Genomic DNA, 57671 nt, shown 5'->3' on the forward strand with positions numbered 1-57671 from the left:
GAGAAAACTGTTACCCATGTGGTGAGCACAAACTGTTACCCATGTTGCGGCTGAAGACCTTCGGCCACCTCCCCCACTGCGTGGGGGAGGGAACTACATCGGTTCGATGAATCGTTTGCGGGTGGTGCGTGGCGGCGGGGGTGGGACGGTGGCGAGCGTGTTCAGCAGGATCGCGCGGGTGTCGGCGGGGTCGATCACGTCGTCGTAGAGGAAACGGGCGGCGGCCTCGGTGGCGGTGTTCTTGCGTTTCAGGTCGTCGGTCAGGTGCTTGTGCTGCTTCGCGCGCTCGGCCTCGTCGGCGATGGCATCGAGCTCGCGGCGGTAGATGATGTTGACGGCGCCTTCCAGTCCCATGCCGCCGAACTCGGCGGTGGGCCACGCCAGCAGGATCGCGGGATCGAGCGGTTGCGAGCCCATGATGTAGTAACCCAGCCCATAGGCCTTGCGCAGCACCACCGTCATCACCGGTACCGTGGCATTGGCGAGCGCCGCCAGTACCCGCGCGCTGCGCCGTACCAGGCCGGTCTTCTCGACGTCGGGACCCACCATCAGGCCCGGCGTGTCGCACAGCAGCAGCATGGGGATGTCGAAGGCATCGCAGATCTGGATGAAGCGCGCTGCCTTCTCCGACGCCGGGCTGTCGATGGCGCCGGCCAGGAACATCGGCTGGTTGGCCACCACGCCCACCGGCCGGCCGCCCAGCCGGATGAACGACGTCACGACGGCGCGCCCGAACGACGGCTTCAGCTCCAGCACGCTGCCGACATCGGCCAAGCCCTCGATCACCTTGCGCACGTTGTAGGCGCGCTTGGGGTTGTCGGGCACGATGTCGCGCAGCTTGGCGGCATCAGGCGCGTCGCCGGCCGGGCCGGGTCCGCCGAAATAGCCGAGATACTTCTTTGCCGCCGCGATCGCTTCGGCTTCGTCCTCGACCAGCACGTCGATCACGCCCGAGGCGACATGCACCGAGGCCGGCCCGATTTCTTCCGGCGTCAGCTTCACGCCCAGCGCCGCCTCGACCAGCGGCGGGCCGGCCATGCCCATGGCGGAATCCTTGGTGGCGATCAGCACGTCGCACATGCCGGCGAGGTTGGCGTGACCGGCGAAGGCGCGGCCGGGCAGGATGCCGATGGTGGGCACCAGGCCCGAGAGACGCGCGAACACCACGAACGTGGGCGTCGAGCCGCGGCCTTCCACCTTCATGTCGTGCGGCCGCGCGCCGCCGCCGTCGAGCCAGCAGATCACCGGCAGGCGATGCTTCTCGGCATGCGCGAACATGCGACTGGACTTGGCGTGGTTGATGGTGCTCTGCGTGCCGGCATAGACGGTGTAGTCGTAGAACAGCAGGTCGACCGAACGGCCGTCGATGCGGCCCGTGCCCATCACGATGCCGTCGGCGGCGCCGTCCATGCCCGCCACCGCCGGCCGCGCCAAGCCGCCATACTCGACGAACGACTCGGCATCGAGCAGCGCGGCGAGACTCTCGCGCGCCGTCCAGCGGCCGCGCTTGCGCTGCTGCGCCACCGCCGCGGGGCGCGCATCGTCGAGCCGCTCGGCACGCGCGCGCAGCGCCAGATCGAGGTCGGCACGCAGCGGCTTGCTCTCGGGATGATCAGGCATGTCAGCTCCGTTGATGTGTCGGATCGAGGCGGTCCGGCCGCACGATCGTCATCTTGTCGACCACCTGCGACAGCACCAGCGCCATGGTGTCGGTCCAGCGATCGTCGAGCCGGCCGGCGCGGATGTCGGCGGCCAGCCGGCGGTTGAGGTCGGCGAGCGTGCCGTCGGTGCCGAGGAAGGCCGCGAGTCGCGCTTGTTCGGCGGCATCGAGCGTCGGCGCCAGGCGCGCCTCGCGTTCGCCGATCGCCAGCAGGTAGGACGCGAGCTGCATCTGGTAGCGCGAGGCGCCGTCGGGCGCCGCGCTGCTGGCGTCGAGGAACGCGCGTACGGTCGACAGGATGTCGTCCAGCGTCGGGCGGTCCTGGCTCATGGGGTTTTCCTGGGAGCGCGGGCGTCCCCGCCCGCATCGGCGCGGCAGCGCCGAGGATAAGCGCCCTCTGTGTGGTCGCTTCGTCGAATGCGGGCGGGACGCCCGCGCTCCCAGGGGAACTCAATCATAGCGTCCGTCCATCGTCATCAGCAGGTCGTATTCGATCATGCTGGTGTTGCGGCCGCAGGCGGCGAAAGTCATCGAGCGGCGGCCGCCGAAGACGTGGCCATGCGCCTGCATCACGTTCAGGATCGCCCAGCGCACCAAGCCGAAGATCTCCCAGTAGCGCAGCGCCTCGACATCGATGCGCGTGCCGCCGGCCGCTTCATAGGCATCCAGCAGGTCGGCGCGCGCGCCGAAGCCGCCGACCGGCTGCGCGACGCGGCCGAAGCGCCAGGAGCGCGTGCACAGCCAGCCGAGATCCTCGGCGCCGGCACCGAGATGGCTGCACTCCCAGTCGAGCACCGCGGCGATGCCGCCCGCACCGACGATGAAGTTGCCGGTGCGCAGGTCGCCGTGCAGGAAGCGGCGCGGTCCCGATGGCGGCCGGTGCCGTTCGAGCCAGCGCAGGCCGAGTTCGATCGCGGGATGCGCTTCGTCGTAGCTGTCGAGCCGCGCGCGCTGCGCGGTGATGGGATCGTCGCTGTCGGCGTAGCGTTCGAGGAAGGCCACCTCGGCCGGGTCGATCGCATGCAGGGCGGCGAAGATGCGGCCGGCCTGCGCCGCCAGCCTGGGGCGGATGTCGGCGAAGGCGGCATCGCCCAGGATGCGGTTGGGCATGGTCTCGCCGGCAACGAAGGCGGTGACGAAGCCATGGCCGCAGCCGTCGGCGTTCTCGAACGCGAACACCGGCTCGGGCACCGGGATGGCGTGGGCGAAGGCGACCTGCAGCAGGCGGAACTGGTCGGATGACGGCAGGAACGGGCTGTTGGGCGCGACGTAGGTCTCCTGGCGCGACGCCAGGCGCCGGCGCGCCGCGCCCTCGACGAGGTCGAACACCACCGTGCGGTTCGAACCGCCCAGGGTCGGCACGACGATGTTCTCCAGCCGTGCCGCGCCGCCGAAGCGGCGGCGCACGGCGTGGCGGATATCGTCGAAGGGGTCGGGTGCGTTCAATGGCGGTTCCTTACATCCTCCCCCAACGCAGTTGGGGGAGGTGGCCGAAGGCCGGAGGGGGATCCGACGTGGTTTTGGTAACTGAGACCACGTGGGATCCCTCCGCCCCTTCGGGGCACCTCCCCACTGCGTGGGGAGGAAACTACAGCGGGTATCCCACGGGCTGGCCGTCTTCGAGGCGCTCGATGTACTCGGTCATGCCGTAGCCCACCGCGCCGTCCCAGGTGAAGCGGGTGAAGCCCTCGCCGATGCGCGACACCAGCACCGCATCGTCGACCTTGCGGCGGTTGCGCAGCGGCGCCAGCGACAGGATCTCGGCGTCGATCTGTGCCGCGCGCTTGGTCGTGCGCACGCCCAGCCGCACGCGCGCCGGATCCTGGCGCGCCGTCCAGTCGGTCAGCACGTCGAGGTCGGCGACTTCTTCGTACTGGCCGTCGACCAGCAGCACGCCGACGCGGCGCGCGTGGCCGCTGCGGTCGGCGATCTTCAGCAGCATCAGCGCGCGGCCGTCGTCGAAGTTGGCGATGAACAGGCGATAGTAGTGGATCACCTGCCAGTAGCGCGGCCCCCAGGAGTGATCGCGCCAGCCGGCGCCGTCGATCGTCCACGACTGGTCGCCCACGGTGATCGCACCCTTCACCGTGGTGTGCTGGTTGAAGTGGCCGCGCGAGAAGTCGCGGCCGTACATGGTGGGCACATCCGCCGATGTCGGCTCGCCGCCATGCATCGGCGCGTGGCCCGTGTGCTCCCAGCGCACCGAGCCCGGCACTTTCGTGGCGCGCGCGAACATCGTCTCGGGCGTGCGCAGCACCTGGGGATCATCCAGCACCATCAGCTCGCCGTCGTAGCGCATGTCGACGCGGCGGAACGGATCGACGACGTCATAGCGCAGGCCGCCGGCATCGAAGCGGTCGTTGGCCGTGATCGGCGGTCGCGCGAACTGGCAGGCGATGCGGCCGTCGGGCAGGTAGAGGCATACCGAGAGCTCGGCGTAACCCTCGTTGACGCGGTTGCCCAGGCGCATCCAGCCGCCGACGCGCTGCGCCGGATCGAAGGCGTTGGTGTAGACGCTCTCGTTGAAGTTCGCCGAGGTATCGGGCTGATGCGAATACTCGTCCTTGGGCTCGAGGCGAAACGCGTCCACAGGAAATCCTCCCGACGATTGTTGTGACCATCTGTTGCGCCGACCGTAGCAGGCATTTTTCTGCATCACGAGGGTCGCACTTTCATTCCTCCCCCAACGAAGTTGGGGGAGGTGCCCGTTTCGGTACTTCGACGCCGCTTGCGTCGAAGTACCTGAGCCGGAGGGGGAGCTGTGGTGATCTTGGTAACGAAGACCACGTCGCATCCCCCTCCGCCCTTCGGGCACCTCCCCCACTGCGTGGGGGAGGGAATACGTTCGCAGTGCGGCATGACCGCATGCCGGAAGGAGGGTCCGCTGGTCACTAGGCACGACCGGCCATCTGGGCCATCGTAGGCGGTGGAAACGCTCCCCCGATCTGCGCAGGACAACACGATGAATTTCGATTTCTCCGACGACCAGAAGATGCTGAAGGATCAGGTGCGCAAGTTCCTGACCGACAAGTGCCCGACAACGGTGGTGCGCCGCGTGCTCAATGGCGACGAGACGCACGCCGCCGAGGTGTGGGCCGGCATGGCCGAGCTCGGCCTGATGGGCACCGCGATTCCCGAGGCCTATGGCGGCACCGGACTGGGGGCGCTGGAGCTGTGCGTGATCGCCGAGGAACTGGGCCGCGCCTGCGCGCCGGTGCCGTTCTCGTCGTCGGTCTATCTCGTCACCGAGGCGATCAAGCGCTGGGGCACGGAAGCGCAGAAGAAGGCGTGGCTGCCCAAGCTCGCCGACGGCTCGGCCATCGGTACGCTCGCCACGTCGGAAGGCCCGCAGCCGGTCTCGCCCAAGGCGGTGCGCGTGGCGTTCGCCGACGGCAAGGTCACCGGCACCAAGGTGCCGGTGGCGGACGGCGAGGCGGCCACCGTGGCGGTGGTGCTGGTGAATAGCGGCGGCACCGGCGTGCGTGCGCTGTCGCTGGCGCTGGTCGATCTGGGCGGCGAGGGCGTGACCCGCACGCGCGTATCGACCGTCGATCCGGCGCGCAAGCATGCCCAGATCGCGTTCGACGGCGCGGCGGCCGAACTGCTGGGCGGCAAGGGCAAGGGCTGGCAGAACCTGAACGATCTCTATGACGGTGCTGCGGTGCTGTTCGCCTTCGAGCAGATCGGCGGCGCCGAGGCGGCGATGTGGATGGGCCGCGACTATGCCCTGCAGCGCCAGGCGTTCGGCCGCGTCATCGGCTCGTACCAGGCGATCAAGCACAAGCTGGCCGACATCTACGTGAAGACGGAGCTGGCGCGCTCGAACGCCTACTATGGCGCCATGATGTACGCCGAGGGCGGCGCCGACCTGCCGATCGCGGCGGCGGCGGCGCGCGTGGCGGCCACCGATGCGTACGACTTCGCCGCCAAGGAGAACATCCAGACCCATGGCGGCATCGGCTTCACCTGGGAGGCTGACACGCAGTTCCACTACCGCCGCTCGCGGCTCTTGGCGCTCGCCATCGGCGGCCCGACGGCGTGGAAGGACAAGCTGGTGACCCGGCTGGAACGCAAGAACGCGGCTTAATTTCCCTCCCCCACGACAGTGGGGGAGGTGGCCGAAGGCCGGAGGGGGACCTGTGGTGATCTCTGTAACTGAGACCACGTTGGGTCCCCTCCGCCCCTTCGGGGCACCTCCCCACTGCGTGGGGAGGATCATAAAAGAGGAACCCCATCCATGGACTTCAACGATACCCCCGAAGAGGCCGCGTTCCGCCAGCAGGTGCGCACGTGGCTCGATGCCAACGCCACGCGCAAGAGCGAGGACAAGACCTCGATCCGCGCCCGCGTCGATGACGTGGAGCTCTTGAAGAAGGCCAAGGTCTGGCAGGACAAGAAGGCGCAGGCCGGCTACGCGCGCATCACCTGGCCCAAGGAGTATGGCGGCCTGGACGGCACGCCGATCCAGCAGGTGATCTACAGCCAGGAGGAAGCGAACTACCTGGTGCCGCTGGGCTTCTTCGACATCGGGCTGGGCATGTGCATTCCCACCCTGATGGCCTATTGCGGGCCCGAGCACCTGCAGCGCTACGTGAAGCCGGCGCTGCATGGCGAGGAGGTGTGGTGCCAGCTGTTCTCCGAGCCGGCGGCTGGCTCCGACGTCGCCGGCATCCGCACGCGCGCCGAGCGCGACGGCGATGACTGGGTGATCAACGGCCAGAAGGTGTGGACCTCGGGCGCGCACTACAGCGACTACGGCATCATCATCACGCGCACCGATCCCAGCGTGCCCAAGCACCAGGGCCTCACCATGTTCTACCTGAGCATGAAGAGCCCCGGCGTCGAGGCGCGGCCGATCCGGCAGATCTCCGGCGCCGCCAACTTCAACGAGGTGTTCTTCACCAACGTGCGCATCCCCGACAGCCAGCGCGTGGGCAAGGTGGGCGACGGCTGGAAGGTGGCGCTGACCACGCTCATGAACGAGCGCCTGGCGGTGGGCACGCCGGCTGGCGGCGTCGACGTCGACGAGCTGCTGGAGCTGGCGCGCGACACCGAGCTGGAGGACGGCCCGGCGATCCGCAACGCCAGCGTGCGCAACAAGATCGCCGAGTGGTACGTGCAGTCCCAAGGGTTGAAGTACACCAAGTTCCGCACCTTGACCTCGCTGTCGAAGGGCCAGCAGCCGGGACCGGAATCCTCGATCGCCAAGATCGTGGCGGCGCCCAAGATGCAGGACCTCGGCGCGTTTGCGATGGAGCTGATGGGCCAGGCCGGCATCATGACCAAGGACGTGCCCGGTGCCGGCGCCTTTCAGCAGCAGTGGATCGGCGGCGCCGGCTTCCGCATCGCCGGCGGCACCGACGAGATCCTGCGCAACATCGTGGCCGAGCGCGTGCTGGGCCTGCCGCAGGACATCCGCGTCGACAAGGACATCCCCTTCAACCAGATGGGCAAGAAGTAACGCCCTCCCCCATCGCAGATGGGGGAGGTGCCCGCAGGGCGGAGGGGGACCCGACGGAGTCTCAGTTACCAGGACCACGTCGGGTCCCCTCTGCCCCTTCGAGGCACCTCCCCACTGCGTGGGGAGGAACACAATACGGGTAGCGGAAATTGCCGAAACCCCGTGTCGCGCGAGCGGTGACAGAAGCGACAGAAACGCCTGATGGCTGCGATTCCAAGGCGTGAGCAGGTTTCCCTGACCTGACAGAAACGCGACAGAAAGCGACAGAAAGCCCCCCGGCGTTCCCTCTGCGAGACGCAGAAGGGGTTGCGGCAATTGCGGAAACCCGTGCAGCGGTTCTGTTGCGGTAGCGTTGGATCATCGAACATGTCTGCCACGACAAAAGGCCTGCCGAATCGGGGATGCGGCAGCGGATCATTCTGTGTGCCTGTGACGGCGGCGACCGAAACGCCCGTTCAGCCCGGCGGCGGCTTTGCCCCCTGACGCGGGGCCCACGAAACGCCCGATGCCTCCGGCGGCGAGTAAGCGAACCTGTGGCCACTTACAGCGCAGGCTGCGGCGCCGACAAGAGTCCAAAAATCGACATCGCAGAAATATTTTCGCGACGCCTCCCTCCCCCAACGAAGTTGGGGGAGGTGCCCGAAGGGCGGAGGGGGAGCCGTGGTGATCTCGATAACGAAGACCTCGTCGGGTCCCCCTCCGGCCTTCGGCCACCTCCCCCACTGCGTGGGGGAGGGATCTACGCCAGGCTCTGCTCCAGCAGCTCCAGCGCCGCGGCGGCGAACGCGCGCATGTTGCCGATGCGATCGGCCTGCCCGGTCTCGATGGTGATCGCCTTCTCCACCGGTCCCGCGATGGCGATGCACGCATGCCCCGCGGCATCGCCGTAGCGGTTGCCGCTGGGCCCGCTGGCGCCGGTCTCGGCCAGGCCCCAGGTGGCGTCCAGCCGCGCCCGGATGGTGCGCGCCATCAGCAGTGCATAGGCCTCGGTGGCCGAGCGCAGGCCCTGGCGTGCCTCGGGCGGGATTGACAGCAGCACGTCGCCGCCGATCCGCGTGTAGACCACGGCGCCGCTGATGTAATAGGCCGACGCGCCCGGCACCGAAAGGAGCGCCGCCGACAGCAGCCCGCCGATCGAGGACTCCGAGACCGCAATCGTCTCGCCGCGCACCTTCAGTCGCGCACCGATCCGCTCGGCCTGGGGGAGGAGGGTTTGCATGGGAACTACTCCTGACAGCTTATCCTCCCCACGCAGTGGGGAGGTGCCCCGAAGGGGCGGAGGGGAGCCGACGTGGTCTCAGTTATCTATACCACGTGGGGGTCCCCCTCCGGCCTTCGGCCACCTCCCCCACAGCGTGGGGGAGGGATGAACGTCACGACCCACCGCGCAGCGCATCGAGGTTCAGCGCAATATAGTCCCCCATCCACATCGCACGGTCGCGATGATCGGTGAGCGCATCACCGGTGTTGGGATGCGTGAACACCACCAGGTCGCCGCGGTTGAGCGCCAGCCACGACACGATCTCGGTAAAGCGCTCCGGCTTGAACGCGACCTGATAGCTCCAGCGCGGATGCGGCCCGACCGGCCGCTCGTGGAAGCGCCCCATCTCCATCGCGCAGTCGAAGCGCTTCAAGATTGCCTCGCGCAGCGCCCAGGCCGCGTCGCGGCTAGCGGCATCGAAGTAGACGTGCGAATGCCAGCTCTCGATGGTGCCAACGTCCGTGTGGTCGGTCACGTGACTCTCCATATCCGTCGTTGTACCGAGCGTACCGCCGACGCATGGAACAGGTCCACTACGTCGATGCGCCGTCGCTTTTCACCACGAATGGCTGGTGCCTTGCGGCACCGGTCATCAAGTGCTTCAGCTCGGGCGGCTCCTGGAAAGTCGCCCCTTCGCGCCAGTTGTAGAGGTGCCAGTACACTTCCAGCAGCCTGCCGGTGGGAAGCGCACGATCAGCGAGCCATCGGCGGCGGCTCGATCCGCTGCAGCGGTGAAACAGATACTCGCGTGCCGACGGCGCGCTGCCGCCCGAACCGCCAGACGATATTGCGCGGCTCCGAAGGAATCCTCAGCAGATCGAGAAAAGTTCGATGAATTTGGTCGTCTGCGACTCACCATCTGTGGCAGAATCGACAAATGGCGACACCTTTAGAACCTCTGACTCTCACTTGCCCCATTCGGGGCTTGTTAAAGCCAAGGAAACGCAAAGGCTCAGATCTAAGCACGCTAGAAGAGCGTCACAGGATCGATGCAATCCGATACCTCCTATCACTCGGGTACGATCCTAAGAGGATCAAGATCGAAGCTGTCGTGGCCAAGTTTGGGCACGGCGGGAAGAATAGCTTTCGGTGTGATTTGGCAGTCCTCGACATTGACGCTGCTCTGATCGATATGTCGAGTGCAACCGCGGTTGCCGACGTGTTGAAGCACGCCGTCATTCTCGCGGAGATCAAGCGCGACGACAGCAATGCTGACTACGTCCGGACAACTCAAGTTGAGCCGTTGCTGAGATTCGCAACGCGCATAGATACGATGGGGTTGTTTTGGGATGGCGTCACGCCGAGGGTATTCTGGAAAGAATACGATGGGCAGCAGACAACAATTCGCAGTGGCCCGCTCGCATTGCTGCCAAGACCTGGGAAGCTTATCAAGGCTAAGGCACTAACCTACGAAGATCTAAGGCCACCAGAGTCCCTCCTGGACGTTTTCTCTCGAGTTGAAGATGTCCTGCATGCTGCCTCTATTTCACTCGAAGAGCGCTATGAGGTGTTGCTTCAGCTCATACTCGCGAAAATTTACGATGAACATCAAGGAGAGGGATCGCCGAAAGATCCGCTCGCATTCCAAGATTTCGAAGCAGTCGGAACTTCGGACAAGCAGGCCTCACTTGACTTGAACGCCGCGCTTTCTTCCGCGGTTGGGTTTTACAGCGCCCACTTGCCGAAGGCCATTGACGACCGGTTTCGCGTCAAGAATGACGCTCTCGCGAGGTGCGGAGAGATCATGGCCTCGCACCTGATGACCGCGGCGAACAAAGAAGTCATTCAAACCTTCTACATGAAGTTTGCGAAGGACCTCTATCGTTGGGACCTTGCGCAATACTTCACGCCACCCACGGTGACAGACTTCATTGTTGAAGTCTTAAATCCGGTAGCGGGCGAAGTTGTTAAGGACCCAGCGTGTGGAAGCGCTGACTTTCTTGTTGCTACCTTTCATCGGAGCCGTGCGAAGAAGATCAGGAACGCAGCGGATATGACCTTTGGTGCTGACAATGATGCTAAGGCTGTCCAGATCGCGGTCTTGAACATGCTACTGAATGGCGATGGCAAGACCAATATCAAAGAGGAAGACTCTCTTAGCGCAGTTGCAAAGAATCGCGAGCGGTCGATTCAGGACAAGCAGTTTCGGCCGCAACAATTCCACGCAATGGTTTGCAATCCACCGTTTGGACTCAAGATCGTCGAAAAGCGGCGATCTGTTCTGCAATGGTTTGATCTTGGTCATCTGTGGACTCGGGACAAGATCACCGGGGTCTATAAACAGCTAACAGACATCCTCGATCAGCAAGAAAAGGGTTTGTTGTTCGCAGAAGTGTGCGTTCGCGAAGCGCGCGCCGGTGGCCGGATAGCAATCATTCTTCCGAATGGATATCTCGGTAATAGGTCCGAACGCTACGTCGCCTTTCGCGAGTGGCTGCTGCGGCATTGTCGAGTTGTCTCCATTTGTGGTTTCCCAAGATTCACGTTCAAGACTTCCGGCGCCGATGTCAGCGCAAGCGTGGTGTACCTGGAGAAACGAGAGAAGCCGCTAGCCGACAGTTCGGCCGATACTGGTTACATGTTCAATGTCGAGTTGATTGAGAATGTTGGTTGGAGTGTAGGCGACAAGAATGCCCTGCCTCAATTTGTTCGCTCCGAGACTGATGGAAGCTTTTTTGTAGGTGAAGATGGCCGTAAGGTGATTCGTTCTGACTTTGAGGCCGTGCTCGCTGACCTTCGCAGCAGCCCTGCAGTCTCGCATTTTGGATGGCTGACTAGAGGGCTAAACTTGCCGCCCGCTGGTGGTACTCCACTTGGTTGGGCAAAAGCGATTTCTGTTGTAACGGGTGACCGACATAAAACTCTCGATCCCAAAAGACACTCACGCAAATATGCGGCTCTCATCGGAGACATCGCTAAGCAAGATCATGTACACCTGACAGATCTGTTCGACGTTCTGCCTCAAGGTAAATCATCCGATAGCAAGGTAGTAAATCGCGTTATTGATGCTGAGTACCATTATGTTGATATCGACAACATTGGTGCAGGCGAGTATCGGACTTCGACAATGCGAGGTTGGCAGTTGCCTCAACGAGCCAAACATTTCGCCGAAGCGATGGAGGTGTACGTCGGCTCCATTTGGAGCAGTGTTTCCAAGTGGTGTCTCATCGGAGAAAATCCGTTGCCGAATACTGTTGTAACCAACGGATGCCATCGCTTGCGACTGAAGCCCGGCAAGAAGGAGCATCTTTTAGATGCCTGCGTTTTCTTCTGCTCTGAGGCTTACACCACCCAAATGAGGGCTCTTGCGCGTGGCTCGGATGGCCTCGCGGAAATTCATGAGGACGATCTACAGCTAGTCCTTGTCCCGCTAATCAAAGATCAGGATGCACGTGCTAAACTGCAGCCGTTCGTTGAGGGACTAGTGGCTGGGCAATCAACGCTGAAGGGAACTGTGACCAACCTCTTAGCGCAACGGGGCCTTAAGCTTCCGACTCCCGCCGCCCGTTCCCATCATTCCGTGCTAGTCTGAGTCTAAAGTCCAACTGCTTGCGGGGATTGCATGTGAGGCAGTCAGTTCACGGGCCATCTCGACATTCGCCTTCCTTCAAGTCGCGAGGCGGGTGGCCGGTGCGCCGTCCAGCGTGAAGCGCATCTCGTCGCGCACCATGCCGAGCTCGGGCTCGCCGGTGCGCACCAGGCCGCTGCGGCGCTGGCCCTCGGGCAGGCGGTCGAACTCTCTCTGAGGGTCGACTGGCGCGGGCGCCAGCGGCAATGTGGCCCTGCTTTCATCCGTCGAGCGCCCGTGATCGCGTCAGGAGGGCGCGCCACCTGTCGGTGGGCGGGCCGTGGCGGGTTCCGCTGCCGCCCGTGACGCCAGCACGATGCAGACCGCGGCGGCTGCCATCAGAAGGCCGATCACGATCAACGGAATTCCGTAGGCGCCGGTGAGGTCGTGGATGACGCCGACCGCCTGCGGCCCGACATAGCCCGAAATGTTGCCGAGCGAATTGATGATGGCGATGCCGCCGGCCACGGCAGCGGTCCCCAGCCATTCGGTCGGCAGGTTCCAGAAGCAGGGCAGCGCCGAGGCGATGCCGAAGGCCGCCACGCAGAAGCTCGCGATCGCCGCCACGGGACTGACGGCGAGCGTGAGGCCGGCGCCCAGCAAGCCGATCGCGGCCAGCAGGCAGGGACCCGCCACGTGCCAGGTCCGCTCGCCCGTGCGGTCGGAGTTGCGCGACAGCACGACCATGCCGATGACACCGAACACGCCGGGAATGGCGCTGAGATAGGCGACGGTCAGGTCGCCATAGCCCATCGTCTTCATCATCAGCGGCATGAAGAAGCTGGTGCCGTAGACGCCGAACGCGATCAGGGTATAGCCCAGGATCAGCAGCAGCATGGCGGGGCTGACGATGGCCTTGCCCAGGCCAAGCGTCTGGCTCTTGAGCTGCGCGCTCTCGGCGTCCAGGCGGGCGCGCAACCAGGCCTTCTGGTCGGGGCTCAGCCACGTCGCGTCCTGCGGCCGGTCGCGGATCACGCGCGGGCAGGCGATCGCCAGCAGGCAGGCGGGAATGCCTTCGATCAGGAACATCCATTGCCAGCCCGAGAGGCCATGCCAGCCGTGCAGGCGCAGCAGGTTGCCCGAGATCGGGCCGCCGATCACGTTGGCGGCGGCGCCGAAGGCATAGAAGACGCCCATCGCCTTGCTGCGATGGCCGGACGGGAACCAGCGGGTCATGAACCAGGCGACACCGGGAAAGAACCCCGCTTCGGCGATGCCGAGCAGGAAGCGCATGACCACGAAGCTGGTGGCGTCGGTGACGAAGGCGGTACCGGCCGAGCAGGCGCCCCAGACGAACATGATAATGGTGAGCCAGCGCCGCGCGCCGATGCGCATCAGGATCGCGTTGGCCGGGAACTGGAACAGCACGTAGCTCCAGAAGAAGGCGCCGGCCGCCAGGCCATAGGCCGTCGCCGCCAGGCCGAGCTCCTGGTTCATGGTCAGCGCCGCAATCGAGACGTTGAAGCGATCGAGCGCGTTGATCAGGTAGCCGAGGCTGAGAAAGGGCAGCAATCGCCACGCGATCTTGCGCATGACGGTGTCTTCGATGTCCGCTGTCATGGGGCTTTCCTCCTGACGCCGTTACTCTCGAACAGCTGCCGGGAACAATGGTCCCGCGATGTCGGGCGGGCCATGTGCGCCCAAGAGGGATGGTGACTTGCCGAAATTGCACGGCGGCGGTGGTGTATCGGCCGACTTTGTGTCGGCTTGCCGGGATTTCAGGACGACCGAACCGTGCCACCCGATCTCGGCGCACCGTCTGCCGAGACGCTCGCGGGCGGAATGATTTTGAGCCGCTCAGAGGGTCGGCAGAGCGATGTTTCGCCGCGCGAGAATCGTCGACACGTCGTCTCTCGAGATTGTAACCATAGGTAGTACAAGTATGAGAATATTCTATGATATAGGCCTATATGGGCTTTGCGGCATAGGCAGGGACACGCGGCCAATCCTGCTTGAAAAACCCATCATGATAGGTTAGGTGCGGATGCCGACGGTTCATCGGGCGTATGGGCTGCGCTTCGTTGTCTATGTGGACGACCATCCGCCGGCACATGTCCACGTCGTGGGCGCAAGCGGCGAGGCGAAGATCGACCTGGGCGTAGAAGAAGGCCGGCCGTCCCTGCTGTGGGCCAGGGGGCTTGATCGAGCGACCCTGCGCAGGGCGATGTTGGAGGTGATGGCCCAGCGCGATCTGCTGCTTGCAGCGTGGCAGCGCATCCACGGACCGGTGCCCGAGGAGAGACACGTGATGAAGCGTGACTGGATCGATACGCAAATCGACGCGGCGATGAAGCGGGGCACCCGCAAATTCACTCGGGAGCCGCATGCCGTCAGTGCCCGCTATGACGCCCGCAGCGCCCGGGTCAAGGTGGAGCTCAGCAATGGTTGCACCTTCGCCTTTCCCGCCCGCGCCCTGCAGGGCTTGAGCGATGCCACGGACGGGCAGCTTGCGAAGATCGAGCTCTCGCCGCTCGGCGCCGGATTGCATTGGCCGTTGCTCGACGCCGACTTCACTGTCAGCGGGCTTCTGATGGGCATTTTCGGTACGCGAGCCTGGATGGCCAGGGAGATGGCCCGGCGGGCGGGCGCCACGTCCTCGCCGGCCAAGGCGGCGGCTGCGCGCCGCAATGGCCGAAAAGGGGGACGCCCGCGGAGGACACGGGGCGAGCGGGCGGCGTGAGCCGGAGCGCCCTCGGTGTTCCGGTGATGGTTATCCTGGAAGATCGCGCGCTGCGCTCGTCCCAGCAATGTCGTGCGAACGGCTGTGGAAAGAACAGCGGACCTGAAGTTCTCGGCCTAGGGGCGAGAGGGACTGGCGGAGGGCAGGCTCGATGGCCAGTGCAGATGCATATCTTGACGCCCGAGCGGAATTTGAGCGGCACAACGAGGACGTCAAGGCGCTCGCCAGCGTGCTTTCGCAAGTTGCGCGCGCCTTGGCGCAACGGCCCGGACATTTCAGTTTCACCAATTGCTCAGTGATGTTGCCGCCGCCAGCCAGTACGTGGCCATTCGCGGTCGGTGTGGACGCGAACGACTGGCGATCACCACAACAGATCCACGCGCTCCTGGCCAAATGGCACGAGGCGAGAAGCGCCATGATCAAGGCGTGGCAAGATCTTCCTGAGCACTGGCGGCGCGGCGTTCAGCCGCCGCCGACGGTCATGTGAGCCGTTCCTGGGCAAGTCGATCGGATGAAGAAAACCGGGTCTAGCTCTTCACCAGCGCAAACGACGCCATGAACCGCTCGATATCGGGCGAGGTCTTGCTGTCGGCCGGGCCGACGTAGATCATCTGGTACAGGATGTTGGCCTTGAGCACGGCCAGGATGCTCATGATGGAGTCGCCCTTCTCGATGACGAGGCGGATGGCGGGGGCGCCGTCCAGCGTGAAGCGCTTTTCGTCGCGCACCATGCCGAGCTCGGGCTCGCCGGTGCGCACCACCAGGCCGCTGCGGCGCTGGCCCTCGCGCAGGCGGTCGAACTCCTTCTGCGGGTCGGTGGGCGCGGCGCCGGCGGGATAGACGACGTGGCTGGCCATGAAGCTGCGCTGCTCCACCACGACGGTGGCGCTGTGGTAGCTCGCCGTGCCGGCCGCGGTCTTGGTCTCCTGCGAGCGCGCCGCGGGCGTGCCGGGCATGTCGATGCGGTAGCCGGCGGCGTCGGGCTTGTATTCGTGCCACTGCTGGGCGGCGGCGGCCAGCGGCCAGGTCAGCGCGGCGAGGGCGATCATCAGGGCGCGGGTGAGGGGGCGGCGGAGCATCAGGGAGACTCCGATGGTGCGGTGCCGATTGTCCTGGGCGTAGCGAAGGATCCGTCTGGCCGCCGGTTCGCACGGGTGGCAGTCGTGGCGCGCGGGGCGCCCTTTGGGGATCCCGTGCGGGTCGACGGTTTGACGGATCCTTCGCTTCGCTCTGGATGACAATGCGGGGGGCGTCGGGGTTCTGGTGAGAGGGACCGCGTGGGGTCCCCCTCCGCCCTTCGGGCACCTCCCCCACTGCGTGGGGGAGGGAAGAGGTTAGCTCTTCACGAGCTTGAACGAGGACATGAAGCGCTCGACGTCGGGGGGGAGGTCGCCGCCCTGGGGCTGGTGGTAGAGCGCCTGGTACATCATGTTGCCCTTCACCGCGATCAGCAGGTGGACGACCTGGCCGCTGCTCTCCAGCACCAGGCGGCGGGCCGGCGTGTCGCCGATGGTGAGGCGCTTCTCGCTCACCAGCTTGCCGTTCTTGAGCACGCCGTCGCGGGCGTTGTCGAGCGCCAGCTGCGGATCGGACGGCAGCGCGCCCGCCTGGTAGACGGCGTGGCTGGTGAGGTAGCCGCTCTTGCCCTGGGCGACGCGCGCCATGGTGACGGTGGCGTTGCCGGCCGGCGTCGGCTGCTCGCGGCTCTTCACGTCGGGCGTGCCGGGCAGCTCGATGCGGTAGCCGGCGCCGGCGGGCTTGTACTCCTGCCAGGACTGGGCGTGGGCCGGGAGGACGGCACACACGGCGGCGAGCGCGATGATGAGCGCCGACAGGAGATGCGGGATGCGGGGCATGGTGGGCTCCATTGTTTTCCTGTTGCCTCCTCATACGGTGGGGAGGCGCACCGTCCTGCGACGGGCTCGGGATGAGGGCGGCGGCGTCTCTGTCGCTGAAACCACGTCAGGTCCCCCTCCGCCCTTCGGGCACCTCCCCCACTACGTGGGGGAGGGATCGGACACCCGGCGCAGCTGGTCCCGCGCGCGCGAGAGGCGCGACATCACCGTGCCGACGGGGATGTTCAGCACCGCGGCGACCTCGCTGTAGGCCATGCCGTCGACGGCGACCAGCAGCAGCACCTCGCGCTGCACCGGCGACAGGCGGCCGACGGCGGCCAGCGTCTGGTTGGCGGCCAGGGTGTCGAACTGCGGCGCCGGCCAGGCCGGCTCGGGCACCTCGTCGATCGGCGCCTCCGGCGGCCGCGACGCGGCGCGGCGGCGGTGGTTGGCGTGCAGGTTGTGCATGATGGTGAACAGCCAGGCGCGCAGGTTGCCCGACGGCCGCCACAGGCGGGCGCGCGACAGCGCCCGCTCGGCGCAGTCCTGCAACAGGTCGTCGGCCGCCGTGGCGTCGCCGGTCAGCATGCGCGCATAGCGGCGCAGCGCCGGCAGGTGCTGCGGCAGCTGGTCGGCCACCGCGAGCGCCGGCGGCTGGTCGGTGTTGGCCGCCGCCGGCATGTCGCCGCCCGTCGGCAGGCCGAACGATACGCGGCTCACGCTCATGGGATCACCCGCCGCGCCGGCGACGTGATGCAGGCGTCGCCGGCGCCGTCGCGGCCGCGCGTGCCGGTGCACAGCATCTGGAAGAGCAGGGTGCCGCTCAGCAGGACCAGGGCGCCCATGACCTGGTCGTCGCGGTCGAAGGCCTGGCGCCAGGCCGGCATGTCGATGGTGCGCGGATCGTCGGCGACGGCGTCGGCGGCCACCGGCAGGTCGACGCGCTGGCCCTCGCCCGGTGAATCGCGCATGACCCAGCGCTGCGCCCACGCGGCACCGACGCCGATGTTCACGCCCAGCGACAACAGCAACATGACCCTCGCCCCGCGACTCACGACAACCCTCCTGCCTCGGCGTCTTCTGCCCGACGTCCCGTCGCTGCGTGGTGGCGCGCGGGATCGCCGTGGCGCGGCACATTGCCGAAAGGTGCGCGGGCCTCCCAATTTTCTCTTCTGATCGATTCGATAAGGGTTTCTTTGATTGTGAAGCACTTGGTGTGGAGCGCACTGCGCACCGTGTGAGCGCCGGGATTTTTCGCGCCGCATCGCGATATGCACACGCTTTTTCACGCGATCGCCGCCGCTGCTTCGTACAGGTGAAGGATGCCGTGCGCGCGGTGGCGCACCACGATGGTGGTAGCAGGGCGCAGGCGCGGGCGCCGCGCATAAGCCATGCGCCGCGGGGCGGGTGATCACATCTTTGTTAAGGCCTGGGAGCGCGGGCCTCCGGCCCGCATTTCATTCGCCGGTGCGTGCAGCCAAAGACAAGAGCGGGCGAGATCCTTCGGCAGGCTTAGGGCAGGCTGCCCGCGCTCCCAGGATCTCGCTGCGCTCGGGATGACAGTGCTTGGCGTGTGTGGCGGCTGGTACGCCCGGCGCTAGGTCCGCCGGGCGGCAGTGCCGGCGTTGATGCCGCCGTCGATCACCAGCTCGGCGCCGGTCATGTAGCTGGACAGGTCCGAGGCCAGGAACAGCACGCCGTTGGCGATGTCCTGCGCCGTGCCGGCGCGGCCCAGCGGCGCGCCGACCCGGGCGAGCTCGTGCGGGTCGATGGGCGCGTTGCGGCCGCCGCCCATGGCATTGGCCGGGATCTTGCCCCAGATCGGCGTCACGATGATGCCGGGGTGCACCGAGTTCACGCGGATGCCGTCGCCGGCGCCGGCGCATTCCATGGCGATCGACTTGGCGAACAAACGCACGGCGCCCTTGGTGGCGGAGTAACCGGCCAGGGTCGGCGAGCCGCGCAGGCCGGCCAGCGAGGAGATCATGATGATCGAGCCGCCGCGCTGGCCCCGCCGCATCGCCGGGATGCAGTGCTTCACCGACAGGAAGACGCCGTCGATGTTGATGGCGGTCTGCCGCCGCCAGTCGGCCATGGGCATGTCGACGATGGTCTGGGCCGAGACGCCGATGCCGGCGTTGGCCACCATGATGTCGAGCCGGCCGTAGCGCTGCTCGGTCTCGGCAATGATCTCGGGCCAGCGCGCCTCGTCGGTGACGTCCTGGTGCAGGAAGACGGCCTCGCCGCCGGCCGCCTTGATGCGCGCGACCAGGTCGCGGCCGCCGGCCTCGTCGATGTCGGTGGCCACCACCCTGGCGCCCTCGCGCGCCAGGGTCTCGGCGCAGGCGGCACCGATGCCGGAGGCACCGCCGGTGACGATGGCGACGCGGTTGTCGAGCAATCCCATATGCGTCTCTCCCTAGAGAAATAAGAAGAAGAGGAAGATTCACCACAGAGGCACAGAGGACACAGAGGAACACAGAGTAGGGCGATGGCGCACGTCGGGCGTGCGCAACGACTGTTCTCTGTGTCTCTTTTTCGTCTCCGCGACCGTCGCGCGGTTATCGAACTGTCCCACGTGCTTCTCTCTAGTAGGGCGATGGCGCACGCTGGTTGTTCGTAACGACTGTTCTCTGTGTTCCTCTGTGTTCTCTGTGCCTCTGTGGTGAATCTTCTCTTCCTTTTCTTCTTCCACGACCTTAACCCACGCCGAGGAATTCTTTTGTCCACCGCGCATAGTCGGCGTCGCGGGTGACGCGCTTCATCAGGTCTGCCGAGGCGATGTTGGCGAGCTTGCCGGGCGGCGTGCCGTCGCGCAGGGCCTTGAGCGTATCGTGCACGGCCTGTACCGCGGCCATGATCGGCTGGTGGCCCTGCAGGCTGATGCGCACCTTGTGGGCGGCGAGCCAGTCGCGGTCGGTGAGGTCGCCGGCGGCGCCGCCCAGGATCAGCGGGATCCCGATCGCGCCCGCCACGGCCTCGATCTGGGCTCGGCTCCTGGCGCCGACCAGGAACATCGCATCGACACCGGCGGCCTCGTAGGCACGGGCGCGCGCGATGGTGTCGTCGACCGAGGTGATGGCGAGCGCGCTGGTGCGGCCGACCACCACCAGGCCGGGATCCTGGCGGCCTGATAGCGCCGCCTTCATCTTGCCGATGCCCTCGTCGATCGAGACCAGCGCCGGTTTGGCCGCGCCATGGGGCTGCGGCAGCACGGTGTCCTCGATGGTGAGCGCGGCGACGCCCGCGGTCTCCAGTTCCTCGACCGTGCGCTTGACGTTGAGCGCGTTGCCGTAGCCGTGGTCGGCATCGACCAGCAGCGGCAGGTTGCCGGCGCGGTTGATGCGCAGGGCCTGGGCCGCGAACTCCGACAGGGTGATCACGATCAGGTCGGGCGCGCCCAGCACGGTCAGCGACGCCGTCGAGCCCGCGAACATGCCGACCTCGAAGCCGATATCCTCGGCGATGCGCGCCGACAGCGGATCGAACACCGAGCCGGGATGCACGCAGCGATCGCCGGCAAGGACAGCACGAAAGCGCCGGCGACGGTCGGTCCAGTTCATACGACGTCCTCCTCCCCAACCGCGTTGGGGGAGGGAGCTTATGTCATGACGTGCGCGCTGCGCACCTGTGCCGTGCTGCCATGCGGAAGGCGCGGCGTGACGGTGGTGGTGCAGGTCGTCTATCGTTTCCAAGGACAACAAAGGAAACCATCCATGCCCAAGCTCGACCGTGATGGCGTGCAGATCCACTACGAGGTTCATGGCGCCGGGCCGGCGATCCTGCTGAGCCACGGCTACAGCGCCACGTGCCGCATGTGGGACGGGCAGATCGCGGCGCTGAAGGATGATTACAAGGTCATCGTGTGGGACATGCGCGGGCACGGCGAGTCGGACTATCCCCGCGACCCCAAGGCCTATTCCGAGGCGCTGACCGTGGCCGACATGGCGGCGCTGCTGAAGGCGTGCGGCGAGAAGGCGGCGATCATCGGCGGCCTGTCGCTGGGCGGCTACATGTCGCTCGCCTTCAACGCCACGCATCCCGACATGACGCGGGCGCTGATGCTGTTCGACACCGGGCCGGGCTTCAAGAGCGACGAGGCGCGGGCGCAGTGGAACGCCACCGCGCGCAAGCGGGCCGACGACCTCGAGGCGCGCGGGCTCGATGCGCTGGGCACCAGCGACGAGGTGCGGCTGGGCCAGCATCGCTCGGCCGACGGCCTGGCGGGCGCGGCGCGCGGCATGCTGGCGCAGGCCGACGACCGCGTGATCCGCTCGCTCGAGGGGATCAAGGTACCGACCCTGGTGCTGGTGGGCTCGGAGGACAAGAACTTCCTCGCCGCGACAGACTACATGGCGAAGAAAATTCCGCGCACGATGAAAGCCACGATCGACGGCGCCGGCCACGCCGCCAACCTGCACAAGCCGACCGCCTTCAACGCCGCGGTGACGACGTTCCTGGGTGGGCTGATCACCGCGTGAAGGTCCCGGCGGTGTGGGGTGCGTCAATCACACCGACGGACATGTGCGCAACGAAGAGTTCACCACAGAGGCACAGAGGACACAGAGAAGGCATAGAGATGAGAGGAATGGCGCGCCTTCGGCGCGCGCGAGGATCACTCTCTGTGTCTCCTCTGTGTTCTCTGTGCCTCTGTGGTAAATCTTTCTTCTCTCTCACCACGACAGCAACGCGCATGGCTGTGTTGCGCCCGGGCTGTTCTTCGACGGGGCGGACGCGCCTACGGTTTCGCTTCGGCAGGTGAACGCACGCACGTCATGACGATCGATCGCGGCGGGCCGGCCGGAGGAAACGGAGCGGCCCCATGTTCGAGGTGCTGGACCGGCAGACGGCGCTGACCGCCAACCAGAAGAAGATCGTGTTCGCCGCCATCGTCGGCAGTGCGCTGGAATTCTTCGACTACTTCCTGATCGGCTTCGTGCTGGCCTTCATCATCGGGCCGTGGCAGCTCACCTACGGCATGTCGGCGGTGATCCTGCTGTCGTCGGGCGTCGGCGCCATGATCGGCGCCATGGTCTGGGGCTGGATGGCCGACCGCATCGGGCGGCGCAAGGTGTTCATCGCCACGGTGCTGAACTTCTCGCTGGCCACCGGGCTCTTGTACTTTACGCCGGAGAACGGCTGGATCTACCTCACCATCATGCGCTTCTTCGTCGGCTTCGGCGTCGGCGGTCTCTATTGCGTCGACCTGCCGCTGGTGCAGGAGTTCGTGCCGTCGTCCAAGCGCGGCCTGGTGAGCGGGCTGGTGACCGTGTTCATCCCCATCGGGGTCGGCATCGGCGCGCTGATGGCGGGCTACCTGACGCCGATGATCGGCTGGCAGGGGCTGTTCGCCATCGGCGTGCTGCCGGCGTTCCTCACCCTGCTGGTGCGCATCTGGGTGCCGGAGTCGCCGCGCTGGCTGGCGCGCATGGGCCGCCATGACGAGGCCCGCACGTCGCTTGCCTGGGCGCTGCAGGTCGATCCCCAGAGCCTGCCGCTGCCGACGGCGCGCGATGTCGATGTGCGGCCCACCGTGTGGCTCGAGCTCTTCAAGCACCCGCGCAGCCTGGTGGTGTCGTGGCTGGGCAATCTCGGGGCGCAGACCGGCGTCTACGGCGTCACCCTGTGGGCGCCGACCCTGTTCGTGGCGCTGCTCAAGATCCCGCCGGCCGAGGCGGCGAAGATGGTGTTCGTCATGACCGTGGGCGGCATGCTGGGCCGCATCGGCTTTTCGTATTTCTCCGAGCGCCTCGGACGGCGGGTGTCGGGCGGCCTGCTGGGCTTCGGTGCCTGCGCGCTCCTGATCCTGGCCGGCATCTTCCACGACGCGTTCCTGGCCGGCATCTCGGTGTACTGGCTGCTGCTGATCGCCGCCACGTTCTTCGCCGACGGCGGCTTCGCGGTCGTCGGCCCCTACGCGGCCGAGGTGTGGCCGGCGCACCTGCGCACCTCGGGCATGGGCTCGGCCTACGGCTTCGGCGGCCTGGGCAAGATCATCGGCCCGCTGGGCCTGGCGCTGATCATCGGCGCCTCGGACGTCTTGAAGCCGGGCGCGCCGGTGGCCAACATCGTGCCGGCGTTCATCTATCTCGGCAGCTGGTTCGCAATGGCGGGCGCGGTGTATCTTTTCCTCGGCATCGAGACCAAGGGCCGCTCGATCGAGGAGATCGACCGGTCGCTGGGTGATGATTCCTCCCCACGTAGTGGGGAGGTGCCCCGAAGGGGCGGAGGGGAGGCAACGTGGTCTTCGTAACCGAGACCACGTCGGGTCCCCCTCCGGCCTGCGGCCACCTCCCCCAACTGTGTTGGGGGAGGGAGAGTAGGAGGGCGCGGTGACACTCGACAGCCTGGAGCGGGCGGCGGCCGACTATGTGGCGCGGGCCGAGGCACTGGCGCCCAAGATTGAGGCGCTGGCCGACGACATCGAGCGCACGCGGCGCCTGCCGCCCGACCTCGTGGCCGACCTGCATGCCGCCGGCATGTTCCGCCTGCTGCTGCCGCAGTCGCAGAAGGGGGCCGAGATCGACCCGCTGACGTTCTTCCGCGTCATCGAGACCATCGCCAAGGCCGATGCCAGCGTCGCCTGGTGCCTGGGCCAGGCGGCGGGCTGCGCCATGCACGCGGCCTATCTCGACCCGCCGGTGGCGTGGAAGATCTTCGGCAGCGATCCGCAGGCGGTGTTGGCCTGGGGGCCGGGCCCGAAGGTGAAGGCCGTCGCCGTCGACGGCGGTTATCGCGTCACCGGCACCTGGAGCTTCGCCAGCGGCTGCCGGCATGCGACGTGGCTCGGCGCGCACTGCCCGATCTTCGAGGCCGACGGCACGCGCCGCCTGGATGCCGACGGGCAGCCGGCCGAGCGCACCATGCTGGTGCCGGCCGACGCGGTGACGTGGACCGACATCTGGGACGTGATCGGCCTGCGCGGCACCGCCAGCGACGCCTTCAGCCTCGACGATCACTTCGTGCGCCACGACCACGCGGTGATCCGCGACTTCCAGCGCGAGTGCCGCGAGCCGGGGCCGCTCTACCGGCTGTCGGCGATGGCGATGTACGAACTGGCGTTTTCAGGCGTGGCGCTGGGCATCGCGCGCACCGCGCTCGACGCCTTCATCGACATGGCGCGCAACAAGGTGCCGCGCGGCATGAAGAGCCCGATCCGCGACAACGCCGTGGTACAATCCAACATGGCGCAGGCCGAGGTGCGGGTGCGCGCCGCGCGGCTCTACCTGCTGCACGTCTACGAGGAGATCTGGAAAGCGGTGTCGGCGCCGGGTGGCACGTTCACGCTCGACCAGCGCATCACCGTGCGCATGGCCTCCACGCACGCCATCCACCAGGCCCGCGATGCGGTCGACGTCGTCTACAATGCCGCCGGCGCCTCGGCGATCTTCGCCGGCCACCCGATGGAGCGCCGCTTCCGCGACGTGCACACCGTGACGCAGCAGCTGCAGGGCCGCCTGTCGCACTTCGAGACCGTCGGCGCCTATATCCTGGGTGCCGATCCGGACCTGACGTTCGTTTGAAGAGGAAAGAGAAGAAGATTCACCACAGAGGCACAGAGACACAGAGGAACACAGAGAAGAAGAAATCGCGCGCCTGTGGCGCGCAAACGTTTCCTCTGTGGTCTCTGTGTTTCTCTGTGTCTCTGTGGTGAAATCTGTCTTTTCGACGTCGGGAGGTATAAGCGTGGTGCAGGAAGAGGAGGGGTTATGGTGCGTGTTCTTGCGGCGGCCGGCGTCGTGGGCAGCCTCCTCCTCTCGATGCCGGCGGCGGCCGTGATCACGTCGATCGAGATCGAGCGCACGGAACCGCTGGCGGGCGGCGCGGCGTTCGGTGCTGTCGGCGGCTATGTGCGGATGATCGGCGTTGCCCGCGGCGAGGTCGACCCCATCGATCCGGCCAACCGCGGCATCGCCAACATCGACAAGGCGCCGCGCAACGCGCGCGGCATGGTCGAGTACCGGACCGATATCGTGATCCTGCGCCCGGCCGATGCGGCCAAGGGCAACGGCCGCATCCTCTACGAGGTCAACAACCGCGGCCGCAAGATGCTGTTCGGCACGTTGATGGACGCGCCGGCCGGCAACAACAACCCCGATACCCGCGCCGAGCTCGGCAACGCGCTGCCGCTGCGCCTGGGCTTCACCCTGGTGTGGTCGGGCTGGGATGCCGATGCACCGCGCGCCAATGGCGGGCTGGCGATGACCGTGCCGGTGGCCGGCGAGGACGGCAAGCCAATCGCGGCGATGATCCGCGACGAGCTGGTGTCGGGCACGCGCGGGGCGCCGGTCGACACGTTCCGCCTCTCGTATGCGGCGGCCAGCACAGACGCCGCGCAGGCGCAGCTCACCGTGCGCCGGCACCAGGCAGAGGCGCGCCGCGCCGTGCCCGCCGGTGGCTGGGCTTTCGTCGATGCGCGCACCATCCGGCTGCTGCCCGAAGGGACAAAGCCCGAGCCGGGCTCACTCTACGAGCTGCGCTACCGGGCGACCGGTGCCAAGGTGCTGGGGCTGGGCTTCGCCGCCACGCGCGACGTGGTGAGCTGGTTGCGCCACGATCCGGCGGCGCGCGCCATCACCGGCCGCGCGATGACGCACGCACTCGCCATCGGCATCTCGCAGTCCGGCCGCTACCTGCGCGACCACATCGCGCAAGGCTTCAACAGGGACGAGCGCGGCCGGCGCGTGTTCGACGGCGTGCTGGCGCACATCGCCGGCGTCGGGCGCGTGTTCCTGAACCAGCCCTTCGCGCAGCCGGCGCGCACCAACACGCAGCACGAGGATCACGACTATCCCGAGAACGCCTTCCCGTTTGCCTCGGCACCGCTCACCGATCCGATCACCCAGACCACGGGTGCGCTGCTGCGCAACGACGGGTTCGATCCGCTGCTGATCGAGACCAACACCTCGACCGAGTACTGGCAGAAGGGTGCCTCGCTGCTGCACACCGATCCGCGCGGGGAACGCGACGTGATGCTGCCCTCGGGCGTGCGCGTCTACCTGGTCGCCGGCACCCAGCACGGCGGCCGCGCCGGCATGACCAGCGATCCGGGGCCGGCTGTCCATCCGCGCAACCCGCACAACCCGATGCCGGCGCTGCGCGCGCTGCTGGTGGCACTCGATGCGTGGGTGGTGCGCGGACGGCTGCCGCCGCCCAGCCGCGTGCCCACCATCGCCGGCGGCACCCTGGTGCCGCCGGCGGCGCTGGGTTTTCCGCCGCTGCCCGGCGTCGTGGTGGCGCGCACCGCCAACGCCGTGACGCCGCCGGGCGACTGGGTCGATCCGCAACCCGCCGGCGAGGCCTATGGCGTGTTGGTGCCCCAGGTCGATGCCGACGGCAACGAGCTGGGCGGCATCCGGCTGCCCGATATCGCCGCGCCGCTGGGCACCTACACCGGCTGGAATTTCTACAAGGCGCCCTATCCCGAGGGCGCGCTGGCCGATCGCGACGGCAGCTTCATCGCATTCGCGGCGACCAAGGCCGAGCGCGACAAGCGCGGCGATCCGCGACCGGCGATCGCCGAACGCTATGCCGACCACGCCGCCTATGAAGCGGCCGTGCGCAAGGTGGTGACCGCTTTGGTACGCGACCGCCTGCTGCTGGAGGAGGACGCCGCGGCCTACGTCGCCCGCGCCAAAGCGGAGACGCGGGTGGCGCCTTAGTCTTTTTTGGGACCGCGCGCGTCCACGCGCGCATCAGCGGCAAAAGCGTTTGCTTTCGCCGCTGACGCTCAGGACAGATGCGCGCGTGGACGCGCGCGGTCCAAAAAAATCAGGCCGGGATCTGCGGGCCTACGGTGATGCGCTGCATGCGGCGGCGCTGGCCGTTGTAGTCATTGATGGCGCTGTGCTGGGTGCAGCGGTTGTCCCATACCGTCAAGGTGCCGGGCTCCCACTGCACGCGGCAGGTGAACTCGGGGCGGATCTGGTGCTGCTGCAGCCACTCGATCAATGGCCGGCTCTCGTCCTCGGTCATGCCGTCGAAGCGGATGGTGTGGGCGCGGCTGACATAGAGCGCCTTGCGGCCGGTGTCGGGGCAGGTGCGCACGATGGGATGGATGGCCTCGTAGGTGTCGGCCTGCTCGGTGCCCTGGATCTTCATGCCGCCGATCACCTTGTGATGTGACGCGCGGCCGCCGGAGTGCTTCAGGCCGGCGCTGTTGACGCCCTTCAGGCGGCCCAGCATGTCCTTCATGGTGTCGGAGAGCGCGTCGTAGGCCGCCGCCGTGTTGCAGTAGAGCGTGTCGCCGCCCTTGGCCGGCGTCTCCAGCGCGTAGAGCACGGTGGCGAGCGGCGGCTGCGCCAGGTAGGTGGTGTCGGAGTGCCAGCCGCCGCCGAAATTGCGCGTCTCCTGCGGCTCCTTCACGATCTCGAAGATGTAGGGGTAGCCCTCCATCCCGGTGACGAAGGGATAGAAGTTGGGCTCGCCGAACCGGCGGCTGACGCTCATGATGTCGTCGGGCTGCAGTTGCTGGTCACGGATGGCGATCACCCGGAACTCCAGGAACGCCTGATGCACCTCGGACCAGGTCTGGTTGTCCATGCGCCGCACGTCGACGCCCCTGATCTCGGCGCCCAGCGACCCCGCCAGCGGCCGCACCTCGATCCTGTCGTAGCTCATCTGCCGTCTCCGCGTATCTCGCGCCATCGCTTCCGTCTATGTTTGGCTGAAGTTCACGCGATCAGGAATAGCGGAGTCGGAGGGAAGCCATGCGGAAACGGATAGCGGTGGTGGGCGCGGGCGCGCTGGGCGGCTATGTCGGCGGCTACCTGGCCCATCACGGGATGGACGTCACGCTGATCGACATGTGGCCGGAGAATATCGAGACCATCCGCAAAAGCGGCCTTGAGCTCGACGGCGTCACGCCCGAGGAGCGCTTCACCGTCACCAAGGCGCGCACCATGCACCTGACCGAGGTGCAGGACCTCAGCAAGCAGAAGCCGATCGACATCGCCTTCGTGGCGGTGAAGTCCTACGACACGGAATGGGCGACCATGATGATCCGCCCCTACCTGGCGCCGGACGGCTATGTCGTATCGCTGCAGAACTGCCTCAACGAGGAGCGCATTGCCTCCGTCGTGGGCTGGGGCAAGACGGTCGGTACCATCGCCTCGCTGATCTCGGTCGACATGCACGAGGCGGCCCGCATCCGCCGCACCATCGCCAAGGGCGGCGACAAGCATACGGTATTCCGCGTCGGCGAGGTGCATGGCCGCATCACCAAACGCATCGAGGAGCTGCGCGAGATGTTCGCGCTGATCGATAGCGCCAAGACGACGACCAACCTGTGGGGCGAGCGCTGGTCCAAGCTGTGCCAGAACGGCATGCGCAACGGCGTATCGGCCGCCACCGGGCTCAGCAGCGGTGATTGCGATCGCAACGATGCGATCCGCCGCTTCTCCATCAAGCTCGGCGGCGAGGCGGTGCGCGTGGGCCAGGCCTTGGGCTATCAGATCGAGAAGATCAGCAAGTTCGATCCCGAGCGGCTGGCGCTGGCGGCCGAGGGCGACAAGGCGGCGCTCGACGAGATCGAGAAGCTGATGGCGCCCGGCTCCAACGTGAACCCGCGCGCCGACATCCAGCGCCCATCGATGGCGCAGGACATCATCAAGGGCCGCCGCACCGAGATCGAGTTCATGAACGGCTATGTCGCCGAGCGCGGCCAGTATATCGGCGTGCCGGCGCCGTCGCACCGCACGCTCACCGACGTGGTCAAGAAGGTCGAGCGCGGCGAGCTCAAGCCCGGCCCGGCGACGTTGGGCGGGTAGACCGGCTCACGCCGCCGCTGTCATCCTGAGCGCAGCGAAGGATCCTGCGGTGTTGGCATAGCCGCTGTCGGCAGTGATGATCGCCCGTGCCGACAGTTTTCGAACGACCCACCGCAAGGTCCTTCGCTGCGCTCAGGACGACAAGAGGTAAAAAGAACGGCGTTCTATTTTCTCCTCGGCGGCTGTAGGCTCCGCGCCGAGGAGACCCGCCATGATACAGAACCTGACCCCCGCCGCGGCCGACTGGAATGCCATCCCCGGGATCGGCGAGCAGCAGCCGCGCGCGTTCGCCTATCGCCTGAAGGGCGACCGCGGCGATCGGCCCCATCGCATCGCCGCCTGGCGCGGCGAGCCGGGCACCTATCGCCGCGATGGCGGCATGCCGTGGTCCGAGACCTTCGTGGTCTACAAGGGCAAGGGCCGCATCACGGTGGGTGATGACGTGATCGACCTGTTTCCCGGCGCGATCGTCGACCTGCCGGTCGGCAAGCCCTACGTGATGGAGATCGTCGAGACCGTCGAGAAGATGGCGGTCATCACGGAGGCGGAGAAGGCGTAGCCTCCCACGGCCGGTGCCCGCGCTCCCAGGCGACGCAGGCGGCGAGCCCGGCGCGGATGTCGTAGCGTGGGGCGTAGCCCAGTTCGGCGCGGGCGCGCGTGATGTCGAGCGCCCCCTTGCGCACCACATCGATGCCGTCGGCCCAACTGTAGTTGCCGGGTCCGATCGAGAGCTGGGCGGCGGGCACAAGGTCCTTCACGATGGCGACGATCTCGGCCAGCGACGGCGCCTGGCCGGTGGCGATGTGATAGACGTCGACGCCGTGCTGCGGCTTGTCGAGCACCTTGACGATGCCCTGCACGCAGTCGTCGATGTAGACGTGATCGACGCGGAAATCGCCGCCGCGCGGGATGTGCAGCGGCCGGCCGCTCACGGCGGCATCGATCAGGGTCTTGGGCACGCGCGGACGGGACAGGCCGGGCCCGTAGACCCAGCAGGTGCGCACGTGGATGCACTCCAGCCCGCGGGCGGCGGCGATGTCGCGCGCCAGCCATTCGGCGGCGAGCTTGGAGATGCCGTAGGGCCCCACCGGCTCGCAGCGGTGCATCTCGTCGATGATCGGCACGGCGAAGGGGCCGTAGACCTCCTCGCTGCTGAGGTTGACCAGCCGGCGCACGCCGAACAGGCGCATCGATTCCAGCAGGTTCAGCGTGCCCTCGACATTGACGCGGAAAGTGCCGACCGGGTTGGCGAGCGCGTTCACGATGCCGACGACGGCGCCGCAATGCACGACCGCGTCGGGCCGGGTCTCCTGCAGCGCCGCGGCGATCTGCGGCCACTCGGTGAGATCGCCCTGGCGGAACGCGATCTGCGGCAGGCGCGCCTGGGCGACAGCCAGCATCGGCGTCCGCGCCAGGTCGACGGCGGTCACCGCATCGCCGCGCGCCGCCAGCGCCGCAACGACATTGCTGCCGATAAATCCCGCACCGCCAGTGACCAGGTAGCGCGCCATAGTTCTCCGCTATGTCGCGCCGTGGACGACGACGTCGAGCAGCACCGGGCCCGATGTGGTGGCAAGCGCCGCCTTCAGCGCCGCATCGAACTGGTCGGCTGTCTCGACTTTGTGCGCCGTCACGCCGTAGGCGCGTGCGAGGCCCGCGACATCGATGGGCGGATCGCGGAAATCCATGCCGATGGGCGTATCGTTGCCGTGGAACGCCTTGAGCCGCTGCTTGAGGATGCGGTAGCCGCCGTTGTTGGCGATCACGAAGATCAGCGGCAGCTTGTAGTGCGCCGCGCTCCACAGCGCCTGCACGCAGTACATGGCGCTGCCGTCGCCGATCACGGCGGCGACGCGCCGCTGCGGATGCGCCATCTGCACGCCGACCGAGGCGGCGATGCCCCAGCCGATGCCGCCGCTGACGTTGCCGAAGTAGCTGTAGCGGTCGCGGAACGGCCAGAAGGCCAGCAGGCTGCGCGACGAGGTCAGGCCCTCGTCGACCACGATGGCGTCGGCGGGCAGGCTCTCGCTCAGCCGCAGCATCAGCCAGTCGGGGTCGATCGGTTGGGCGCCCTGGCGCTGGCGCGCCGCGCTGGCCTTCTGGGCGCGTTGTGCCGACCAGTTGCGATCGGCGAGCGCGGCGAGCGAGGCCTTGGCGGCGGCCGCGCGCGCGGCACCACCCAGGCGCTCGAGCAGCGGGTTCAGCGCCGCCAGCGTTTCCTTCACGTCGGCGCGCAGCGCGATCTCGGCCGCGAAGTTCTTGCCCATCTCCCAGTCGCGCAGGCCGATCTGGATCACCTTGGTGTCCGGCGGCAGCGGCTCGATCGCGCTGTAGACCGACATCTGCAGCAGCTCGGCGCCGACGCAGATCACCAGGTCGTAGGGTTCGAGCACGCGGCGCACTTGCGCCTGGTCGCGGTTCAATGCGCCGAGGAAGGCGGGGTGCTCGGACAGGAAGTGGGCGCCGGTCTGCACCGACTGCTGCAGCACCGGTGCGCCCAGGATCTCGGCCAGCCGCGCCGCCTCGGGCAGCGCATCGGCGGTGACGATCTCGGTGCCGGCCATGATCAGCGGGCGCTTGGCCGCCAGGATCCGCTTGGCGCAGGCTTCGAGCGCGGCGTCCGATGGCCGCGTCCGGGTGTCGACGTGCGTCACCTCGCCGAGGTCGAGCGCCGCCTCGTTGTTGAGGATGTCGCCGGGCAGCGAGATGAACACCGGGCCGGTGGGTGCCGTCAGCGCCACCTTGGCGGCGCGCCGCAGGATGCGCGGCAGGTCCTCGATACGGTTGACCTCGGTGGCCCATTTCACGACCGGCTGCGCGATGGGCACCAGCGGCGCATAGAGCAGGGGCTCGGTCAGCCCGTGGCCCTGTTCCTGCTGGCCGGCGGTGACGATCATCGGCGTGCCCGACACTTGCGCGGTGTAGATGGCGCCGATGGCGTTGCCCAGGCCGGGCGCGACATGGACGTTGCACGACACCAGCTCGCCCGAGGCGCGCGCGAAGCCGTCGGCCATGGCGATCACCACGGCCTCCTGCAGGCCCAGCACATAGCCGATGTCGCGCTGCTCGGTGAGCGCGTGCATGATCGGCAGCTCGGTGGTACCGGGATTGCCGAACATGCGCGTGACGCCTTCGTCCTTCATCAACGCCAGGAAGGCGCTGCGGCCGGTGATGGTGTTCGAAGTCCTGGCGTCAGGCACGGCGTTCCTCCGTTTTTAAACCCTCTCCGCCCACGCAGTGGGGGGAGAGGGAGGGGCCCATCGCGTCAGCGATGGGAGGGTGAGGTGGGTGTTCGAACAGCGTGATCGTTCGTCGGCGATCGCGTCTGGTTCCAGCACCCACCTCACCCTCCCACGCTGCGCGTGGGCCCCTCCCTCTCCCCCCGCTTTGCGGGCGGAGAGGGCATTCATCAATAGCCCTCGCCCAGCAGCGGGAAGGCGCTGTGGACGTGCGGCGCCACAACCGGCGTCGCCGCATGCAGATAGGACGTGTCGACATCGGCCAGGCGCGTGACGCCGAGCAGGCCCAGGCAGCTGCGGATCTCGTTTTCCAGCAGCTCCAGCACGCGCACGATGCCGGCCTCGCCCGCCGCCGCCAGGCCGTAGCAGAACAGGCGGCCGATGCCGACGGCATCGGCGCCCATGGCGATCGCCTTCACCACGTCGCTGCCGCGGCTGAAGCCGCCGTCGACCACGACGCTGGCGCGGCCATTGACGGTGGCCAGCACCTCGGGCAGCACCTCCATGATGCCGCGGCCATGGTCGAGCTGGCGGCCACCGTGGTTGGACACGTAGATCACGTCGACGCCGTGCTGGCAGGCGATCTCGGCATCCTCGGCGGTGGCGATGCCCTTGAGCATCAGCGGGATGCGGTGCGTCTTCTTGAAGTGCGCGATGTTCTTCCAGCTGAGCGCCGCCTGGTAGTTCGTGCCGCTCAGGTTCTCGCGCCACGGCTTCACGAAGCGCCGGGCGATGTCGCGCTCGCGGCGGCTGTAGACGGCGGTATCGACCGTGATGCAGAAGGCGTCGTAGCCGGAATCGACGGCACGCTTCACCCGCTCGTCGATCCAGGCGTCGTCGCCGCGCACGTAGAGCTGGAAGACCTTGCAGCCGCCGGCGGCCTTGCCCACCGACTCGATCTCCAGCGTGGTCACCGAGCTCAGCAGCATCGCCGCGCCGAAGCGCTCGGCCGCCTTGGCCACGGTCACGCCGGCACCGGGGTCGAAGGATTCGAGCGATCCGATCGGGGCCAGCATGATGGGCAGGCGCAAGGGCTTGTCGAACAGCCGGCTGCTGGCATCGTAGGTCGAAACGTCACGCAGCACGCGCGGGCGGAAGGCGATGGAATCGAGGCTCTGGCGGTTGCGCTTCATGGTGGTTTCGGTCTCGGCGGCGCCCACCAGGTAGTCCCAGATGCGCGGCGGCAGCTTGCCGCGGGCGGCCGTCACGAACTCATGCAGGTTCTGGAACTGGTCCTCCAGGCCGCTATCCATGCGCACACGCGTATCCATCCAGGCGTCCTTCCATTGCCGCCGAGACCATAGCATGCCGGCGATCCCGGCCGACAAGCAGGGGGGTGTATGGCAGGTCCGCAGAATCCTGATATGGAAGGGCTGCCGCCGCCGGCGGCATCCGTGACTTTTGTGAGCCGCAGGCAATGACAGCGACCATCGATCCCGTCGGGCCAACCTCCCGCATCTATTTCTCGCAGCGCCTGCGCCTGCATTATGTCGACTGGGGCAACCCGGGGGCGCCGCCGCTGCTGCTGGTGCATGGCGGGCGCGACCATTGCCGCAACTGGGACTGGGTGGCGGCGGCGCTGCGCAAGGACTGGCACGTCATCGCGCCGGATCTGCGCGGGCACGGCGACAGCCAATGGTCGCCCGACGGCAACTATTCGATGGCGGGCTACGTCTACGACCTGGCCCAACTGATCCACCAGCAGGCCCTGGCGCCGGTCACCATCGTGGCACATTCGCTGGGCGGCAACATCACCCTGCGCTATGCCGGCATCTACCCCGAGCAGGTGCGCAAGCTGGTGGCGATCGAGGGCCTGGGCCCGTCACCCAAGATGCTGGCCGAGCGCGGCAAACGGACCATCGACGAGCGCATGCGCACCTGGATCGACGAGCAGCGCGGCCTGTCGGGCCGCCTGCCGCGGCGTTACGCCTCGATCGAGGATGCCTTCAAGCGCATGCAGGAGGAGAACAAGCACCTGTCGCCTGAGCAGGCGCGTCACCTCACCCAGCATGGCGTGAACCAGAACGAGGACGGCACCTACAGCTGGAAGTTCGACAACTACGTGCGGGCGTGGGCGCCCTATGACATGACCAACGAGGATGTCGAGCATCTGTGGTCACGCATCACGTGCCCGAGCCTGCTGATCTACGGTAAGGAAAGCTGGGCGTCGAACCCGCAGGACGACGGCCGCATCCGGCATTTTGCCAATGCCAAGGTGGTCTCGTTCGAGGGCGCCGGTCACTGGGTGCACCACGACCGCCTCGACGGCTTCCTGACCGAACTGCGCGGGTTCCTCTGAGTAATTCCTCCCCCACGCAGTGGGGGAGGCAACGTCACGCCGCCTGGGCCGGCTTCCAGCTCGGGTTCGATGCCGTGTCCTGATCGGGCTGCAGCACCGGCCGCCGCCGCGTGACCATGTACGCCTCGATGATCTCGACCAGGCGATCGCGGGCCCATCGCCGCGTCAGGGTGTGGTCGGCGCCATCGATCATTTCGACGCCGACCCGCTTCTGGCCGGCAAGGCGCCGGCCCTCGATCCGCAGATTGTGCATCTCCAGTTCGACCAGGCCGGGATCGTCGACGCAGTAGACCAGCAGGCTGTCGGTGCCGAGCTGCGACATCAGCCGGAAGCCGCGTGCCACTTCGCCCTCAACGCCGAACAGCGCATGTGTCGCCTTGCCGATCTCCGACCGGGTCAGGTCAACGGTGCGGCGCAGAAGGGCTCGGACGGTCGTCCACTCCTTGCGGCTACCCTTGAGAAGGCGGCGCAGCGCCTCGACCTTGCGGATCCCGCCGCGGAACTCACGGCCCAGATCACGCATCCGGGTCGAACTCACGCGCGTGGTCACCGCGAGGCTGTCGCCGTCCCGCCAGATGAAGCGTTGCAGGTTGATCATCACCTGGCCGATGACGCGGGTGTCCTGCAGGGCGGTGTAGAACGACACATAGGCGCCCGAGCACAGCCCGATCAGCACGCATTCGCGATGGCCCTGGGCCTCGAGGCAGTCCATGGCGGCGCGGACGTCGGCGCAGGCTGCCTTGTCGTACAGCTTGTTTTCCGGCCGGCCTTGCCATGCCTGGCTGTCGCCCAGTCCGGCGATATCGATGCGCATCGAGGTGATGCCGCGAGCCGCGAGCCGCCGGCCCATGCTGACCGCCATGCGGTTGGCACCGATCCGGCGATGATGGCCGGTGTTGATGAAGATCACCGCCGGCGCCGTGCGGTCGGCGTTCTCCGGCCGCGGCTCGCAGCAGATGCCGAAGAGGCGGGCTTCGTCACCGAAGAAGATCGGTGTCTCGGACGCCTGCGGCAATTCCAGGCGCGCGGTCTGTCGCGGCTCGTTCGCTGTCAGCGCCGCCGGCGCATCGGCCGTCAGCCAGGCCGTCAGCGTCGCAAACGATGCTTCCGGCGTGCGCTGGCCGAGATACACCTCGCAGATGAACTCCTCGAAACCGTCGAACGGGACGACCTCGACCTCGGCCCCCAGGTTGCGCAAGGCCTGGGCCAGCGTCCGCTCGGGCGGTCCGTCGTTGGCCGGCATGAAGAGCACGCGCGGCGCCGGCAGGCGATCGATCTGGCGCAGGTCGACACCCTTCAGCGCCTCGACCGTCTCGGCACTCAGCACGAAGCCGCCGGCTTCGATGTCGTCCGGCGAGGGCGGCGGCGGCGCGTTGTCGGGCATCGGCGAGAAGGCGGCCAGCGCCTTCATCTCGCGCGTGTAGGCACGCCCTGAAATGGTCGGCACCAGCATGGCCAGCATGTCGACATCGCCGAGTTCCTTGGCCGCCAGGGCCGCCAGCGCGCCGCCCAGGCGCAGCCCGACAAGGGCCACCTCGGTGACGCCGACCTGCTGGCGCATCCAGTGCACGGCGTCACGGATGCTGTCGAGCCAGGCCCGCAGGCGTTGCGGGTCCTCGTCGCTGCCCACGGAATCGCCGGTACCGTGGTAGTCGAAGCGCAAGGTCGGCAATCCGGCCGCGGCCAGCCGGTCAGCCAGGGCACCCCATGCGCGATGCACGGAGGTTTCTTCGTAACCATGCGGCGCACACAGCACCACCCCGCGGTTCCCCGCCGCGGGATGAAGCCAGCCGAAGCAACCGCCAAACACCACAGGCGTCATGACGATCTCCTGAAACGCACGGGAGACAGGCCGTTCAACGCATGCACCTCGCCGTCGGGAACGGCACCCGACGACGCCTCGCGCGCGATCAGCTGCACCACCCGCTCGATCCCCGGGGCAAGGTGGAACCACTCGTCGTCGCCGCGAAACCCGTCATCTTCAATATGCACCGACTGGGCACAGCGCGCGCTGCGCAGCCGCAAAGCCCAGCCGCCGTCACTTTCCTCGAGCGTGGCCGACAGGTCCAGTGCGCTGCGCGCCGTGCCGCGGCCCTGCGGGAAGTGGAACGCATCGGCCAGGCGTACGCCGGCGCCATCGGTCAACGCCGCGATCGTCACATCGTGCGGCGGCGGCCCGAAGCGATAGGCGTAGGTGATGTCGAAGAAGGTGTCCGACAGCGTGGCGGCCGCGATCTCCTGTGCCGATCGCGGCGGCAGCGTGAGCGCACGTTCGGCGCGCAGCACCGGCACGGCACCGTCGCGCAGGCAGGTCATGGACAGCGTAGCGGCAACGGTGTCGGCGGTCTCGTTCAGTACGTGGATGGCCAGCCCGTTCACGCCTTCATCCGTGACGCTCACCTGCACCGGCCGGAACGCGCGCCTGAGCGCATGCCAGGCCGCCTTGGGCGCCCCCAGCGCATCGACGACACCCCAACCGGCCCCCGGCCACAGATCCTGGTACATCCACACCAGGCCGCCGGCGCATGTCGAGCGGCCGCGCCGCCATTCGGCATAGACCTCTTCCATCACCTCGCCCGTCACGGCGCGCGACAGGCGCAGATAGCGGTCGGCATCGCCATAGCGCAGCGCCAGCGGATCGACACCGTAGAGCAGGCGCAGATAATGGTCGCGCACATCCTCGAAATCCCACGATGCGCCGGCATCGCGCGGCACGCGCGCCTTCCACTTGGGATGATGCGGCGCCGCTTCGCCGCCATCGAGCACGCGCGCCACTGTCGCCGACTCGGGCACGTTGGCGAACGCCAGACACTCGCTGGCGAAGCGCACGTCGGCGCGCCGCGCATCGTCGAGCGGCCGCAGGTAGGCGCCGACGCCATAGTAATGCGAGACGTTGCTGTTGGCCGCGAAGGGCAGCGCGCCGCCAACCGGCGAATTGGCGATATAGGGCACATCCGGCCGTACCGTGCGCACCGCCGTCGGCAGGATCTCGTCGAACAGCGGACCGCTCCAGGCGGCACGCGGCAGGCCCAGCATGGCCGCCTGCTGCGCCACCTCGCTGCCGCCGCACAGCACGGCCAGGGATGCATTGGCCTGCGTGCGATCCAGCAGTTGGTTTGCCTCGCGCGTGACGCTGTCGACAAAGACCGGATCGTTGGCCGGATAGTCGAGGTTGGCGAACATGAAATCCTGCCACACCAGCAGGCCCAGTTCGTCGCACAGCGCGAAGAAATCGTCGCTCTCGTACACCATGGTACCGCCGACGCGCACCATGTTCATGCCCGCATCGCGCATGCGCTGCAGCCACGGCGCACAGGCGGCGCGGCTGCCGGCCAACGACACCAGATCGGCGCTGCTCCAGCAGGCGCCGCGGCAGAAGACCCGCACACCGTTGACCATCAGGGCAAAGCCCTGGTCGTCGGGACCGTGGTCGACGGCCAGGGTGCGGAATCCGACGCGGCCCAGATCGATAGTGACGTCGCCGACCGAGGCGCGCACGGCATGGAGTGCCGGCGTTCCATGCGTATGAGGCCACCACAGCGCGACGTCGGCGATGCGCAGGTCGCCGCGCAGCGTCTGCATATCCTGCCAGACCAGAGGTGCGCGGACGTCGCCGACCTGCACGATGGCTTCCGGCTGACCGCGGCCGGTCCAGTCGATGGACAGTGTCAGGGCCAGCACGCCGGTGGTGTCGTCCACATGCGTGTGCAGGTCAGCCCGGCGCACGCGCAACGGCCCGGTCTGTTCCACGATTTCAATCGGCCGCCAGGGGCCGACGGCATGCACGGGCGGACACCAGCCAGGCATGTGTCCCAGCAGGGTGGTGCGGGCGAAGCGCAGCGTCGCCGGCTCGATCATGCGCGGACGCCAGCGGGCGCGGCCCTTCTTGCGGGCGAGCGCCGGATGCAGGGCCCGGAAGGCAATACAAAGCTCGTTCTCGCCACGCAGCGCGGCAGCCACGTCGTGATCGTGGAACATGTTGTCCGAACGCAGCACCAGCGCGCCGTTGAGCCAGACCTCGGCGAGAGTCGCCAGCCCCTGGAACCGGAGCGTTTGCGTCCCATCGGCGCGGAAACGCGTGCGATACCACACGTCGCGATCGTGCAATGCCGTTGGCGCGTCGAGGGTCCACAGGCCGGCGTCGCGCAGGGCTTGCGCGGCCGTGCCCGGTACGACGGCGGCCGACCAGCGGTGCGGCGCGTCCGATAACCCCGCCGGTTCCTGCACGTCACCGGGCGCCGTCACTGCCAGTTCCCAGCCTTCGCTGAGTGCAGCAACGCGTCGCCCCGAGACCGACAGGACCCGTGCCATGGAGTGTTCTCAGCCCGCTATGGAAGCGCCGGGAATCCGGCCAACCGTTGTCGGAAACTGAACAGGGATTGCACGCACGTCACCTCCAAGCAAAGGGTTTGCCATGCGATTTCGACTGTTCGTGGGCGCACAAACGTCCGCCTGTCGAGACGACGATCTGGTGCTGCGGCATGCGCCGACATGACCGATCGGTGATCCCGGCGTCGGTCGAAAACCGACGCTCCGGCATGGCAAGCTGAGGCGTACTTGTGCAAATCCCCCGGAACGGCAGAAGGTGCTCGTCACCTTGCCGCAGCGAAACCGAACGCATTACCCTTTCCGACCAGATCCCCGGACCTTCGCGTGCCGACCCGGCACGCACCGATTGCCTTCAGAAGGGAGCCGAGACTCCATCCCCACAGAGTCTCCTTACCCGTTGTTTCTGAATGCAAATAAACTCCTACGTTAAGACTGCAAAAGAGTCAAAAAATCACAAGCATACTAGATTTTGTGGTTCGTTTGTGTGCTGCGCAATCGTCCGGTCGTTCGTATACTACTGATTCTATTCTCGAAACCCTGGTGGGGCACGGCTCTGTCTTCCGGGGCACGGGTCCTACCGCTAGATCTCCAAAAACGCCGATCGTATACGGTGTGCGTACACGGCCAGTTTAAGAAGATCCGCTAAAACATGCTGGAACGGAGGGAAGTTTCACCGTTTCCGGGACCAAATAGAGCGCGGGCTCAGAAATGCCCTCAGAACCCTATTGACACAGTCATGCGTCAACATGACGCACTCCAAGTAGAGTGAGCGGAATCACTCGTGGATGGTCATGCCGACAGCCTTCGCCAGCAGTTTGCCCATGCAGCGGTTGCCGAAATCGTTGAGGTGCAGGCCGTCCGTCACCATGAACTGGGCGTAGGGCATGTGTTCGCCGGTCACCCAGTCACGCATGATCTGAAAGCGTTTGAAGACGCCGGCCTTTTGCTCGCGCGCGATGGTTTCCATGGCGCCGATGTAGTCATCCTCATTGGTCAGCGCGATGACGGCCGGCACGTATTGCGGCGTCATCAGCACGACATCGGCACCGGTTTTTTTCACCCGCTCGACACCCGTCGACAGCTTCAGCCTGAAGACATCCAGCGGCATGCCACGCAGGGCGGCGTTGGTGCCGGCCTGCCAGATCACCAGGTCGGGGTCGCGCGCGATCACGTCGCGTTCCAGCCGCTCCAGCATCTCGGTGACGTCCTGGCCGCCGATCCCCTTGTTGAACATGTTGAACTTCAGGCGCACGTCCTGGAACTGCCGCGCCAGCGTGATCTCCATCTGGCGGGGATACGTGTTGACGTCGGCCGTGGTGCCGTGGCCCTGGGTCGACGACGAGCCCAACGCCACGATCACCACTTTCTTGCGCTCGCGGACGGCGGCCTTCACCCGCGGCAACGACGTGCCGAGGTTCAGGTTCTCGGGTGCGACCGGACATTTTTCCGGGCCGGCCATCGCCGGCTCGGGCGCGGCGATCAACAGCAGGGACGCCAGCGCGGCGCCCAGCAGGGCACCACTGCGCCGCGCGGCACTGGCGGCCAGATCGATGACGTCGGGTTTGGCGGGCTGAAGCGGGCGAGGATCGGACACGTCGGTCTCAGGCGCGGCGTCAACGGACGCCGGGGCGGGGGGCAAGCGGCGGTTGGTGTCTGAACGCTTATCGGGACTCTTGTACCAATGTGCAAAATACCCTGCTCCCACCATGATGGCGAGTCCCGCGACGCTGACCGCGACGTCAAGCAGCATCGGCCGTGATACAGTCTCTGCATAGGTGCTGACCACGACGTAGCCAACGAAGGACAGGAAAGTCCCGAGGCAAAAAATAGCCAGGGAGTGTTCGCCACACCGCCGCAGGGGCTCGGCGTACCATTGCCGCAGGAAGGCCGCGCCCGGTGGCGTGATGCGGGCGACCAGGTAGGCGACCGCCAGGAAATGCATCAACCGCAGCGGGTCGAAGCTGGTCTTGTCGATCGGGTAGATCACCCGTCCGATCGCATCCGGCAGCCAGGCTTCGAGCACGGGTATGTGCCAGCCCAGCGTGACGAACCCGGCCGCAAGCAAATAGGCGATCGCCAGGCCATCCAGCACAAGGTGCGCCGGGCGCAGGCGCTGGATGATGTCCCCGGTGCTGGCCAGTGCTGCGCCTGTATAGAAGACCAATTGCCAGGCCAGTGGATTGAAGAACCAGGTATTGCCCTCGGGATGGGCAGGCAGATTCCACTCCATGCGGCGCGCAACGACGTACACAGCGAGTGAAATTCCCAACGCGAGCCCGGGGCGGCGCATGACCAGGGGGAGCATCACCGGAAAACTCAACAGCAGCACGATGTAGAGCGGCAGGACGTCGAGATTGATCGGACGGAACTTGAGCAGGGCTGCCTGGACCAGGGTCTCGTAGGGCATTTGACCCAGGCCGGTCAGATTCATGTGCTCCAGAAATGTATCACCCTTGCTATGGCTGACCGCCGTCCACGCGACCGACGCCGCCAGCACGACGAACAGCATCATGTGCGCCACATAGAGCTGCCACACCCGGCCCAGCACGCGGGCCGTGGCGCGCAGCCAACCGCCCTGGCGCATGATGCCGGCATAGGCGATCACGGCGGTGTAGCCGGAGATGAAGACAAAGATTTCGGTGGCATCGCTGAAGCCGTAGTTCCGCACGGTCAGCCAGCTCACGACATTATCGGGAATGTGGTCGAGGAAGATGAACCACAGGGCCAGGCCGCGGAAGAAATCAAGCCGCAGGTCCCGTTCACGCCGGGCGCCACCCGCGGCGGTCGTATCGACCCGCGTCAGTGCCGCGATGAACTCCCGGATCCACGTCAAGCGGTCCTCATGTCGACTGCCCTGACCATTGAACACAGCATATCGACGCCGGCCTGACGCGGCTACAGGTGCCGGCGTGTAACGCGCAGCGGCCCTGCACGATCGGCATCGCCCGTGGCGTTGTCGGCGCGGACCAGCGGCGATACGGTCCGTTGCCAGTTTGCGTTGCCTCTCTGTACTGCGCTGCAATTTCACGTGACCATGGAGGCGAGCATGAGCCCTCGTCGCAGTGCGAGCGAGATTCGCGCCGGTCTCAAGCACCCCATCATCGATGCCGACGGCCATTGGGTCGAATACACGCCGGTCTTCGCCGAGCGCATGCGCAAGGCCGCCGGCGACAAGGCGGCGGACGGGTTCCTGGCAACCCAGCGGCGGATATCCGATGCGCTCAGCGTGTCGGTTGCCGAGCGCAAGCGGCGCGGGTTGGCGATGGAAGGCTATTGGACCCGCCAGTCCACCAACACCCGTGACCGCGCCACGGCGATGATGCCGCGCCTGCTGTACGATCGGCTCGACGAGATCGGCATCGATTTCGGCATCATCTACCCAACGGCCGGGCTGGGCATCCCGCGCATTGCCGACGACGAAACGCGCCGTGCCGTGGTGCGCGGCTTCAACATCGTGACGGCCGAGTACTTCGCCAAATTGGGCGACCGGCTGACGCCGGCGGCGATCATCCCCATGCATTCGCCCGACGAGGCGATCGCCGAACTCGACTATGTCACCCGGCAACTCGGCGCCAAGGTCGGCATGTTCGGCGGCGGTTTTGCCCGCCCGCTGGCCGCGGCCGACGGTCTCGATCCGGCGCTGGGGCGCTTCACCGTGACCTACGAGATGCTGGCGCTCGACAGCGACCACAACTACGACCCGGTCTGGCAGAAATGCCGCGAGCTGGGCATTGCGCCCACCTTCCATGTCGGCGGCCGCGGCTTTGGCCTGCGCAATTCGCCCAGCAACTTCACGTTCAATCATATCGGCCACTTCGCTGAAGCGGGGCACGCCCTGGCCAAGGCGCTGTTCCTCGGCGGCGTGACGCGGCGTTTCCCCGACTTGCGCTTCGCGTTCCTCGAAGGCGGCGTCGGCTGGGGCTGTCAGTTGTTCGCCGACCTGATCGAGCATTGGGAGCGGCGCGGTCGCGAGGGCATCGCCTACATGGATCCCAAGAAGCTCGATCGCGCGCTGCTCAAGAGCCTCGTGGACCAGTACGGCTATGACGACATCGCCGCCGAACTGGCGCGGCGCGATGGCTGGCCCAGCCGCGAGGAGGACGAACTGACGGGCGGCGTCGCCGTGCTGGACGACTACGCGGCGTGCGACATCACGCGCAAGGCGGACTGGATCGATCTCTACGCCACGCCGTACTACTTCGGCTGCGAAGCCGATGACCGCATGAACGTGACGGCGTTCGGGCGCGCCAACCCGTTCGGAGCGCGCATCAATGCGATCTTCAGCTCGGATATCGGGCATTTCGACGTACCCGATATGTTGAGCCCCGTGCCCCATGCCTACGAACTGGTCGAGGACGATCTGATCACGTCAGACGATTTCCGCGACTTCACCTTCGCCAACGCCGTGCGTTTGTGGGGCACGCAGAATCCGCGGTTCTTCGAGGGGACCGTGGTCGCCGACGCCGCTGCTGCCGTGCTGAAGACGACGCCAGCCCGCGCCGCGGCGGAGTAGTTTGGTTTGGACCACGGGCGTCCACGCGCGCAGGGGCGCGCCAGCGCCGACGATCTTTCGCTCTCCGCTTCGCGACGGGCGCGTGCGGGCGTGGACGCTCGCGGTCCGAAAAACTACCGACCGTAGACGATCATCACGACCGCGACCACGGCGACCGCGAGACCGACGACTTGCACCGGCCGCAGGCGCTCGTGCAGCAGCAGGCGCGCCAGCAGGACGGTGCTGGCGGGGTAGAGCGAGGTCAGGGTTGCGACGATGGCCAGCGGCGCCGCGCGGCTGGACAGCAAGTAAAGCGCGTTGGCGGCGCTGTCGAAGGCGCCCGACAGAACAGCCCATCCCCACAACGCCGCTGCCGGCATCGGGGCCTGCCGCCAGCGCCGCACCATGGCCAGCGCCACGCCGGTGAAGATCGCCGCCGAGGTGATGCGCGCGGCGACCAGCGGCCACAACCCCGATCCGTCGCCGGTCTGCTTCATCGTGACGTAGAAGACGCCGATGCCGAGGCCGGCGGCGATCGACAGGCCCAGTGCCCGGCGGGCCGAGCCGGCGGCCATGCCGGTGCGATCCGCCTCGCGGCTGATCAGCGCCACGGCCAGGGCAGCCAGGGCGATGCCTGCCGTCGGCAGCCAGCCCGGCCAGTCGCCGCTGCCGTAGGCGAACAGGACCGGCAGCGACAACGCCGACAGCGCCGTGACCGGCGCCACCACGCTCATGCGTCCCGTGGCCAGTGCCTGGTAGAGCAGGGTGATGCCGATCGCCGTCGATATGCCGCTGGCCGCGCCCCAGATCAGATCGGGCCGCAGTACGCCGGACGCCGGCAGCAGCGCGGCCAGCACCACCAACGTGACGAGGCCCGCGATCTGGCCGACGCCCACGATGAAAAGAACAGAAGCGCGCCGTGCCGCCAGTCCACCGACGAAGTCGCCGGCGCCATAGATGGCAGCGGCGGCCAACGCGAGCAGAACGCCGAGCATGCGGCACCGTACAAGGCCCGCTCGACACATGCCATCGCCAGTGCTGGTGGACGTGTTCAGCGGATAGCGATCATGGATGTGATGGATTCGGCGCGGTCCTCGTTGAGGCGCAGGGGACGTGTTACGGACCGTGCGGCCACTGCCATAGCCTGCGGGCATGGTGGGCGATGAGGGAGGTGTTCCATGTCTGCATATCCGGCCCGAACATCGGAGAACCTTGCCGCGCTGTGCGCCGCCGACGGGGAATTTCGTCTCGCTGCCCGTTTCTGGAACGGCGGCATGCGGCTGCGCCTGGGCGAGACACTCCTGGGCGTGACGCTCGCCAACGGCGCGCCGCGTGCCGGTGATCCCGGCCGGCAGGGGGCTGGCGTCATCGATCTCGCAGCGCCTCAAGAAGCATGGGACGCCCTGCTTGCGGCCACGCCACTGCGCTTCGTCAATGACATCGCGCCGCTGGTCATGGCAGGCCAGATGGCGCTGGAAGGCGATCCGGTCGTCTATGCGCAGTACTATCCGGCCGTGATGCGCGCCATCGAACTCCTGCGGCCGCCAAGGTCGTCGGGAGCAGTGCCGCCGCCGGTCGCGGCGGGACGTTTCGACAGTCCGGTCGGGCGCTACGTGCACCTGCAGCTTGGCGGCGCGGACTACCGTGTCTATTTCGAGGAGGCGGGGGCGGGCATCCCGCTCCTGCTGCAGCACACGGCCGGCTGTCATGGCGCGCAGTGGCGCCACCTGTTCGAGCGGCCCGAGATTACCGACCATTTCCGGCTGATCGCCTATGACCTGCCGTTCCATGGCAAGTCGCTGCCGCCCGTCGGCCCCCAATGGTGGGCCAGCGAGTACCGCCTGACGGCCGCGTTCTTGCGTACGATCCCGGTGACGCTTGCATCGGTGCTCAAGCTCGATCGTCCGGTGTTCATGGGGTGCTCGGTCGGTGGTCTTCTGGCGCTGGACCTGGCGCGGCATCATGCCGAGGTGTTCCGTGCGGTGATCTCGGTGGAGGGTGCGCTGAAGGTCGATGCCGACCTGGAAGCGCTGAGCGCGCTGTGGCATCCCCAGGTCAGCAACGAGTACAAGGCGCGCATGATGGACTCATTGATGAGTCCGACATCGCCCGAGGCCTACCGCAAGGAAACCAGCCACGTCTACGCCGCCGGATGGCCACCGGCGTTCCTCGGAGACCTGCATTACTATCTGGCCGACTACGACCTGCGTGCCGAAGCGGCGAACATCGACACCGGCCGAACCGCCGTGCACATCCTCAACGGCGAATACGACTGGAGCGGCTCGATCGAGCATGGCCAGGCCGCGCATGCGGCGATCGCCGGCTCGACGTGGGCGGCGATGCCAGGCGTCGGCCATTTCCCGATGTCGGAAAACCCCGACGCCTTCGTGCGCCATCTGCTGCCGATCCTCGAAACCATCAAGAGCCGCTAGTCTAGCGTCAGGAATAACTGTCATCCCGGGCGCCCCTTCGACAGGCTCAGGAGAGGGATCTTTTGATGCAGACGCACGGTGCGCCACGTCTGGAAGATCCCTCGCTACGCTCGGGATGACAGTCGCGACTCACACGAGCGCACGGCCGCCCGATGTCCGGGCCGGCCGGTATGGCGCGAGCGCGCGACCTGTCGCATAGTCGATGGCATGAGCCGCATGTGGGATGTCATCGTGATCGGCGCCGGTCCGGCCGGCCTCAGTGCAGCGTCTGTCGTGGCGCGCGCGGGGCTGGCGTGCATGTGCATCGATCGGCTCGGCCCCGGCGGCCAGCTGATCAATTTCGGGCCACTTCATGACACGCCGGACCTGCCGGCGGGCACCACCGGTCCAGACCTGGTTGCGAGCCTGTCGGACACCATGCTGGAGGCCGGCGCCGAGTTGGCCGTCGCCGAGGTTGGCGCGTTGCGGCGTGACGGCGAGGGCTGGGTGGTCGCGACGGACGATGGCGAGCATCGCGCCCGCGGCGTGATCATCGCCACCGGACTGACGCAAGGCGCGCTGGGTATCGACGGTGAGGCGGGCTTCGAGGGACGCGGTCTGTCGTTCTGCGCCGCCTGCGACGGGCCGCTCTACGCCGGGCAGGATGTGATCGTCGCCGGCACCGACCATTGGGCGATGCAGGAGGCGATCGAGCTGGCGCAGGTTGCCGCGCGGGTGACGATGGTGCATTCCGGCGGCCCCGTGTTCGGCGCGCACGAGCGGGTGGCGACCGCGACGGCGCTGGGCAACATCGACATGGTCGAGGGCCGCATCGTGGCGCTCGACGGCGAGGACGGGCTGCAATCCGTCACGATCGCGCGCGACAGTGGCCGCGACGTCCTGCCGGCGCGGGCCGTCTTTGTCTACACGCAGCGGATTCCGGCGGTCAGCTTTGCACGTGGGTCGCTTGACCTCGACGGCATGGGCCACATCATGGCGGATGAAGACTTGCGGCTGCCGGGCCGCACGCTGTTCGCTGCGGGCGACGTGCGGGCCCGGGCGCCGCAGCGGATCGCCAGCGCGATCGCCGATGGCGAGCGTGCCGGGCATGCCGCGGTGGCGGAACTGAAGACCAGCTAGGGAGGTGCGCATGCGCATCGTCAATCCGACTTTCGGCGTATCGGCGAGCGGCGGCGAGACAGTCGCCGTCAAGCCGGTCGACTGGCGTGCCGATCCGATCGCGTTGTTCTCCAACTCCAAGCCCAATGCGCGCGAGCTGCTCGAAGGCATCCGCGCCCGGCTGGCCGATCTGCGCCCGGTCGACAACATCACGTTCGTGCACAAGAACAGCGCCAGCCAGGGCGCACCGGCCGAACTGATCGAGCAGGTCGCCGCCAACTACAGGGGTGCGCTGCTGGCGATAGCCGATTGAGGCTCCTGCTCATCGTGGAGTTTCCACGACTTCGTTGAACTGCAAAAGCGTGGCGTGGCGGCCTATGTGATCGCCACCGAGACGTTCCGGCCGCTGGTCCTGGCGCAGGCCAAGGCCCGCAAGATCGAGCCGAAACTGATTATTGTGAAGCACCCGATCGGCGGTCTCAATGCCGAGGAACTTGCCGAGCGGATCGCAACGGCGTCGAACGGGTTGATCGCGGCCATCGGTACATAACCTCCCCATCCAGTGGGGCAGGAGCCCGAAGGGGTGAAAGGAACCCGACGGAGTCTCAGTTACCCAGACCACGTCGTCTCCCACCGACGTTTCGACGCCAAACGTCGAAACGTCGTATCGGGGCACCTCCCCATCAGAGCTGGGGAAGAGACACAGGACCCATCATGAAGGACACGCCGGAGACCGAGCTGATCGACATTCCCGATGTCGACGCCGAGGCATGGAACGAGCTGGCGCTCGAGCACGGCTGGGGCGACGGCATGCCGCTGGCGATCCCGACCCAGGCCGCGGTCGACAAGTTCGTTGCCGTCTGTCGTGGCGACAACGAACCGTTCGCGCCCGTATCGCCCCGCCAAGTGGTGCCGACGCTGGGCAGCCTGGCGGCCAACGCCGTGATGGCCGGCTGCAAGCCGGACTATTTTCCGGTCGTGCTGGCAGCGCTGCGCGCGGTGCTGACACCCAACTACAACCTGCACGGCACGTTGGCCACGACGCATCCCTGCGCGCCGATGCTGTTGGTCAGCGGCCCGATCCGCCAGACGCTCGACATCAACTGCGGCAGTAACTGCTTCGGCCAGGGATGGCGCGCCAACGCCACGATCGGGCGGGCGCTGCAGCTGATCCTGCTCAATGTCGGCGGCGCCAAGCCCGGCCTGATGGATCGCGCCACCCACGGATCGCCAGCGAAATACGCCTATTGCTTCGGCGAGAACGAGGAGGAGAGCCCGTGGACGCCGTATCACGTGCGGCGCGGCTTCGCCGCCGGCGACAGCGTGGTGACGGCGATGGCGGGCGAAGCGCCGCACAACATCAACGACCACGGCAGCACCTCGGGCGAAGGCATCATGACCACGATCGAGAACACGATCGCGCAGTCCGGTGCCAACACCATCTACGGCAAGGGGCCGTACGTCCTGGTGTTGGGACCCGAGCATGCCGAAACGCTGCATCGCGACGGCTGGACAATCGAGGGCATGCAGAACCGCCTGTTCGAGCGGGCCCGCGTGCATGTCTCGCGCGTCTCGAAGGAAAACCAGGAGAGCTACGCCGGCTCGGACCACGTGCCGGTCAACGATTACTACAAGATCGCGCCGACGCCGGATGACATTCACATCCTGGTGGCCGGTGGTGCCGGCAAGCATTCGGCGTGGATCCCGTCGTTCGGCGGCACCGCGGTGCCGTCCGTCCGCATCGCCGGCGGCTAGTCGCGCACGCACGCAAACAGAGACAGCGCCGGATGCGATTTGCCGCACCCGGCTGCGCTTGCACACGCTGTGGTCACCCGATAGATAGTGAGCAATTGATCAGTTATGAGGGTGCGACCGTGGTCGACAAGGTCCAATGGACGACGCCCGCACAGCGTTCGCAGGGTGCTGCACCCGACGGTAACTTGATCGCGCTGCCAGCGGGCAGCCGTATCGGCAAGTATCAGATCGTATCGGTGCTGGGGCAGGGCGGCTTCGGGATCACGTATCGCGCCCGGGACACCGAGCTCGACCGCGATGTGGCGATCAAGGAGTACCTGCCGACCAGTTTCGCCGCGCGCCAGTCCGATTCGATGGTGCTGCCGCATTCGACCCAGTTGGCCGACGATTTCCGCTGGGGCCGCGACCGGTTCCTGGCCGAGGCCAAGACATTGGCGCACCTGGAGCATGCGACGGGCATCGTCAACGTCTATGACTTCCTGCAAGCCAACGGCACGGCCTACATGGTCATGGCCCTGGTGCCGGGCGAGACTCTGGAAGCGCGGCTGCGTCGCGACGGGCGTTTGCCGCAACCGGTCATCGAGCGTTTGCTCTATCCGCTGCTCGACGGGTTGGAGCAAGTGCATCGGGCGGGCTTCCTCCATCGCGATATCAAGCCGGCTAATATCCTGATCGACGCGCAGGGCGCGCCGTCGCTGATCGACTTCGGCGCCTCGCGCATGGCCTTGCAGGATCGCACCCAGGCGATGACCGCGGTCTATACGCCGGGCTACGCCGCCTTCGAGCAGATGTCGGCTGCACCGCAAGGGCCGTGGACGGATATCTACGCGCTGGCCGGCACGCTCTATCACTGCATCGCGGGCGTGCCGCCGCCGCCGGCGCTCGATCGCATGGTCACCGACCGGCTGGTACCGGCGGTCGAGGCCGGCCGCGGCAGCTATGCACCCGGCCTGCTGGCGGCGATCGATGCCGGTCTGGCTTTGAAGGCCGATGCCCGGCCGCAGTCGATCGTCCAGTGGCGCGCACTGTTCGCGGGCGCAGCGGCATCGCCTGCCGCGATGCCGACAGACCCCGCGACGCGGCGCATGGACCATGCGCCGGCGACGCCGCGGCGGCGGGCGTGGTTGTGGCCGGCCATCGCGGCTGTGGTGGTGCTGTGCCTGGCCGTCGGTGGCGGCGGCTATGTCGTGCTGCAAGACCGCGCTCGCGCCGAACGCGAGCGGGTCGAGCTGCATGAGAAGGCGTGGGCGCAGGCCAAGGCCGCCAACACCGCCGCTGCCTACCAGGATTATATGAATCGGTATCCGACAGGCAGTCATGCCGCGGAGGCACGCCAGGCGATCGCCACGCTGGAGCAACAAAACAAAGGCGAGGAGGATGCCTGGGCGCAAGCGCGCGGTATCAACACCGACGCCGGCTATCGCGCCTACCTCGACCGCTATCCCGCTGGCCGCTTTGCCGCTGACGCGCGCCGCGAGGTCGAGCGCATCGAGGCCGAGGCGTGGGCCCAGGCCACGAACGCCAACACGGATGGCGGCTATCAAGAATACCTCCGCCGGTATCCGGCGGGACGCTTTGTCGTCGATGCGCGCAGCGCCGCGGAGCGCATCAGCCGCCTGCGGACGCAGCAGCCGTTCCGCGACTGCGATCACTGTCCCCAGATGCTGGCGGTGCCGCGCGGCAGCTTCGTGATGGGAACGACGCCGGGCGAGGAAGACCGGGTGGAGGCGCCCTCGGATAGCCGTGGGGCGAGCCTGCCGCAGCACCCGGTGACGATCGGCAGGGACTTCGCGCTCGGCCGGTATCCCGTGACGCGCGGCGAGTTTGCCGCATTCGTGGCGGCAACCGGCTATGATGCCGGCGCGTCCTGCATCATCGTGACCAACGGCGGTGGCTATGCCGATACACAGGGAAGAAACTGGCGCAACCCGGGATTCCCGCAGACCGACCAGCACCCGGTGGTGTGTGTGTCGTGGAACGATGCGCGTGCCTACGTCGAGTGGCTGCGCAAGACGACCGGCAAGGACTACCGGCTGCCGTCGGAAGCGGAATGGGAATACGCGGCACGCGCTGGGACGACAACGGCGCGCTACTGGGGCGATTTCGCGGCCGACGCCTGCCGCTATGAAAACGTGTCGGACAAGAGTTTCGTCGACGGCCTGCGCATCACCAAGGACCGCAACAACTATTTCCAGTGTTCGGACGGCTACGTCTACACGTCGCCCGTCGGGTCGTTCGCGGCCAATCCCTGGGGTTTCTACGACATGCTGGGCAACGTGCTTCAGGCACAGTCGGACTGCCATCATGCCAGCTACAACGGGGCGCCGACGGATGGCCGCTCGTGGGACGACGGCGGCGACTGTTCCAAGCACGTCGTGCGCGGCGGCAACTGGGCCGAGGCCGCGTGGTTTGCGCGGACGGCGGCCCGCCGCGCCGGCCCGGCCGGCGTGCGTGTCAACTACGCAGGCTTCCGCGTGGCGCGCGGCAACTAGCGCGCCTCTCGTTCGAATAGTCCGACCAGACGGTCATCCCGAGCGCAGCGAGGGATCTCCCGCGAACGGAGACTCCTTTACCCCGGAGATCCCTCGCTGCGCTCGGGATGACTTCCACCAGGCCGAGATGCGCTCGTGTCGGTCTTGTGCCGAGTGCTCGCCATGACGGATGACGCGCTGCTGCTGTTTGACGAGTCGACGTCGTGGGAGACGGCGCAGGCGACGCTGGACGAGCAGGGTCTCGGCGACGGTTTGCCGCTGGTGATGCCGACGCAGCGCCGGCTCGAAGCCATGCTGGCCGGCATCGACCAGCCTGGCCGCAGTCGCGGTCCGATGCCGCCGCTGTTCGGCGAGCTCACGCCGGCAGCCGTTGCCTACAACTGTGTGCTGGCCGGCGCGCGACCGGGCGATCTGCCGGCGGTGCTGACCGCGGCCATGGCCTGCCTGGAAGCCGACTTCAACCTGCTGGGCATTCTCACCACAACCGGCACCACGGCGGTGGCGATGCTGGTGCACGGGCCGATGGCGCGGACCCTGGGCATCAATGGCGGCACCAATTGCCTGGGGCCAGGCGTGCGCGCCAACGCCACCATCGGTCGGGCGCTGGCGCTGGTCCTGCGCAATATCGGCGGTGCGCGGCCGCAGGTCGGCGACATGGCGACCATGGGCCAGCCGGGCAAGTACACGTTCTGCTTCGCCGAGAACGACGAGGCGATCTTTCCGCCGCTGCCGCTACGCCGTGGCATGGGCGCCGACGCGGTGAGCGTGCTCGGCGTATCGGGAACGGCGGAAATCCTGCCGGCGGGTGACGGCGACACGCCCGAAGCGATCCTGCGGTCAGTCGCCACGGCGATGGCCGTGGCCGCATCGGTCGCTGCGCGCAAGCCCGCGCGCGGCGAGCAGGTGCTGCTGCTGCCGCCGGAACTCGCGCGCTTCCTCGTCCAGCACGGCTGGGACCTCGCCCGCGTGCAACGTCATCTGTTCGATGCGCACGCGGTGGCGGCCGCGCCCGGGGCGATCCATGTGATCGTGACCGGCGGTCCCGGCGTCAAGATGACTCATCTGCCGCTGTGGGCCGGCGGCACCCGCGTGGTGACGCGGCCGATTGGCATCGATTGAGCGGTGTGTCATGACCACGGGCACTACGCTGACGCTGCAGCCGGTGACACAAGATGATGTCGAGCCGTTGCTGGCCATGGCACGCGCGTTTCACGCCGAGGATGGCCACGCGTTGAGCGATGCCGGTGCGCGGGCCGTGCACGTGGTCTGCGCCGGCGATCCGATGGCCCTGGCGTGGTTCCTGTGCGCCGACGGCGCGCGTGTCGGCTATGCGGTGCTGACCTTCGGTTTCAGCATCGAGCATGGCGGTCGCGACGGCTTCATCGACGACCTCTATTTGGTGCCGGCGGTACGCGGCCGTGGGCTCGGCGCCGCAGCGATGGCGATGCTGGAGCGGATCGCCGCCGAACGCGGTGTGCGGGCGCTGCATCTGGAGGTGGCGCGCGACAATGCGCGCGCCGAGGCGCTCTATCGCAGCCGCGGTTACGGCATCACCGAACGCAAGCTGATGAGCAAGAGGTTGTCCTAGACACAGCCGTCATCCCGAGCGGCGCGAGGGATCTTCTGCAAGTGACGCACGGTGCGCCCGCATCGAAAGATCCCGCGCTACGCTCGGGATGACAGTCCCGGGTCGCAGCCGAGCCCAGGCCCGCGCTCCCAGGGGGTGCTACTGCCCTCTGATCTCGGCGAGGGCGCGGCGCAGGATGGCGGCGACGCGGCGCTGCTCGTCCAATGGTGCGTGGCGCTTCTCGCGCAGCAGGCCACGCAGTTCGTGGCGGGCACCGCGCAGTTCCGAGGCCGTGCCGCGCGGATCGTCCTCGACATCCTCGCCGGCGAAGGCGCGGCGCACACGTTCCATGCGGCTGCCGATGTGCGCGAGCTGGCCCAGCAGCGCGTCGACCACACCGCGATTCTCCTCGAGATAGGCGCGGCCGCTGTCGGTGATGCTGTAGCGCTTGCGCGTGCCCTCGGCTTCGGCTGTCGCGTGGCCGAGCTCTTCGAGATAGGTCAGCGCCGGGTACACCATGCCGGGACTCGGGCTGTAGAAGCCGGATGACCGTTCTTCCAGCGCCTTGATGATTTCGTAGCCATGGCGCGGCTGCTCGGCCAGCAGGTTCAGAATGAGCAGCTGCAGGTCGCCGGCGCCCAGCTTGCGGCTCATGCCGAAGCGGCGGCCGCCGGGGCCGCCGTCTTCGCCGAAGCCCTCGGCGAACATCCGAAAGCCCCGCCCGTGACGGTGACGGCCGATGAAACTGCGCATGTTGTCGGTCCAGGACCGCTCGAACGGGCTGCCGTGACCGCAATCCCGATGATGACGCATGTGGTTTATCCTTTCGTAGAACATATATCGTAAGATATATCTTCTGACACGAAAGTCAAGCCCGGTGAAAACGAAAGCGGCTCCCGGCGCGCCTCATGAGCGCACCGGGAGCCGCGGTTCGTCGGCCGGCGTCAGCGTGCGATCTTGCTCAGGTGGCGACGACGCGCAGGTGATGATGATCGCGCCGCGCGAGCGCGGTGTAGACGTGCACGTAGTCCTCGGCCATGCGCCGCGCGGTGAAGCGCCGTTCGAACTGGCGGCGAATAGCGGTGCGCGACAGCTTGGGCAGGCGCTGCACGGCGGCAACGGCGCCCACTTCATCCTCAACGATGAAGCCGGTCACGCCTTCGTCGATGATCTCCGGCACCGAGCCGCGGTTGAAGCCGATCACCGGTGCGCCGCACGCCATCGCTTCGATCATCACCAGTCCGAACGGCTCGGGCCAGTCGATCGGCACCAGCAAGGCGATGGCGCCGCTGAGGAATTCCGATTTCTGCGAGTCGCTGATCTCGCCGATGAAGTCGACATGCGGCTGGGCCAACAGCGGCTCGATCTCCTTCTTGAAGTACGACGTGTCGGCCTTGTCGACCTTGGCCGCAATCTTGAGCGGCAAGCCGCAAAGCTGCGCGATGCGGATGGCGCGATCGACGCACTTCTCCGGTGCGATGCGTCCGAGGAACGCCAGGTATGACGGCTTCACGGGCTGCGGCATCAGCAGTTTTTCCGGTAAGCCGTGTTGCACGGTCTTGATCCATCCCGCCTGCGGCAGTGGTCGTCGCTGGGCGTCGGAGATCGAAATGACCGGGACCGACGAGAAGGCACTGAACACCGGCTGCTGCTCGGGAAGATCGAGGCGGCCATGCAGCGTGGTCACGAACGGCGTGCGCTGACGCGTGAACAGCGAGAATGGAAAATAGTCGAGATGGAAATGCAGCAGATCAAATTCATGCGCGCGCTGGCGCACGCGTTCCAGCAGCAGCATATGCAGCGACATGGGGTCGCGCACACTGGGATCCAGCCGCAGTGCGCGCGGCCACACGGCATCGAGTTCCGCCGCGGTCTCAGAATCGCCACTGGCAAACAGCGTTACGTCGTGGCCCAACGCCACCAGCTCTTCTGTCAGAAAAGAGACGACTCGTTCCGTACCGCCATAAAGCTTGGGCGGAATGGCTTCGGTGAGCGGAGCGATCTGGGCAATGCGCATGTGATAGCACCTTCTGGAAAAAAGGTTCAGTGTTGTGACTGACAAGTGCGTTGATTATCGTGCTTATGAGCGCCGGACTTGGCGCCAGACTCTGGATGCGTCTCTACCGGTAGCAACTTCAGTCGCCGGCCCGCGTCACTGCTTACATCGAAACGCCACACGGTAACGCCAACCGATCTACGCAGGAGATTGAGGCAAATGCAAGATCGCGGCCGAAACGAAGCCTCACATGTTTTTTCTACCAGCGATGAAGGAACCATCGGCACAAGTAATGCGTTGACGGCCTACGCCTTCAAACCGCTGGCGTTCATCTTGCGGTATGTGCGCCACCGCGCGCCATCGCATACGATCGTCATCCTCTCGGTTCTTGTCGCCGTTGGCTGCGCCATCTCATCGCAATACGCCATCAAGCATCTCATCGACGTGCTGTCATCGACACCCGATGCCAACGATCCTGTGTGGACGGCGTTCATGCTGCTCACCGGCTTGATCGCCGCCGACAATCTATCGTGGCGCGTGGGTGGTTGGGCCGCCAGCCACGCATTTGTCACGGTGACCGGCGATTTGCGACGTGATCTCTTTCGTCATCTCACCGGGCATGCGCACGGTTACTTTGTCGATCGCCTGCCCGGCATGTTGGCGAGCCGCATCACCGCGACCGCGAATGCCGTGTACACGACGGAAACCATGTTCACCTGGAACGTCATGCCGCCGGCCGTCGCGACCATGGGCTCGATCGCGTTGCTGAGTGCGGTCGATCCCACTCTGGCCGGAACGTTGGTGGTCATTGCCGGTATCATCGTGCTGGTGATGTTCAAGCTGGCCAGTCGGGGCCAGAAGCTGCATCACACGTTCGCGAGCAAGGCGGCGCTGGTCGACGGCGAACTGGTCGATATCATCGGCAACATCGGCGTCGTGCGTGCCTTCGGTGCCACCATGCGCGAACGTCAGCGTTTTGCAACGACGGTCCACGACGAGATGGACGCGCGCCAGCGCAGCCTGCGTTATCTCGAGAAGCTGCGGCTGCTGCATGCGGCGATGACCGCGGCATTGACGGCCGGCGTTCTGGGATGGGCATTGCTCCTGTGGCAACGCGGCGCCGTCACGACGGGCGACGTGGTACTGGTCTGCGCGCTGGGTTTCACCATCCTGCACGCGTCGCGGGATCTGGCCGTGGCCCTGGTCGAGATCACGCAGCACGTGGCCCGGCTGGGCGAGGCGCTCTCGACGCTGCTGCTGCCGCACGAGATGCGCGAGCATCCCGATGCGACATCGCTGTCGGTGCGCGGCGGTCGGGTCGAGTTCGACGGCGTCGACTTCAGCTACCCCGGCAGCCGCCCGGTATTGCGCAACTTCCGCCTGCAGGTTGCACCGGGTCAGCGCGTCGGCCTGGTCGGCCGGTCGGGCTCGGGCAAGTCGACGGTACTGGCCCTGATGCAGCGCTTCTATGACGTACAGCACGGCTGCATTCGCATCGGCGACCAGGACGTGCGGCAACTCGCGCAGCAGAGCCTGGGCGATGCGATCGCGCTGGTGCCGCAGGACATCTCGCTGTTCCATCGTTCGATCCTCGAAAATATCCGCTACGGCCGGCCGGATGCGACCGAGGCCGAGGTCGAGGCGGCTGCCGAGGCGGCGGGCTGCAAGGGCTTCATCGCCGCGCTGCCGCAGGGTTTCGCGACCATCGCCGGCGATCGCGGCGTGAAGCTGTCGGGCGGCCAGCGCCAGCGCATCGCGATCGCCCGCGCCTTCCTGAAGGATGCGCCGATCCTGTTGCTCGACGAGGCGACGTCGGCGCTGGACAGCGAATCCGAACAGGCGATCCACGAGGCGCTGGCGCGCCTGATGCGCGATCGCACGGTGATCGCCATTGCGCATCGGCTGTCGACCCTGCGCGACTTCGATCGCATCGTGGTGATGGACGCCGGCCGCATCGTGCAGGACGGCACGCCGTCCGATCTGGCACGCCGCGCGGGTCCGTTCCGTGACCTGCTGCAGCGCCAGATGGCCCAGGCCGAACGCGTCGCGGCCTGAGCGCCTCTTTCCGAACTGGGTTGCGCGCCTCTATCCTGTCGGGACATTGATGTCTCCCGACGGGGTGCTGCCATGACAAAGCAGAAGCTCGTTCTCGTGCCCGGCCTGCTGTGCGACGAGGATCTCTGGCACGATCAGCTTTCGGCGCTGGCGCCGCACGCCGATGTGGCGATCACCATGGAGCAGACGCGGTACCCGACGGTCAGCGCCATCGCGGCGGCGATCCTGGCCGCCGCGCCGCCGCAGTTCGCGCTCGCCGGCCTGTCGATGGGCGGCATGATCGCGATGGAGATCATGCGCCAGGCACCGCAGCGGGTGATGCGACTGGCGCTGCTCGATACCAGCGCGCGCGGCATCGTCGACGAAGAGCACGCCATTCGCGCCGGCCGCATCGCCCTGGTGCGGGCCGGGCATGTCGACATCATGCTGGGGCTGCAGCTGTCGCGCTTCGTGCCGATGACGCGGCTGGGCGATGCGATCCTGATCGATCGGGCGCTGAAGATGATGCGCCGTGTCGGCGCCGCCACCTATATCCGCCAGGAGCAGGCCGTGATGACGCGCAGCGACAGTCGCCCGGGACTGGCGGCGATCCAGTGTCCGACACTGGTGTTGTGTGGCCGGCAGGACGCCGCAACGCCGCTGGTCCTGTCAGAAGAAATCGCGGCGGCGATTCCATCGGCGCGGCTGGCGGTGGTCGAAGATTGCGGTCATCTGTCGACGATGGAGCAGCCCGATGTGGTCAACCGTGCGTTGCTGGATTGGCTGGCGATGTAACGGAAAGCCCTTTCGCCCGCTGCGCGGCTGTCGGATTCACACATCGTTATCGGGGGTTTCTGGGAGCGCGGGCGTCCCGCCCGCTCATGTCAGGCGAAAGCCTGGCTTTCGCCTTGATGCGGGCGGGACGCCCGCGCTCCCAGGGGCTCGCTTCGCTCGCGATGAAGAGGCTAACCGACCACGCCCTTAGCGCGCAGTGCGGCGATCGCGGTGTCGTCGCAGCCGGCGAGATCGCGCAGGACCCGGTCGCTGTCCTCGCCCAGCAGCGGCGGCGGTTCGTCGGTGCCCACCGGTGTATCCGACAACCGGTAGACCGACCCCAGGACGCGGAAGTCGCCGACATCCGGGTGATGCATCGTGCGCACCATGCCGCGGGCGGCGACCTCTTCCGACTCCAACGCCTCGGCCAGATCGCGCACCGGCCCGACCGGCAGGTGGCGCAGGCGCCGGGCCCAGTTCTCCTTGGTGTCGGTCGCCAGCACGGCATTCATCAACGCAAACAGCGCCGGCCGGTTCTGGGTGCGGCTGGCCGTGGTGGCAAAGCGCGGGTCGTCAATCCATTCGGGGCGGCCGATCGAACGGCACATCTCGGCGAACAGCTTCTGGTTCGCCACCGCCATGTAGAGCAGCCCGTTGCTGGTCGGGAAGGCATTGGTCGGCGTCGACGTCATGTGTGCATTGCCCGAGCGCGGCGGTTGCGTGCCCGAACTGAGATAATAGAGGCCGGCGTTGCCCAGAGCCGCGATGGCGACGTCGAACAGCGCCAGATCGATGTGCTGACCTCTGCCGGTGTCGCGCCGCGCATAGAGCGCGGCCAGGATCGCGCTGGTGGCGTGAACCGCGGTCAGCGTGTCGATGATCGACAACGCATGGCGCATCGGCGGGCCGTCGGGATCGCCGGTCAGCGCCA

The 57671-nt window shown here is 67.0% G+C and carries 48 protein-coding genes and 1 pseudogene (1 of these 49 running past the window's edge); 24 read left to right on the forward strand and 25 right to left on the reverse strand.

Annotated elements, in window-relative coordinates; all coding sequences use genetic code 11:
- Window positions 1-93: 93 nt before the first annotated feature.
- From FQU96_RS32205 to FQU96_RS32220, 4 genes are all read right to left on the reverse strand, one after another.
- Complete coding sequence (locus tag FQU96_RS32205) at window positions 94-1620, reverse strand: acyl-CoA carboxylase subunit beta (RefSeq protein WP_146545499.1); 1527 nt, start codon at window positions 1618-1620, stop codon at window positions 94-96.
- A 1-nt stretch (window position 1621) separates the two neighbouring features.
- The gene (locus FQU96_RS32210) at window positions 1622-1990 is read right to left on the reverse strand and encodes a DUF6285 domain-containing protein (RefSeq protein ID WP_146545500.1); all 369 of its coding nucleotides are present in this window, start codon (window positions 1988-1990) and stop codon (window positions 1622-1624) included.
- 120 nt (window positions 1991-2110) lie between these two features.
- Complete coding sequence (locus tag FQU96_RS32215) at window positions 2111-3106, reverse strand: phosphotransferase family protein (protein WP_218574960.1); 996 nt, start codon at window positions 3104-3106, stop codon at window positions 2111-2113.
- Between the two features lie 142 nt (window positions 3107-3248).
- Entirely contained in the window at window positions 3249-4250 is a 1002-nt protein-coding gene (locus tag FQU96_RS32220; protein ID WP_146545501.1) for a hypothetical protein, read from the reverse strand.
- Between the two features lie 372 nt (window positions 4251-4622).
- On the opposite strand from FQU96_RS32220, the gene FQU96_RS32225 reads away from it, so the two are divergent.
- Both FQU96_RS32225 and FQU96_RS32230 read left to right on the forward strand, forming a co-directional pair.
- A complete protein-coding gene (locus tag FQU96_RS32225; protein WP_146545502.1) occupies window positions 4623-5747 on the forward strand; it encodes an acyl-CoA dehydrogenase family protein in 1125 nt (374 codons plus the stop codon).
- A gap of 150 nt (window positions 5748-5897) precedes the next feature.
- Complete coding sequence (locus tag FQU96_RS32230; RefSeq protein WP_146545503.1) at window positions 5898-7121, forward strand: acyl-CoA dehydrogenase family protein; 1224 nt, start codon at window positions 5898-5900, stop codon at window positions 7119-7121.
- 739 nt (window positions 7122-7860) lie between these two features.
- On the opposite strand, the gene FQU96_RS32235 is transcribed toward FQU96_RS32230, so the two are convergent.
- Window positions 7861-8340 (reverse strand): CinA family protein, encoded by a 480-nt coding sequence (locus FQU96_RS32235; protein WP_146545504.1) that lies wholly within the window; start codon window positions 8338-8340, stop codon window positions 7861-7863.
- A gap of 154 nt (window positions 8341-8494) precedes the next feature.
- Complete coding sequence (locus tag FQU96_RS32240; RefSeq protein WP_218574961.1) at window positions 8495-8857, reverse strand: DOPA 4,5-dioxygenase family protein; 363 nt, start codon at window positions 8855-8857, stop codon at window positions 8495-8497.
- A gap of 576 nt (window positions 8858-9433) precedes the next feature.
- On the opposite strand from FQU96_RS32240, the gene FQU96_RS32245 reads away from it, so the two are divergent.
- Complete coding sequence (locus FQU96_RS32245) at window positions 9434-11914, forward strand: class I SAM-dependent DNA methyltransferase (protein ID WP_178130835.1); 2481 nt, start codon at window positions 9434-9436, stop codon at window positions 11912-11914.
- A 75-nt stretch (window positions 11915-11989) separates the two neighbouring features.
- Here the strand turns inward: FQU96_RS32245 and FQU96_RS42320 are convergent, their stop codons facing one another.
- Window positions 11990-12157, reverse strand: a complete 168-nt coding sequence (locus tag FQU96_RS42320; RefSeq protein WP_178130836.1) for a hypothetical protein — start codon at window positions 12155-12157, stop codon at window positions 11990-11992.
- A gap of 39 nt (window positions 12158-12196) precedes the next feature.
- Window positions 12197-13510 carry an MFS transporter gene (locus FQU96_RS32250; RefSeq protein ID WP_146545507.1) on the reverse strand — a complete coding sequence of 438 codons (1314 nt, stop codon included), beginning with the start codon at window positions 13508-13510 and terminating at the stop codon, window positions 12197-12199.
- A 424-nt stretch (window positions 13511-13934) separates the two neighbouring features.
- Here FQU96_RS32250 and FQU96_RS43195 point away from each other — a divergent pair.
- From FQU96_RS43195 to FQU96_RS32260, 3 genes and pseudogenes are all read left to right on the forward strand, one after another.
- Window positions 13935-14150 (forward strand): annotated as a pseudogene (locus FQU96_RS43195) (DUF4160 domain-containing protein); the annotation flags it as partial.
- Between the two features lie 48 nt (window positions 14151-14198).
- A complete protein-coding gene (locus FQU96_RS43200) occupies window positions 14199-14630 on the forward strand; it encodes a DUF2442 domain-containing protein (RefSeq protein WP_218574968.1) in 432 nt (143 codons plus the stop codon).
- Window positions 14631-14781: 151 nt separating this feature from the next.
- Entirely contained in the window at window positions 14782-15117 is a 336-nt protein-coding gene (locus FQU96_RS32260) for a hypothetical protein (protein WP_146545509.1), read from the forward strand.
- A 40-nt stretch (window positions 15118-15157) separates the two neighbouring features.
- Here FQU96_RS32260 and FQU96_RS32265 read toward each other — a convergent pair whose 3' ends face one another.
- The 6 genes from FQU96_RS32265 to FQU96_RS32290 all read right to left on the reverse strand — a co-directional run bounded on the left by FQU96_RS32265 (window position 15158) and on the right by FQU96_RS32290 (window position 20028).
- A complete protein-coding gene (locus tag FQU96_RS32265; RefSeq protein ID WP_146545510.1) occupies window positions 15158-15709 on the reverse strand; it encodes a hypothetical protein in 552 nt (183 codons plus the stop codon).
- Window positions 15710-15964: 255 nt separating this feature from the next.
- Entirely contained in the window at window positions 15965-16486 is a 522-nt protein-coding gene (locus FQU96_RS32270) for a hypothetical protein (RefSeq protein ID WP_146545511.1), read from the reverse strand.
- Between the two features lie 141 nt (window positions 16487-16627).
- Window positions 16628-17191 (reverse strand): RNA polymerase sigma factor, encoded by a 564-nt coding sequence (locus FQU96_RS32275; RefSeq protein WP_255468674.1) that lies wholly within the window; start codon window positions 17189-17191, stop codon window positions 16628-16630.
- Window positions 17188-17499, reverse strand: coding sequence for a hypothetical protein (locus FQU96_RS32280; protein WP_146545512.1), 312 nt, complete (start codon window positions 17497-17499; stop codon window positions 17188-17190). Before FQU96_RS32280 ends, FQU96_RS32275 begins: the two co-directional genes overlap by 4 nt.
- A gap of 563 nt (window positions 17500-18062) precedes the next feature.
- Window positions 18063-18872 carry an SDR family NAD(P)-dependent oxidoreductase gene (locus FQU96_RS32285; protein ID WP_146545513.1) on the reverse strand — a complete coding sequence of 270 codons (810 nt, stop codon included), beginning with the start codon at window positions 18870-18872 and terminating at the stop codon, window positions 18063-18065.
- A 292-nt stretch (window positions 18873-19164) separates the two neighbouring features.
- The gene (locus FQU96_RS32290; RefSeq protein ID WP_146545514.1) at window positions 19165-20028 is read right to left on the reverse strand and encodes an oxaloacetate decarboxylase; all 864 of its coding nucleotides are present in this window, start codon (window positions 20026-20028) and stop codon (window positions 19165-19167) included.
- Window positions 20029-20181: 153 nt separating this feature from the next.
- On the opposite strand from FQU96_RS32290, the gene FQU96_RS32295 reads away from it, so the two are divergent.
- The 4 genes from FQU96_RS32295 to FQU96_RS32310 all read left to right on the forward strand — a co-directional run bounded on the left by FQU96_RS32295 (window position 20182) and on the right by FQU96_RS32310 (window position 26127).
- Window positions 20182-20946, forward strand: coding sequence for an alpha/beta fold hydrolase (locus tag FQU96_RS32295; RefSeq protein WP_146545515.1), 765 nt, complete (start codon window positions 20182-20184; stop codon window positions 20944-20946).
- 341 nt (window positions 20947-21287) lie between these two features.
- Window positions 21288-22718 carry an MFS transporter gene (locus tag FQU96_RS32300; RefSeq protein WP_146545516.1) on the forward strand — a complete coding sequence of 477 codons (1431 nt, stop codon included), beginning with the start codon at window positions 21288-21290 and terminating at the stop codon, window positions 22716-22718.
- A gap of 79 nt (window positions 22719-22797) precedes the next feature.
- Window positions 22798-23988: an acyl-CoA dehydrogenase family protein gene (locus FQU96_RS32305; RefSeq protein WP_146545517.1), complete on the forward strand. Its 1191-nt coding sequence runs from the start codon at window positions 22798-22800 to the stop codon at window positions 23986-23988.
- 186 nt (window positions 23989-24174) lie between these two features.
- Window positions 24175-26127, forward strand: coding sequence for an alpha/beta hydrolase domain-containing protein (locus tag FQU96_RS32310; protein ID WP_146545518.1), 1953 nt, complete (start codon window positions 24175-24177; stop codon window positions 26125-26127).
- 109 nt (window positions 26128-26236) lie between these two features.
- Here FQU96_RS32310 and FQU96_RS32315 read toward each other — a convergent pair whose 3' ends face one another.
- Window positions 26237-27085 carry a TauD/TfdA family dioxygenase gene (locus FQU96_RS32315; protein WP_146545519.1) on the reverse strand — a complete coding sequence of 283 codons (849 nt, stop codon included), beginning with the start codon at window positions 27083-27085 and terminating at the stop codon, window positions 26237-26239.
- An 89-nt stretch (window positions 27086-27174) separates the two neighbouring features.
- On the opposite strand from FQU96_RS32315, the gene FQU96_RS32320 reads away from it, so the two are divergent.
- Entirely contained in the window at window positions 27175-28233 is a 1059-nt protein-coding gene (locus FQU96_RS32320; RefSeq protein WP_146545520.1) for a ketopantoate reductase family protein, read from the forward strand.
- A gap of 211 nt (window positions 28234-28444) precedes the next feature.
- Complete coding sequence (locus FQU96_RS32325; RefSeq protein WP_146545521.1) at window positions 28445-28792, forward strand: cupin domain-containing protein; 348 nt, start codon at window positions 28445-28447, stop codon at window positions 28790-28792.
- On the opposite strand, the gene FQU96_RS32330 is transcribed toward FQU96_RS32325, so the two are convergent.
- The 3 genes from FQU96_RS32330 to FQU96_RS32340 form a co-directional block, all read right to left on the reverse strand.
- Entirely contained in the window at window positions 28770-29744 is a 975-nt protein-coding gene (locus FQU96_RS32330) for an NAD(P)-dependent oxidoreductase (RefSeq protein WP_146545522.1), read from the reverse strand. The two genes, FQU96_RS32325 and FQU96_RS32330, sit on opposite strands and share 23 nt — an antisense overlap.
- A 9-nt stretch (window positions 29745-29753) precedes the next feature.
- Window positions 29754-31433 (reverse strand): thiamine pyrophosphate-binding protein, encoded by a 1680-nt coding sequence (locus FQU96_RS32335; protein WP_255468675.1) that lies wholly within the window; start codon window positions 31431-31433, stop codon window positions 29754-29756.
- A gap of 209 nt (window positions 31434-31642) precedes the next feature.
- Complete coding sequence (locus FQU96_RS32340) at window positions 31643-32743, reverse strand: alpha-hydroxy acid oxidase (protein ID WP_146545523.1); 1101 nt, start codon at window positions 32741-32743, stop codon at window positions 31643-31645.
- Between the two features lie 146 nt (window positions 32744-32889).
- On the opposite strand from FQU96_RS32340, the gene FQU96_RS32345 reads away from it, so the two are divergent.
- Window positions 32890-33771 carry an alpha/beta fold hydrolase gene (locus FQU96_RS32345; RefSeq protein ID WP_146545524.1) on the forward strand — a complete coding sequence of 294 codons (882 nt, stop codon included), beginning with the start codon at window positions 32890-32892 and terminating at the stop codon, window positions 33769-33771.
- A gap of 34 nt (window positions 33772-33805) precedes the next feature.
- On the opposite strand, the gene FQU96_RS32350 is transcribed toward FQU96_RS32345, so the two are convergent.
- The 3 genes from FQU96_RS32350 to opgC all read right to left on the reverse strand — a co-directional run bounded on the left by FQU96_RS32350 (window position 33806) and on the right by opgC (window position 40933).
- Complete coding sequence (locus tag FQU96_RS32350) at window positions 33806-35593, reverse strand: alpha/beta fold hydrolase (RefSeq protein ID WP_146545525.1); 1788 nt, start codon at window positions 35591-35593, stop codon at window positions 33806-33808.
- Window positions 35590-38082 (reverse strand): glycoside hydrolase family 2 protein, encoded by a 2493-nt coding sequence (locus FQU96_RS32355; protein ID WP_146545526.1) that lies wholly within the window; start codon window positions 38080-38082, stop codon window positions 35590-35592. Before FQU96_RS32355 ends, FQU96_RS32350 begins: the two co-directional genes overlap by 4 nt.
- Window positions 38083-38875: 793 nt before the next feature.
- On the reverse strand, window positions 38876-40933 hold the full coding sequence (opgC, locus tag FQU96_RS32360) for an OpgC domain-containing protein (RefSeq protein WP_178130837.1): 2058 nt from the start codon (window positions 40931-40933) through the stop codon (window positions 38876-38878).
- A 213-nt stretch (window positions 40934-41146) separates the two neighbouring features.
- On the opposite strand from opgC, the gene FQU96_RS32365 reads away from it, so the two are divergent.
- Window positions 41147-42613: an amidohydrolase family protein gene (locus FQU96_RS32365; RefSeq protein WP_178130838.1), complete on the forward strand. Its 1467-nt coding sequence runs from the start codon at window positions 41147-41149 to the stop codon at window positions 42611-42613.
- Window positions 42614-42726: 113 nt separating this feature from the next.
- On the opposite strand, the gene FQU96_RS32370 is transcribed toward FQU96_RS32365, so the two are convergent.
- On the reverse strand, window positions 42727-43587 hold the full coding sequence (locus FQU96_RS32370; RefSeq protein WP_178130839.1) for an EamA family transporter: 861 nt from the start codon (window positions 43585-43587) through the stop codon (window positions 42727-42729).
- Window positions 43588-43770: 183 nt separating this feature from the next.
- Here FQU96_RS32370 and FQU96_RS32375 point away from each other — a divergent pair, with 183 nt between their 5' ends.
- From FQU96_RS32375 to FQU96_RS32410, 8 genes are all read left to right on the forward strand, one after another.
- Window positions 43771-45024, forward strand: coding sequence for an alpha/beta fold hydrolase (locus FQU96_RS32375; protein ID WP_218574962.1), 1254 nt, complete (start codon window positions 43771-43773; stop codon window positions 45022-45024).
- Between the two features lie 207 nt (window positions 45025-45231).
- Window positions 45232-46143: an NAD(P)/FAD-dependent oxidoreductase gene (locus tag FQU96_RS32380; RefSeq protein ID WP_146545530.1), complete on the forward strand. Its 912-nt coding sequence runs from the start codon at window positions 45232-45234 to the stop codon at window positions 46141-46143.
- A 10-nt stretch (window positions 46144-46153) separates the two neighbouring features.
- Window positions 46154-46435, forward strand: coding sequence for a hypothetical protein (locus FQU96_RS32385; RefSeq protein ID WP_146545531.1), 282 nt, complete (start codon window positions 46154-46156; stop codon window positions 46433-46435).
- 54 nt (window positions 46436-46489) lie between these two features.
- Entirely contained in the window at window positions 46490-46672 is a 183-nt protein-coding gene (locus tag FQU96_RS32390) for a hypothetical protein (RefSeq protein WP_218574963.1), read from the forward strand.
- 164 nt (window positions 46673-46836) lie between these two features.
- Window positions 46837-47877 carry a hypothetical protein gene (locus FQU96_RS32395; RefSeq protein ID WP_146545533.1) on the forward strand — a complete coding sequence of 347 codons (1041 nt, stop codon included), beginning with the start codon at window positions 46837-46839 and terminating at the stop codon, window positions 47875-47877.
- A 119-nt stretch (window positions 47878-47996) separates the two neighbouring features.
- Window positions 47997-50369: a bifunctional serine/threonine-protein kinase/formylglycine-generating enzyme family protein gene (locus FQU96_RS32400; protein ID WP_178130840.1), complete on the forward strand. Its 2373-nt coding sequence runs from the start codon at window positions 47997-47999 to the stop codon at window positions 50367-50369.
- A gap of 162 nt (window positions 50370-50531) precedes the next feature.
- Complete coding sequence (locus tag FQU96_RS32405; RefSeq protein ID WP_146545535.1) at window positions 50532-51488, forward strand: hypothetical protein; 957 nt, start codon at window positions 50532-50534, stop codon at window positions 51486-51488.
- Window positions 51489-51498: 10 nt separating this feature from the next.
- Complete coding sequence (locus tag FQU96_RS32410) at window positions 51499-51957, forward strand: GNAT family N-acetyltransferase (protein ID WP_146545536.1); 459 nt, start codon at window positions 51499-51501, stop codon at window positions 51955-51957.
- Between the two features lie 138 nt (window positions 51958-52095).
- Here FQU96_RS32410 and FQU96_RS32415 read toward each other — a convergent pair whose 3' ends face one another.
- Window positions 52096-52749, reverse strand: a complete 654-nt coding sequence (locus FQU96_RS32415; protein WP_370461573.1) for a PadR family transcriptional regulator — start codon at window positions 52747-52749, stop codon at window positions 52096-52098.
- A gap of 148 nt (window positions 52750-52897) precedes the next feature.
- Complete coding sequence (locus tag FQU96_RS32420) at window positions 52898-53953, reverse strand: glycosyltransferase family 4 protein (RefSeq protein ID WP_146545538.1); 1056 nt, start codon at window positions 53951-53953, stop codon at window positions 52898-52900.
- A 276-nt stretch (window positions 53954-54229) separates the two neighbouring features.
- On the opposite strand from FQU96_RS32420, the gene FQU96_RS32425 reads away from it, so the two are divergent.
- Together FQU96_RS32425 and FQU96_RS32430 are read left to right on the forward strand one after the other, a co-directional pair.
- Window positions 54230-55987, forward strand: coding sequence for an ABC transporter ATP-binding protein (locus FQU96_RS32425; protein WP_255468677.1), 1758 nt, complete (start codon window positions 54230-54232; stop codon window positions 55985-55987).
- 72 nt (window positions 55988-56059) lie between these two features.
- Entirely contained in the window at window positions 56060-56761 is a 702-nt protein-coding gene (locus FQU96_RS32430) for an alpha/beta fold hydrolase (RefSeq protein WP_146545540.1), read from the forward strand.
- A 170-nt stretch (window positions 56762-56931) separates the two neighbouring features.
- On the opposite strand, the gene FQU96_RS32435 is transcribed toward FQU96_RS32430, so the two are convergent.
- Window positions 56932-57671: the 3' portion of a CaiB/BaiF CoA-transferase family protein gene (locus FQU96_RS32435; RefSeq protein ID WP_178130841.1), read on the reverse strand. Its footprint extends 460 nt past the window's final position; the window shows 740 of its 1200 coding nt (coding positions 461-1200); the start codon falls outside the window, past its right edge; its stop codon occupies window positions 56932-56934.

Source organism: Reyranella sp. CPCC 100927 (assembly GCF_007859315.1).
In the GTDB taxonomy this organism is placed as follows: domain Bacteria; phylum Pseudomonadota; class Alphaproteobacteria; order Reyranellales; family Reyranellaceae; genus Vineibacter.

Coding starts and splice junctions, on each gene's coding strand:
- FQU96_RS32385 (WP_146545531.1), top strand. CDS start 46,154: ATGCGCATCGTCAATCCGACTTTCGGCGTATCGGCGAGCGGCGGCGAG.
- FQU96_RS32265 (WP_146545510.1), bottom strand. CDS start 15,709: ATGCTCCGCCGCCCCCTCACCCGCGCCCTGATGATCGCCCTCGCCGCG.
- FQU96_RS32290 (WP_146545514.1), bottom strand. CDS start 20,028: ATGAACTGGACCGACCGTCGCCGGCGCTTTCGTGCTGTCCTTGCCGGC.
- FQU96_RS32310 (WP_146545518.1), top strand. CDS start 24,175: ATGGTGCGTGTTCTTGCGGCGGCCGGCGTCGTGGGCAGCCTCCTCCTC.
- FQU96_RS32225 (WP_146545502.1), top strand. CDS start 4,623: ATGAATTTCGATTTCTCCGACGACCAGAAGATGCTGAAGGATCAGGTG.
- FQU96_RS32410 (WP_146545536.1), top strand. CDS start 51,499: ATGACCACGGGCACTACGCTGACGCTGCAGCCGGTGACACAAGATGAT.
- FQU96_RS32375 (WP_218574962.1), top strand. CDS start 43,771: ATGTCTGCATATCCGGCCCGAACATCGGAGAACCTTGCCGCGCTGTGC.
- FQU96_RS32330 (WP_146545522.1), bottom strand. CDS start 29,744: ATGGCGCGCTACCTGGTCACTGGCGGTGCGGGATTTATCGGCAGCAAT.
- FQU96_RS32370 (WP_178130839.1), bottom strand. CDS start 43,587: ATGCTCGGCGTTCTGCTCGCGTTGGCCGCCGCTGCCATCTATGGCGCC.
- FQU96_RS32345 (WP_146545524.1), top strand. CDS start 32,890: ATGACAGCGACCATCGATCCCGTCGGGCCAACCTCCCGCATCTATTTC.
- FQU96_RS32355 (WP_146545526.1), bottom strand. CDS start 38,082: ATGGCACGGGTCCTGTCGGTCTCGGGGCGACGCGTTGCTGCACTCAGC.
- FQU96_RS32415 (WP_370461573.1), bottom strand. CDS start 52,749: ATGCGTCATCATCGGGATTGCGGTCACGGCAGCCCGTTCGAGCGGTCC.
- FQU96_RS32260 (WP_146545509.1), top strand. CDS start 14,782: ATGGCCAGTGCAGATGCATATCTTGACGCCCGAGCGGAATTTGAGCGG.
- FQU96_RS32405 (WP_146545535.1), top strand. CDS start 50,532: ATGACGGATGACGCGCTGCTGCTGTTTGACGAGTCGACGTCGTGGGAG.
- FQU96_RS32210 (WP_146545500.1), bottom strand. CDS start 1,990: ATGAGCCAGGACCGCCCGACGCTGGACGACATCCTGTCGACCGTACGC.
- FQU96_RS32250 (WP_146545507.1), bottom strand. CDS start 13,510: ATGACAGCGGACATCGAAGACACCGTCATGCGCAAGATCGCGTGGCGA.
- FQU96_RS32350 (WP_146545525.1), bottom strand. CDS start 35,593: ATGACGCCTGTGGTGTTTGGCGGTTGCTTCGGCTGGCTTCATCCCGCG.
- FQU96_RS32280 (WP_146545512.1), bottom strand. CDS start 17,499: ATGTTGCTGTTGTCGCTGGGCGTGAACATCGGCGTCGGTGCCGCGTGG.
- FQU96_RS32340 (WP_146545523.1), bottom strand. CDS start 32,743: ATGGATACGCGTGTGCGCATGGATAGCGGCCTGGAGGACCAGTTCCAG.
- FQU96_RS32270 (WP_146545511.1), bottom strand. CDS start 16,486: ATGCCCCGCATCCCGCATCTCCTGTCGGCGCTCATCATCGCGCTCGCC.
- FQU96_RS32420 (WP_146545538.1), bottom strand. CDS start 53,953: ATGCGCATTGCCCAGATCGCTCCGCTCACCGAAGCCATTCCGCCCAAG.
- FQU96_RS32295 (WP_146545515.1), top strand. CDS start 20,182: ATGCCCAAGCTCGACCGTGATGGCGTGCAGATCCACTACGAGGTTCAT.
- FQU96_RS32285 (WP_146545513.1), bottom strand. CDS start 18,872: ATGGGATTGCTCGACAACCGCGTCGCCATCGTCACCGGCGGTGCCTCC.
- FQU96_RS32320 (WP_146545520.1), top strand. CDS start 27,175: ATGCGGAAACGGATAGCGGTGGTGGGCGCGGGCGCGCTGGGCGGCTAT.
- FQU96_RS32315 (WP_146545519.1), bottom strand. CDS start 27,085: ATGAGCTACGACAGGATCGAGGTGCGGCCGCTGGCGGGGTCGCTGGGC.
- FQU96_RS32395 (WP_146545533.1), top strand. CDS start 46,837: ATGAAGGACACGCCGGAGACCGAGCTGATCGACATTCCCGATGTCGAC.
- FQU96_RS32205 (WP_146545499.1), bottom strand. CDS start 1,620: ATGCCTGATCATCCCGAGAGCAAGCCGCTGCGTGCCGACCTCGATCTG.
- FQU96_RS32430 (WP_146545540.1), top strand. CDS start 56,060: ATGACAAAGCAGAAGCTCGTTCTCGTGCCCGGCCTGCTGTGCGACGAG.
- FQU96_RS32300 (WP_146545516.1), top strand. CDS start 21,288: ATGTTCGAGGTGCTGGACCGGCAGACGGCGCTGACCGCCAACCAGAAG.
- FQU96_RS32235 (WP_146545504.1), bottom strand. CDS start 8,340: ATGCAAACCCTCCTCCCCCAGGCCGAGCGGATCGGTGCGCGACTGAAG.
- FQU96_RS32325 (WP_146545521.1), top strand. CDS start 28,445: ATGATACAGAACCTGACCCCCGCCGCGGCCGACTGGAATGCCATCCCC.
- FQU96_RS32365 (WP_178130838.1), top strand. CDS start 41,147: ATGAGCCCTCGTCGCAGTGCGAGCGAGATTCGCGCCGGTCTCAAGCAC.
- FQU96_RS32380 (WP_146545530.1), top strand. CDS start 45,232: ATGAGCCGCATGTGGGATGTCATCGTGATCGGCGCCGGTCCGGCCGGC.
- FQU96_RS43200 (WP_218574968.1), top strand. CDS start 14,199: ATGAAGCGTGACTGGATCGATACGCAAATCGACGCGGCGATGAAGCGG.
- FQU96_RS32230 (WP_146545503.1), top strand. CDS start 5,898: ATGGACTTCAACGATACCCCCGAAGAGGCCGCGTTCCGCCAGCAGGTG.
- FQU96_RS32275 (WP_255468674.1), bottom strand. CDS start 17,191: ATGAGCGTGAGCCGCGTATCGTTCGGCCTGCCGACGGGCGGCGACATG.